At 48.2% G+C, this 57,671-nt stretch carries 49 protein-coding genes and 2 riboswitches (1 of these 51 running past the window's edge); of the genes, 25 read left to right on the top strand and 24 right to left on the bottom strand.

Annotated elements, in window-relative coordinates; translation table 11 throughout:
- From C9J03_RS10670 to C9J03_RS10650, 5 genes are all read left to right on the top strand, one after another.
- Positions 1–850: the 3' portion of a sulfatase family protein gene (locus C9J03_RS10670; protein ID WP_044623175.1), read on the top strand. The gene continues 755 nt to the left of window position 1, outside the view; only the last 850 of its 1,605 coding nucleotides appear in the window; its start codon lies beyond the left edge, outside the window; the stop codon is at positions 848–850.
- A 56-nt stretch (positions 851–906) separates the two neighbouring features.
- Positions 907–2,400, top strand: a complete 1,494-nt coding sequence (locus C9J03_RS10665) for a DUF2264 domain-containing protein (RefSeq protein WP_044623176.1) — start codon at positions 907–909, stop codon at positions 2,398–2,400.
- Between the two features lie 109 nt (positions 2,401–2,509).
- Complete coding sequence (locus C9J03_RS10660) at positions 2,510–3,364, top strand: tagatose bisphosphate family class II aldolase (RefSeq protein WP_039462190.1); 855 nt, start codon at positions 2,510–2,512, stop codon at positions 3,362–3,364.
- Positions 3,365–3,489: 125 nt separating this feature from the next.
- Positions 3,490–4,455, top strand: coding sequence for a sugar kinase (locus tag C9J03_RS10655; RefSeq protein WP_082060601.1), 966 nt, complete (start codon positions 3,490–3,492; stop codon positions 4,453–4,455).
- 17 nt (positions 4,456–4,472) lie between these two features.
- Positions 4,473–5,048: a DJ-1/PfpI family protein gene (locus tag C9J03_RS10650; RefSeq protein ID WP_044623177.1), complete on the top strand. Its 576-nt coding sequence runs from the start codon at positions 4,473–4,475 to the stop codon at positions 5,046–5,048.
- A 91-nt stretch (positions 5,049–5,139) separates the two neighbouring features.
- On the opposite strand, the gene C9J03_RS10645 is transcribed toward C9J03_RS10650, so the two are convergent.
- From C9J03_RS10645 to C9J03_RS10635, 3 genes are read right to left on the bottom strand one after another with little or no spacing between them, the layout of a single operon-like run.
- Positions 5,140–6,318: a M20 metallopeptidase family protein gene (locus C9J03_RS10645; RefSeq protein WP_044623178.1), complete on the bottom strand. Its 1,179-nt coding sequence runs from the start codon at positions 6,316–6,318 to the stop codon at positions 5,140–5,142.
- The gene (locus tag C9J03_RS10640) at positions 6,318–6,767 is read right to left on the bottom strand and encodes a hypothetical protein (RefSeq protein ID WP_039462180.1); all 450 of its coding nucleotides are present in this window, start codon (positions 6,765–6,767) and stop codon (positions 6,318–6,320) included. The genes C9J03_RS10645 and C9J03_RS10640 overlap by 1 nt, the downstream gene beginning before the upstream one ends.
- Positions 6,751–7,524 carry a DUF3100 domain-containing protein gene (locus C9J03_RS10635; RefSeq protein ID WP_231580731.1) on the bottom strand — a complete coding sequence of 258 codons (774 nt, stop codon included), beginning with the start codon at positions 7,522–7,524 and terminating at the stop codon, positions 6,751–6,753. The genes C9J03_RS10640 and C9J03_RS10635 overlap by 17 nt, the downstream gene beginning before the upstream one ends.
- Here C9J03_RS10635 and C9J03_RS27015 point away from each other — a divergent pair.
- Positions 7,421–7,636, top strand: coding sequence for a hypothetical protein (locus C9J03_RS27015; RefSeq protein ID WP_231569038.1), 216 nt, complete (start codon positions 7,421–7,423; stop codon positions 7,634–7,636). The two genes, C9J03_RS10635 and C9J03_RS27015, sit on opposite strands and share 104 nt — an antisense overlap.
- Positions 7,637–8,154: 518 nt before the next feature.
- Here the strand turns inward: C9J03_RS27015 and C9J03_RS10630 are convergent.
- Both C9J03_RS10630 and C9J03_RS10625 read right to left on the bottom strand, forming a co-directional pair.
- Positions 8,155–8,898, bottom strand: coding sequence for an SGNH/GDSL hydrolase family protein (locus C9J03_RS10630; RefSeq protein ID WP_044623180.1), 744 nt, complete (start codon positions 8,896–8,898; stop codon positions 8,155–8,157).
- 92 nt (positions 8,899–8,990) lie between these two features.
- On the bottom strand, positions 8,991–9,923 hold the full coding sequence (locus C9J03_RS10625; protein WP_044623181.1) for a LysR family transcriptional regulator: 933 nt from the start codon (positions 9,921–9,923) through the stop codon (positions 8,991–8,993).
- A gap of 107 nt (positions 9,924–10,030) precedes the next feature.
- Between C9J03_RS10625 and C9J03_RS10620 the strand changes: the two genes are divergently transcribed.
- Both C9J03_RS10620 and C9J03_RS10615 read left to right on the top strand, forming a co-directional pair.
- A complete protein-coding gene (locus C9J03_RS10620; protein WP_044623182.1) occupies positions 10,031–10,273 on the top strand; it encodes a hypothetical protein in 243 nt (80 codons plus the stop codon).
- A gap of 3 nt (positions 10,274–10,276) precedes the next feature.
- Complete coding sequence (locus C9J03_RS10615; protein ID WP_044623183.1) at positions 10,277–11,203, top strand: sodium-dependent bicarbonate transport family permease; 927 nt, start codon at positions 10,277–10,279, stop codon at positions 11,201–11,203.
- Positions 11,204–11,270: 67 nt separating this feature from the next.
- On the opposite strand, the gene C9J03_RS10610 is transcribed toward C9J03_RS10615, so the two are convergent.
- The gene (locus C9J03_RS10610; protein WP_044623184.1) at positions 11,271–12,092 is read right to left on the bottom strand and encodes a regulatory protein RecX; all 822 of its coding nucleotides are present in this window, start codon (positions 12,090–12,092) and stop codon (positions 11,271–11,273) included.
- Between the two features lie 219 nt (positions 12,093–12,311).
- Between C9J03_RS10610 and C9J03_RS10605 the strand changes: the two genes are divergently transcribed.
- Positions 12,312–12,935, top strand: coding sequence for a YoaK family protein (locus C9J03_RS10605; RefSeq protein ID WP_052829755.1), 624 nt, complete (start codon positions 12,312–12,314; stop codon positions 12,933–12,935).
- Between the two features lie 19 nt (positions 12,936–12,954).
- Here the strand turns inward: C9J03_RS10605 and C9J03_RS10600 are convergent, their stop codons facing one another.
- The 7 genes from C9J03_RS10600 to C9J03_RS10570 all read right to left on the bottom strand — a co-directional run bounded on the left by C9J03_RS10600 (position 12,955) and on the right by C9J03_RS10570 (position 24,271).
- Positions 12,955–14,223 (bottom strand): NADH:flavin oxidoreductase/NADH oxidase family protein, encoded by a 1,269-nt coding sequence (locus C9J03_RS10600; RefSeq protein ID WP_044623186.1) that lies wholly within the window; start codon positions 14,221–14,223, stop codon positions 12,955–12,957.
- Between the two features lie 364 nt (positions 14,224–14,587).
- Entirely contained in the window at positions 14,588–17,137 is a 2,550-nt protein-coding gene (locus tag C9J03_RS10595) for an Ig-like domain-containing protein (RefSeq protein WP_044623187.1), read from the bottom strand.
- A gap of 559 nt (positions 17,138–17,696) precedes the next feature.
- Positions 17,697–18,389 (bottom strand): TSCPD domain-containing protein, encoded by a 693-nt coding sequence (locus C9J03_RS10590; protein WP_044623188.1) that lies wholly within the window; start codon positions 18,387–18,389, stop codon positions 17,697–17,699.
- A gap of 18 nt (positions 18,390–18,407) precedes the next feature.
- A complete protein-coding gene (locus tag C9J03_RS10585; RefSeq protein WP_044623189.1) occupies positions 18,408–20,558 on the bottom strand; it encodes an adenosylcobalamin-dependent ribonucleoside-diphosphate reductase in 2,151 nt (716 codons plus the stop codon).
- Between the two features lie 426 nt (positions 20,559–20,984).
- Positions 20,985–22,064: a porin gene (locus C9J03_RS10580; RefSeq protein WP_044623190.1), complete on the bottom strand. Its 1,080-nt coding sequence runs from the start codon at positions 22,062–22,064 to the stop codon at positions 20,985–20,987.
- Positions 22,065–22,630: 566 nt separating this feature from the next.
- Positions 22,631–23,254 carry a thioredoxin domain-containing protein gene (locus C9J03_RS10575; protein WP_044623191.1) on the bottom strand — a complete coding sequence of 208 codons (624 nt, stop codon included), beginning with the start codon at positions 23,252–23,254 and terminating at the stop codon, positions 22,631–22,633.
- Between the two features lie 96 nt (positions 23,255–23,350).
- Positions 23,351–24,271, bottom strand: coding sequence for a LysR substrate-binding domain-containing protein (locus C9J03_RS10570; RefSeq protein ID WP_044623192.1), 921 nt, complete (start codon positions 24,269–24,271; stop codon positions 23,351–23,353).
- Between the two features lie 114 nt (positions 24,272–24,385).
- On the opposite strand from C9J03_RS10570, the gene C9J03_RS10565 reads away from it, so the two are divergent.
- From C9J03_RS10565 to yegD, 6 genes are all read left to right on the top strand, one after another.
- Positions 24,386–25,723, top strand: coding sequence for a 6-phospho-beta-glucosidase (locus C9J03_RS10565; protein ID WP_044623193.1), 1,338 nt, complete (start codon positions 24,386–24,388; stop codon positions 25,721–25,723).
- A gap of 2 nt (positions 25,724–25,725) precedes the next feature.
- Positions 25,726–26,490, top strand: coding sequence for a carbohydrate deacetylase (locus C9J03_RS10560; protein ID WP_044623194.1), 765 nt, complete (start codon positions 25,726–25,728; stop codon positions 26,488–26,490).
- Between the two features lie 5 nt (positions 26,491–26,495).
- Complete coding sequence (gene nagE, locus C9J03_RS10555; RefSeq protein ID WP_044624458.1) at positions 26,496–27,950, top strand: N-acetylglucosamine-specific PTS transporter subunit IIBC; 1,455 nt, start codon at positions 26,496–26,498, stop codon at positions 27,948–27,950.
- Positions 27,951–27,958: 8 nt separating this feature from the next.
- Positions 27,959–28,873, top strand: coding sequence for an SLAC1 family transporter (locus C9J03_RS10550; protein WP_044623195.1), 915 nt, complete (start codon positions 27,959–27,961; stop codon positions 28,871–28,873).
- Between the two features lie 71 nt (positions 28,874–28,944).
- Positions 28,945–29,745 carry a glucosamine-6-phosphate deaminase gene (gene nagB / locus C9J03_RS10545; protein ID WP_044623196.1) on the top strand — a complete coding sequence of 267 codons (801 nt, stop codon included), beginning with the start codon at positions 28,945–28,947 and terminating at the stop codon, positions 29,743–29,745.
- A gap of 875 nt (positions 29,746–30,620) precedes the next feature.
- Positions 30,621–31,973 carry a molecular chaperone gene (yegD, locus tag C9J03_RS10540; protein WP_044623197.1) on the top strand — a complete coding sequence of 451 codons (1,353 nt, stop codon included), beginning with the start codon at positions 30,621–30,623 and terminating at the stop codon, positions 31,971–31,973.
- A 146-nt stretch (positions 31,974–32,119) separates the two neighbouring features.
- On the opposite strand, the gene C9J03_RS10535 is transcribed toward yegD, so the two are convergent.
- Complete coding sequence (locus C9J03_RS10535) at positions 32,120–32,425, bottom strand: high-potential iron-sulfur protein (RefSeq protein ID WP_039462132.1); 306 nt, start codon at positions 32,423–32,425, stop codon at positions 32,120–32,122.
- Between the two features lie 358 nt (positions 32,426–32,783).
- Here C9J03_RS10535 and C9J03_RS10530 point away from each other — a divergent pair, with 358 nt between their 5' ends.
- Both C9J03_RS10530 and C9J03_RS10525 read left to right on the top strand, forming a co-directional pair.
- Positions 32,784–33,446 (top strand): HAD hydrolase-like protein, encoded by a 663-nt coding sequence (locus tag C9J03_RS10530; RefSeq protein ID WP_044623198.1) that lies wholly within the window; start codon positions 32,784–32,786, stop codon positions 33,444–33,446.
- 490 nt (positions 33,447–33,936) lie between these two features.
- Positions 33,937–34,344, top strand: a complete 408-nt coding sequence (locus tag C9J03_RS10525; protein ID WP_044623199.1) for a nuclear transport factor 2 family protein — start codon at positions 33,937–33,939, stop codon at positions 34,342–34,344.
- 70 nt (positions 34,345–34,414) lie between these two features.
- Here C9J03_RS10525 and C9J03_RS10520 read toward each other — a convergent pair whose 3' ends face one another.
- The gene (locus C9J03_RS10520; protein WP_044623200.1) at positions 34,415–35,788 is read right to left on the bottom strand and encodes an alanine/glycine:cation symporter family protein; all 1,374 of its coding nucleotides are present in this window, start codon (positions 35,786–35,788) and stop codon (positions 34,415–34,417) included.
- A 100-nt stretch (positions 35,789–35,888) separates the two neighbouring features.
- Positions 35,889–35,982, bottom strand: a riboswitch (glycine riboswitch).
- Positions 35,983–36,006: 24 nt separating this feature from the next.
- Positions 36,007–36,144: riboswitch (glycine riboswitch) on the bottom strand.
- Between the two features lie 718 nt (positions 36,145–36,862).
- Between C9J03_RS10520 and C9J03_RS10515 the strand changes: the two genes are divergently transcribed.
- Positions 36,863–37,570, top strand: a complete 708-nt coding sequence (locus C9J03_RS10515) for a response regulator transcription factor (RefSeq protein WP_039462120.1) — start codon at positions 36,863–36,865, stop codon at positions 37,568–37,570.
- A 276-nt stretch (positions 37,571–37,846) separates the two neighbouring features.
- The gene (locus C9J03_RS10510) at positions 37,847–38,989 is read left to right on the top strand and encodes a DnaJ domain-containing protein (protein ID WP_107291700.1); all 1,143 of its coding nucleotides are present in this window, start codon (positions 37,847–37,849) and stop codon (positions 38,987–38,989) included.
- Positions 38,990–39,024: 35 nt separating this feature from the next.
- On the opposite strand, the gene C9J03_RS10505 is transcribed toward C9J03_RS10510, so the two are convergent.
- Entirely contained in the window at positions 39,025–42,126 is a 3,102-nt protein-coding gene (locus C9J03_RS10505; protein ID WP_044624459.1) for an efflux RND transporter permease subunit, read from the bottom strand.
- 2 nt (positions 42,127–42,128) lie between these two features.
- Positions 42,129–43,265, bottom strand: coding sequence for an efflux RND transporter periplasmic adaptor subunit (locus C9J03_RS10500; RefSeq protein ID WP_044623202.1), 1,137 nt, complete (start codon positions 43,263–43,265; stop codon positions 42,129–42,131).
- A gap of 150 nt (positions 43,266–43,415) precedes the next feature.
- On the opposite strand from C9J03_RS10500, the gene C9J03_RS10495 reads away from it, so the two are divergent.
- Together C9J03_RS10495 and C9J03_RS10490 are read left to right on the top strand one after the other, a co-directional pair.
- On the top strand, positions 43,416–44,027 hold the full coding sequence (locus tag C9J03_RS10495) for a TetR/AcrR family transcriptional regulator (protein WP_052829756.1): 612 nt from the start codon (positions 43,416–43,418) through the stop codon (positions 44,025–44,027).
- A gap of 64 nt (positions 44,028–44,091) precedes the next feature.
- A complete protein-coding gene (locus tag C9J03_RS10490) occupies positions 44,092–44,895 on the top strand; it encodes a transporter substrate-binding domain-containing protein (RefSeq protein WP_044623204.1) in 804 nt (267 codons plus the stop codon).
- A gap of 59 nt (positions 44,896–44,954) precedes the next feature.
- Here the strand turns inward: C9J03_RS10490 and C9J03_RS10485 are convergent, their stop codons facing one another.
- On the bottom strand, positions 44,955–46,469 hold the full coding sequence (locus C9J03_RS10485) for a Na+/H+ antiporter NhaC family protein (protein ID WP_044623205.1): 1,515 nt from the start codon (positions 46,467–46,469) through the stop codon (positions 44,955–44,957).
- Positions 46,470–46,781: 312 nt separating this feature from the next.
- Here C9J03_RS10485 and C9J03_RS10480 point away from each other — a divergent pair, with 312 nt between their 5' ends.
- From C9J03_RS10480 to C9J03_RS10470, 3 genes are all read left to right on the top strand, one after another.
- On the top strand, positions 46,782–47,381 hold the full coding sequence (locus tag C9J03_RS10480) for an HAD family hydrolase (RefSeq protein ID WP_044623206.1): 600 nt from the start codon (positions 46,782–46,784) through the stop codon (positions 47,379–47,381).
- A 67-nt stretch (positions 47,382–47,448) separates the two neighbouring features.
- Positions 47,449–47,967, top strand: a complete 519-nt coding sequence (locus C9J03_RS10475) for a hypothetical protein (RefSeq protein WP_231580659.1) — start codon at positions 47,449–47,451, stop codon at positions 47,965–47,967.
- A gap of 115 nt (positions 47,968–48,082) precedes the next feature.
- On the top strand, positions 48,083–48,412 hold the full coding sequence (locus C9J03_RS10470) for a hypothetical protein (protein WP_044623207.1): 330 nt from the start codon (positions 48,083–48,085) through the stop codon (positions 48,410–48,412).
- Between the two features lie 33 nt (positions 48,413–48,445).
- Here the strand turns inward: C9J03_RS10470 and C9J03_RS10465 are convergent, their stop codons facing one another.
- The 6 genes from C9J03_RS10465 to C9J03_RS10440 all read right to left on the bottom strand — a co-directional run bounded on the left by C9J03_RS10465 (position 48,446) and on the right by C9J03_RS10440 (position 56,156).
- Positions 48,446–49,126: a response regulator gene (locus tag C9J03_RS10465; RefSeq protein WP_197078591.1), complete on the bottom strand. Its 681-nt coding sequence runs from the start codon at positions 49,124–49,126 to the stop codon at positions 48,446–48,448.
- Complete coding sequence (locus tag C9J03_RS10460) at positions 49,123–50,724, bottom strand: ATP-binding protein (RefSeq protein WP_044623209.1); 1,602 nt, start codon at positions 50,722–50,724, stop codon at positions 49,123–49,125. Before C9J03_RS10460 ends, C9J03_RS10465 begins: the two co-directional genes overlap by 4 nt.
- Before the next feature lie 153 nt (positions 50,725–50,877).
- On the bottom strand, positions 50,878–52,161 hold the full coding sequence (locus C9J03_RS10455) for a 2-hydroxycarboxylate transporter family protein (RefSeq protein ID WP_039462095.1): 1,284 nt from the start codon (positions 52,159–52,161) through the stop codon (positions 50,878–50,880).
- Positions 52,162–52,508: 347 nt separating this feature from the next.
- Positions 52,509–53,801 (bottom strand): serine/threonine transporter, encoded by a 1,293-nt coding sequence (locus C9J03_RS10450; protein ID WP_044623210.1) that lies wholly within the window; start codon positions 53,799–53,801, stop codon positions 52,509–52,511.
- A 745-nt stretch (positions 53,802–54,546) separates the two neighbouring features.
- On the bottom strand, positions 54,547–55,029 hold the full coding sequence (locus C9J03_RS10445) for a YajQ family cyclic di-GMP-binding protein (protein WP_039460527.1): 483 nt from the start codon (positions 55,027–55,029) through the stop codon (positions 54,547–54,549).
- Positions 55,030–55,100: 71 nt separating this feature from the next.
- Positions 55,101–56,156 (bottom strand): 3-deoxy-7-phosphoheptulonate synthase, encoded by a 1,056-nt coding sequence (locus C9J03_RS10440; protein WP_044623211.1) that lies wholly within the window; start codon positions 56,154–56,156, stop codon positions 55,101–55,103.
- A gap of 440 nt (positions 56,157–56,596) precedes the next feature.
- Between C9J03_RS10440 and C9J03_RS10435 the strand changes: the two genes are divergently transcribed.
- Entirely contained in the window at positions 56,597–57,478 is an 882-nt protein-coding gene (locus tag C9J03_RS10435) for a putative PEP-binding protein (RefSeq protein WP_044623212.1), read from the top strand.
- Positions 57,479–57,671: the final 193 nt, after the last annotated feature.

Here is a 57,671-nt window from a genome sequence, read left to right as displayed (position 1 = left end):
TTTTGTCAACCTGGCCTATAGCGTACCGCATATCCCGCTGGAACAGCCGGCTCCGGCTAAGTATATGGATCGCTTTGATACCGGCAATGTCGAAGTCGACAAGTACTATGCCCACGTCAATGCTTCGGACGAGGGGATTGGCCAGATCATCGCCAAGCTCAAAGCATTGGGAGAATACGAGAATACGCTGATTTTCTTCCTGTCCGACAACGGGGCGGTACATGAGTCACCGATGCCGATGAACGGCATGGACCGGGCATTCAAGGGGCAGCGTTACCGTGGTGGCGTCCATGTTCCGTTTATTGCCCACTGGAAGGGGGTACTGCCGGAAAATACCCAGAGCGATACCATGATTTCGGCGATGGATATCTTGCCGACGGCCTTGGCAGCTGCAGGCATTGCGATTCCCGAGGAAATGAGCGTTGACGGCAAGGACATAATGCCGTTGATGAAAGGGGAAAAACAACAACCGCACAAGTATCTATACTGGGCAGGCCCGCGGGCCCTTCACTATGACTCAAGCAATGTCGACTTTTGGAACCATTACTGGAAGTGGATCAGCTTCGAGGAGCAGGAATTTATCCCGAGCAAGTACATCGAAAAACACTCCAAGGGCGAATGGGCAATTAAAGATCAGGAGTGGTCGCTTCACTACTACGATGGCGGCAACGAGGGATTTGAGCTCTATCACTATGCGAACGATCCCGCTGAGTCAATTAACTTAGCTGCCAAACACCCGGAGAAAGTTAACGAGCTTAAAGCGGCCTTCTATGACTGGATCAAGTCCAAGCCAGCTCCTCTGGGCTGGGGCCAAGACCGATACCAAGTATTGACGGAGTCAGCGAAGTAAAGCTTGCTGTGATGTTAGGGCCTCGTTCGAGGCCCTTTTTCGATGGATTGTGACCGATGCAAAAAACAATAAACGCCACCGAGCGTCCCATTATTCCCTACGAACATCCTGATACCGCCATTTATCTCAGGTTGTTCAAAGAGAACTTGACCCGGCTGCGCTACCGCAAGGCAGCCTACTCTCAGCATGATGACTATATTCGTCAGCAATTTTCAACGGTTGGCCAACTGCGCCAGCAGTGTGACGATTTGGTTCGCTATGTCGCCGAGGCCTTTGAACATTACGCCGTGTGGGATTATACCCATGCGTATTACCCGGGAAGGCCGAGCCAGCAGAATGCTCGTACCGATGCGATGGAGGGATGCAGCCGGGTTATCCCGACCTTGGCAGCCTGGTTATCCCGACAAAAAGGCACGAGTACCATGCTTAACGGCCTGAACGGGCAGCCGCTGGATATCGCCTTATGGTTGAAGAAAGCGTTTTTGGCCGGCACCGATCCCGCCCACCCGGGCTATTGGGGGGAGTTGCATGATTATGATCAGCGCATCTGTGAAAGCGCCGATCTGGCCCTGGCGCTGTGGTTGAGCCGGGAGACGGTGTGGACGACCTTGACCTATGGCCAGCAAAAGCAAATTGTCGCCTGGTTCAAGCAGGTCAACCATTGCCAGACCGTTGACAATAATTGGCATCTTTTTCCGCTGACCGTGCAACTGGTGATCAACTCACTCACCGGCGAGGATCACTTTGATCACACCCGCTACCACAGGATAAAAGAGTTCTATGTCGGAGATGGCTGGTTTCGGGACGGCGCGAAAGGCAACTACGACTATTACAATGCCTGGGGATTTTATTATTCACTCTATTGGTTTGATCAAATTGATCCTAGTTTTGACCCGGAATTCATTCGTGCCAGCTTGCAGGCTTTTTCCAAAAATTACCGCGCGTTCTTTACCCCTGTTGGCTTGCCTCTGTTTGGCCGGAGTGCGTGTTACCGACTAGCCGCATCAGCCCCGCTTCTGGCTGCGGTCGATCTAAATCGCCGTCATTCCTACCGCGGCGGGTTGCATCTCGGGGAGGCCAAACGGGCCTTCCGTACCAGCCTTGAGTACTTTATCTCTCACGGTGCTTTGCAATACGGTGCGCCAACGCAAGGCCTGTTTGGCGATGACGCACGGCTGGTGGATAACTACAGTGGTCCAGCAAGCAGCTTCTGGTCATTGCGGGCGTTAAACATCGCCCTGTACTGTGGGGATCGGCTTAATCTCTGGCAAGCAGAAGAGCACCCGCTTGAGATTGAACGGGGAGACTTTTCATTTGAGATCCCTGCGATTGAAGCCAAGGTGATTGGCACTTTCAAAACGAAAGAGGTCGTGGTGATTTTTCAGTCAGAGTATTGTGAGCAGCAAGATCCGCTTTCTCGTCGTCTGGAGCGGCAAAAACTGGCAAGAAAAATCCAGGAAATACTGACCGGACGTGCGGAGAGACCCAAGAATAACCTGCTGCGCAAGGGGATCACTTGCTACAGCTCGAAAATGTCGCATTTCTTTTAGTTTTAATTTCTTTCGGTTTGAAAGTATTTATGTGATCTAGATCTTTTATTTTGCTTTTGTTTTCGAATATTATCAAAGCGAAAGATAACGAAGGTTTTTGAGGTTTTATATGTTTCTGGTTTCGTCACGCGAAATGCTCCATAAGGCACAGCTGGGCGGTTATGCCGTTCCTGCTTTTAATATTCACAACCTAGAGACTGTCCAGGTTGTGGTTGAAACAGCGGCAGAAATGCAATCGCCGGTTATTCTGGCAGGTACTCCCGGGACATTTTCCTATGCGGGTACTGACTATTTGGTAGGGATTTGCCAAGAAGCGGCGAAGCGATACCAAATGCCGATTGCACTTCATCTGGATCACCATGAATCTTTTGGCGATATCCGCAATAAGGTGGAGGCCGGGATTAAGTCGGCGATGATCGATGGATCGCACTTAAGCTTTGACAAGAATATCGAACTGGTGAAGCAAGTGGTGGAATTCTGCCACCGCTGGGACTGCTCGGTAGAAGCTGAGCTAGGTCGTTTGGGTGGACAGGAAGACGATCTGATTGTTGATGCGAAGGATGCGCTATTTACCGATCCGGATGCCGCATTGGAATTTGTCAGCAAGACAGGTATCGATTCCTTGGCTATCGCGATCGGCACGGCCCATGGCATGTACAAAGAAGAGCCATGCCTGGACTTTGACCGCCTTGGTATTATTCGCAGTAAAACGGATGTCCCGCTGGTACTGCACGGTGCTTCTGGGGTGCCTGATGCCGATGTCCGCCGGTGTATCGAGTTGGGTATCACCAAAGTCAATGTGGCTACCGAATTGAAAATTGCTTTCTCCGATGCCGTGAAGCAGTACTTTATCGACAATCCTAATGCCAATGATCCGCGCCACTATATCGTGCCGGGTAAGGAAGCGATGAAGAAGGTGGTCATGGACAAGATTGCAGTGTGCGGGAGTGCTGGCAAGCTATAACCCCCTTACAAGCAAGCGTTAAGATACTCCCAGTCTTTTTTTGGCTACACCGAATAGTGCTCTCTCATTTCCCGGTGTAGCCATTTTTATTTTCTGTTAACTGCATATGTGATGGATAACAAGCAATGGCCTCGTCTCTGACGTTCAAAAAGAAAAAAGTAGCCGTGATCGGCGAGTGCATGATTGAGCTGAGTGGTCAGCCATTCGGTCAGCAAGCACAGTACTTTGGTGGGGATACGCTCAATACGGCGCTGTATTTGTCCCGTCTGGTGCCGGGTATGAATCCCGCATATGTGACGGCATTGGGTAATGACAATTACAGCCGTTACATGCGCCAATCTTGGTTGCAGGAAGGAATTGATACGCAGTTTGTCCTGACGCTCGATGGGAAGTTACCGGGTTTATATACCATTGAGAATACCCCGTGCGGTGAAAAGAGCTTTCACTATTGGCGCAATGATTCTGCTGCGCGCTGCCTTTGCCGGCACGAGCTATTTGGCTCGGTTGTTGACGATTTGAAAGCGTTTGACTTGGTCTATCTCACCGGTATCACTCTGGCCATTTTGCCTGATCCGGACAAGTACCTGCTGCTTCGGGCGCTGGAGACCCTCCAAGAGGAGGGGGTGAAGATAGCGGTAGATTCAAATTATCGTCCAGCGCTATGGCCATCATCATCTCTGGCTTGTGAGTGGATCGGCAAACTCTATCAATTAGCGGATATTGCCCTGGTTACCGCTGATGACGAGGACCGGCTGCTTGGGATGCACGACTCTCCGCCGCCGATCATTGCCAAACGCATGCACTCGATGGGGGTCAAGCAGGTTGTGGTCAAGCTCGGCCAGGAAGGGGCAATGTGGTCTCAGTATGGGCTAAATGGCATGGCGAGAGGAAACAAGGTGGATCGGGTCATGGATACGACGGCTGGCGGAGATGCATTTAATGCGGCATTTCTGGCTGCATGGAGTATGGGGATGGAGATGCACGAGTGTTGCCATTGGGGCAATAAGCTGGCGGCAAGGGTTATTCAGCACAAGGGCGCAATCATTCCGAGAGATTATACCGGATACCTTACCGAGTTAATGAATGTTTAGGCTTTAAGGAAAAAGTAATGAGCGAAAAACATGTTGCCGTTCTATTGGCTGATGGCTTCGAAGATGCAGAAGCTGTCGTATTTATCGATATTATGCGTCGGCTTGATATCAAGGTTGACGTACTTTCCTGCATGGAGAGTACAGTACTGAACACCTATTTTGGTACGCGCATCAGTGCCGATGACACGCTGAAAAACTGTGCAGCCAACACTTACGATGCTGTGATGATGCCAGGCGGTCCGCAGGGGACTGATAATTTGTCGGCCAATCCAGCGGTTATCGAGTTTTTAAAACGCCATATTGCACAGGGGAAGTGGATATGTGCGTTGTGCTCGTCAGGCGCCAAGGTACTGGCTGCACACCACTTATTGCAGGGGCGGCACTATACCACCGGCGATAAATTGGCTGACAAGTTTAGCGATGGTGAGTTTCAGCTCGAGAAAGTCGTGGTTGCCGATAACTTCATCACAGGCAGGGGGCTTGGGGTGAGTTTTGAGTTCTCGTTTACTGTGGCCAAAATGCTGTTGGCTGATAACCGCGCTAAAGTAGACCATCAGGCGAGCCATATCTATTTCGACCATTGGCCTTTGTGATAAATGCAAGGGCAGAGCTGAGGCGATGTAGATAAATACGAATAAGGCCTAGCATATTTGCTAGGCCTTGTTTATATGAGGCTTTGTTCAACTAGCTGGTAGCGATGTTGATAAAAATCTGCGCGCCAACCAGCGGGGCATGCTCATCAACATAGTACGGGTTGGAGTGAAGGTAGTTACAGATCCCTTGTCCTTTGTTGCCCGAACCCAAGAAGAAGAATGCACCGCGCTTCTCTTCCGTCGCATTGACCATGTAGCTGAAGTCTTCGCTACCGGTCATTGGCGAGCCGTTGATGTTCATCATTTCTGACGGCACGGCAGAGCCCGCAGCTTCAACCACGCGCTGGTAAGCCTCTGGGTGGTTGATAATGGCAGGGTAGCCACAGTAAGTCATAGTGGTATTGAACCCACGCAGCTTGCTTTGTGCCACTATCGACTCGAAACTGTTGCGCAGCACTTGGTCGGTTTCGCTGTCCATCGAGCGGATAGTACCACGGGCTTGAACATTGGCCGCTACCGCGTTGGGTACCGTACCACCATTGAACATGCCGCAGACAAAGACCGCCGGTGAAAACGGGTTGGTCTGCTTGGCGACAATGTAGTCCATGTCTTCGACAATACGGGCGCCTTCACGGATCGCATCAAGCCCTTTGTGCGGGGTTGAGCCGTGGGCTGATTTGCCCTCGATGTCCAAAGTCCACGCGCTACCGTAAGAAGACATGATGCCGTTGTTGATGCTGACAAAGCCACACTCCTGTGCCGCGTCATTATGGAGGGCATAGACTTCACTTACGCCACTCATACAGCCAAGCTCAACCATCTTGTTCGCGCCGTCGACGCGCATGTCCTCTTCAGCCATTTGGAAGATGAATCGGACGTTGTGCTTTAGCTCATCTTTGTACGATGACAGGTATTTTGCCGCCGTCAGTGCCGTTGCCATATGGACATCATGGCCACAGTTATGGGCTCTGCCTGCATGCTGCGAGGTAAACTCGTCGTTGGTGAGATCATCCATTTCCAGTGCATCCATATCAGCACGGAAAGCGACCATCTTGAAAGATTCGTCAACAATCAGATCAGCAATAAAACCGGTATAGCCGTCGTAAGTCGTGATGGCGTAGCCGCACTCATTCATGATTTTCTGGCAGTAGGCCGACGTCTTGTACTCTTCGCCAGACAGTTCAGGGATCTGATGCAAATCTTGGCGAGCCGTGATACTGAAAGCGGTGAGCTCAAGCAGTTTATTGTCAATATTAAAGCGAGACAGCATTAGATAATCCCTTTCATCGAGAAGCCAAGTTGTGCAATCAAAGATGCGCCTAGGAAACAGCTGGTTGATACCACCAGGAACAGCACAATCACTTTCCAAGACAGTTTTTTCAGCTCTTCCATCTTGCCGCCGACAGACAAACCTGCAAAGGCTAGCAACGGTACAGTACAAGACAGGAACTGTACTTTACCGATTGAATCGAGGAAAAAGGTTCTCACGGCCGTTTCAGGCAAACAAATCAAAATACCGATAATAGTCGCGTAGGCAAATGTCGGCAGTGGTGACTTGATGTAGCTTTTGGCCACCAGTGATAGGAACACCACAATCGACATCGCGATGAAGCTGTCCCACATGTTAAAGAAGCTGATACCCGTAGTCAGGGTTTGTGTGAACATGGCAAGCAACAGTGCCAAGAACACAAACTTCATATCATTAAGCACCGACTGCATTGCGCACCTCTTTTTTCTGGCAAATTTTGTAGACGAATTCTGCGAGTGGAATACCGATGAACGTCAGCGATAGTGCACCTAGAACAGATGAAAGCAGGTTAGAAGCGGCAGCAATACTCAGAGCTTGCTGGGCCATTTCCGGGGTTAGGTTGCTGACCAAGGCACCAGAGGCAGCACTTAGCATCGAGCCACTACCTACACCGGTACCGGCAGCCAGTGCCAGTGGGTGAATGCCTGTTAGCGGACCAACACTTCCTAGTACACTGAACCAAAGGGTACCGATCACCGAACCACACAGGTAAATCGCCAAAACACCGATGTACTCTTTGGTTCCGGTACCGTATTTGCCCTGGATAACGGCGATGGAAGGCTCACGGCTGATAGAGGAACAGGCACCGATTGACTCTCGACCCATACCAAACTTAACGGCTAGCGGAATCGCGACCAGAATTGGCAATAGGTTACCGAGTTCCTGGAAGATCAGCGGGATACCGGCATCAAGAATAATGTCGATGTTGGGAATGATCATACCTGCGTACTGAGTACCCAGTACAAGCAAGCAGAAACCGACCATTTTCGAGGAGAAAGACTCTTCTTGTTTAGTGAAAATCTTACCCCATGCACTGATCTTATTACGTACTGGATTTAAAGAAATGATCATCCCGATCGTTACTGCAAACAGCATTGGCAGGATGGCAATATTTATTTCCCCGAACGAAATGTTTTTTGTCCCAATAACAACTTGCGCAATGAATATGACGGCCATTGCGATAATAGTTGATATTGCAACTATTTTTATAGGCGAGCGATTACTCATAGGTGTCTACCTGGTTAGTTATTTTTCGGGTGGAGATATTAATGATGGCTAAAATATAAAATGTGAGGTGAATCGACTTTGTTGAGAATCAAAAGTTATTACATATTTACTTTTTTCGCACTTAAACCAACTGGTAACAATAACGCCAACAACGCCAAACATATGAGGTGAAATAATTTGCCGTTTAACCAAATGGCAACACAAGCCATGCGTTTTTTCCCTATGGAGACATTTGTGCAAAGCTGTTTTAACCGATTAATATCTTTTGTCTTTACCTTTTTGGAACGTGTAAGGCTTTGCTTTCAATTAATATTGTAAACTTTATTTGAAATGATGAGTAAAGATGAATGCTGGAAGACTGGCGTCTGAATACGTGGTCTCCAAAGAGATTAAAATGTTGATAATTTATGAGTAATACTGATTAAATGAATAACATTTTGAAATTGTAAGGCGAGAATTTTTAAATGGCTGGGAAAGTGCTGATTATGACGTTGGTCTTGCTAACTTTCACAACAAATAACAGAAACCACTAGAAATAATAATATTAATAACCACGAGTGATGATATTTATCAGCGTGAAGACCATCTAGCCTCGATGAGCTTTGCGACTGCTTGTCCCCAGTATTGATAAATGACGGGGCCGGGATGGAAGCCGTCACTAGCCATATGACTGGGCTCCAGCTCTCCTTCTAGGTTGACGATCTCGCAATCGGGCTGTGTCGATACCCAGTGGTGTAGTTGTTTATTAAAGCTTTTCGCTTTACTTCCCAAATACCACCGGAGTGGATGGGGCAGTGCGGGGAATCGCCCCATAGGTGGAATTTGGGTCAGAATAATGTGTGGGCAGGAAAATTGATGCCGCAAGGTATGGGTGAGCATCTGTTGCTGTTTGAGCCATTGTGCCGCGCTGGTCGGTTTGGTGACATCATTTACGCCTGCCGAGACAACAACAACATCATACATCTGCTTGGGATGTAATCGGGCTGACTGGATGACTTGTTTAGTCGTATAGCCTGTTTTGGCAATAAGTTGCCATTCAACTTGGAAAAAGGGGCGCAGGGCCGCAATAAGCTGGCCAGAGAGTGCCTGGGACTGGTGTTTGGCACCGACGCCTGCCGCGGCTGAATCGCCGATCAGAAGGATCCTGAGTTTTTGTTTGTTTTGAACAGTACGTCCTCGGTTTCGTTCTGCTTGGGCCGAATGTCCTTGGCGAGGGCCTTCGGCCTCTCTAAGGCACGGAATAGACTTGCGGACATACTTTCCTTGAGCCCAAAAAATGGGAGCCATAACAAGCAGAACAAATTGATGCAGCATTGAACACTCTCTGTGACTTTTACCAATACTAAATGAATAATATTAGAACCATTTTTTCATTGCTGCTGGGAATGATAATAGGGAATAGCAGCTTAAAACTGCACCGCCTTTCTCATCATTTCCCTGCCTTCGGTTTCAACGTAGCTGAGGAAAACCTGGGCAATGGGAGAGAGGCTCTCCGCTTTGGTCCAGGAAAATGACCACTTTGACTGAATGGGCAAACCTTCCACATTTACCTTTTTCACGCCGTAAATTTCACCAAAGGCGAGTGTATGGGCCGATAGGATCGCAACACCAAGCCGTGACAAGACAGAGTGAATAATGGCTTCATTGCTGGCGATGGTCATCTTAATATTTGGCGTATGTTGCTGCTGTTTGAAAAAGTCTTCAATGGCATAACGGGTGCCCGAGCCTTGTTCTCGGATGAGAAAGTCTTGCTGGCAGAACTCTTCCAATGACACGCTGTTCCTGTTGGCAAGAGGGTGGTTGGCTTCGGCTATCGCAACCAGATCATTGGACATAAACTCAATCACGTCGAGATCGAGCCCTTCTGGCAGATGGCTGAATACATAAAAATCGTCCATCCCTTGCTCCAGGCGCTCAATTATCTGTTGCCTGTTGGCGATCGTAAATTGGATATCGATACCCGGGTAGTGCTCGCAGAACGGCCCGAGTAGATGCGGGATGAAGTATTTTGCGGTCGTGACACAGGCCAGCCGAAGGGTGCCTGATTTTAATCCTCTGAGGCTTGATAGCTGCATGTCTAGCTCTTCGCAGTTTTGCAGGATTTTCTTGGCCGTTGCGATCGTGGCGAGACCGGCATCGGTGAACTTCAGTTTTCTGCCGACTTGTTGATAGAGCGGTAAACCGATAGCTTCTGTTAGTTTTTTCAACTGCATGGAGACAGTCGGCTGAGTTAAAAACAAGGTTTCGGATGCCGATTTAATACTTCCTTGTTCATGAACAGCCAGCAATATTTCCAGCTGGCGGAATGTGCCGATATGGGCGTGCAACCGAGATGCCATCGTTTGCTCCTTTGTATAGACTTTTATCTAATCATGATATAGCCATTATCTATTTTTATCTATGGAATGACGGCGGTAAGATTTTCATCAGTTTGATGGAGGTCACTATGAATGTAAGAAGCTTATTTTTGCCAGCATCAACCAGCCTGATGCTGGTTTTGTTTTACGGCTTGAGCGTGGAGATCGGCCATGGCTCGCTAGGTTTTGCCGTCTTAGCCGTGAGCTTGGTCGGCTTGATATTGGTTAATGTTGCGAGTGCGAATGCCGAAAAGGCAAAAGACGCCACGAAATCAATACCGTTGCGCAAGGCGAATCCGGTTCATGCCATTAAGATTGCAGGAGAACAGTGAACCATGGACGCCGTCGTCGCTTTTTTTATTCTGGGAATCGTATGTCAGCTGCTTGGCGCAAAGGTTTCATTTCCTGAAAACGTATATAAAACCCTGAGCCTGTTCTTGATGATTGCGATTGGCCTTAAGGGGGGCTTGGCGCTCCAGCAACATATCGACTCCGATCTTATTACCCTGTCTTTGGCCGTGGTTGCATTTGGCTTGTTGCTGCCGCTTATTGCTTACCCGCTGCTCAGGTATTTTGGCCAACTGGATAGAATCAATGCCGGAGCCGTTGCCGCCCATTATGGCTCGGTCAGTGTAGCGACCTATGCGGTGGCCGTTGCTTTGCTCGAGGCCAACAACATTAGCTATGAGGCCTATTTCCCGCTGTTTGTTGTATTGCTCGAAATGCCTGCGATTCTGGTTGGTTTGGTATTGGCTAAGGGCAGTTTGAAGCTTATCAATGCTGACTTTATCAAAAAAGAGCTGGTGGCCAATCAGAGTATTTTACTGATGGTCGGAAGTTTACTGATTGGCTATTTTGGTGGCCAAAGTGTTGAAAAGCTATCACCGTTTTTCATTGATCTGTTTTCCGGTGTATTGGCCCTGTTCTTATTGAAAATGGGATTAGTGGCGGGTGAACAGCTGGCGGCCCTGAAAAAGAACAGCTTGTTCTTGGTGAGTTTTGGTATGTTAATGCCGATGGTTGGCGGTATCTGCGGAACAGGCCTTGGCGTCTTGCTCGGGTTCAGTGCGGGGGGGATTTCGCTGATGGCTATTCTCGGTGCCAGCGCCTCATATATTGCAGTGCCTGCAGCCATGAAACAAAGCTTGCCAGAAGCCAATGCCGGTATGTCGATCACTGCGTCATTGGGGATTACTTTCCCATTCAATGTATTACTCGGCGTGCCATTTTTTATTGCACTGGGACAATATATCGTGGCGTAGAGAAAGATTGAGTCATTTGGATAATATTGGCTCCCACACCGGAGCCTTTATAGTTTTTAATCTGCTGTTAGATATCATCCAAATGATGGTCAAGGGCGTAGTTGGCGTCAGCAAAACTAAAGCCCTTGCGGACCAAGAAAGCGGTCGCTTTTTTCTTCTCGGCAAAGTCCGTGATAGGGGCCTTGTATTTCTTGTTGAGCATTGCCAGCGCTTTGTGCTGATCTTCACTCTGCTGTTGCTCACAATCTTCATTGGCTAGCACTTGGTCAATAGCTTCTTGGCTGATCCCTTCGCTGCGTAACTTTTGAATAAGGCCGGTGCGGCCCATTTTTTTACTGTGCTTGGTGATCAACCGCTCGGCAAGTTGCAATTCGTGCTCCAAGTCGAGCGATTGTGCCATGATGGTCTGTATTTTTGCTTGGCTAATGCCCTCTTGCCGCAGGCGAAGACCAATATCATTGGCGCTTTTTTTACCGGCATACTTGTTGATGGTGCGGGTGATCAATACCTCTTGCTCAGACTCATCGATGGTCTTCAGGGCATTGTCGATATCGGCCTGGCTCACACCTTGAAGCTTGAGTTTTTGCGCCAGTACAGCAGGGCCGTAGGAGCGACAGCGCGAATTGACGTAGGTTTCAGCGTAGCGTCTATCCGAAAGGTAGCCGAGCTCTAGCAAGCGGTTGATGACCTGGTTGACCCATTCGGTATTGGTCGTTTTTCTCGTCAGCTTTTCTCGCAGCTTCATGACGGAATAGCCACGTTGGTTGAGCCACCAAATGGCATACTCATAGACATCTTCAACCTTTTGGGCGGGCTTGGGGCCAGCTTGCTGTGAGGGAGAGTGCTTTCTGTTATTGATGTATTTTTTCGGAGGCTGCTCGGAGGTCATAAATTCCTGATGTTCAATAGCTGCTGTCTGCTTTTTGCCAAAACAGTTAGGGAAGGCGGTTATAGCAAAGGAGAAGTAGCTAAATCAAGGTGTTTAAAATCGTGTACACCGAGCTATAACGCTTGTTTCGTGCTAGAATTCGGGGCTTTCGCTTTTCTACTTTGCTTGGCTTAACTTATGGTCACTCGTATTCCTTCTTGGATATTGCTAGGTGCGATTATGCTAGCATTCAGTGCTGGTGCAATTAACGCTATGGCTTTGCTGACGTTTACCAATAATGCTGTTTCGCATGTTACCGGTACAATCACACAAGCAATGAGCGCACTCACTGTTGAGAGCCACCACGCATCCTACTATCTCTTGAGTATTGTCGGTTGTTTCTTTTTAGGTGCCGTTACATCCGGGATGATTATTCATAACGAAGCGCTCAGGCTCGGGCGTAGTTATGGCACTGCTTTGTTTATCGAAGCCGTGGTACTGTTTGCTGCTACGTATTATTTTTACCATCATAAAATGACTGGTGAATTGCTTGCGTCATTTGCGTGTGGTCTCCAGAATGCAATGATTGCAACCTACAGTGGGTCGGTTATCCGTACTACCCACCTAACCGGAATCGTTTCTGATTTGGGGGCAGCTTTGGGGCATATGATTAGTCGGCGAGCCTTGAATTTACCGCAGCTCGTCATGCAGGGAAGCATTCTGCTCGCTTTTAGTGCCGGCGCATTTGTAGGTGCCAAGATGCTCAATATTGTGGGTATGGTTGCATTATTATTACCGGCAACAATTGTCTTGTGTGCCAGTATTGGCTATATGTTGATGTTACGCAGGCACAAAACGAGCTAGATGCTTATTCTGTTTTGCGTTAAGCACGACGTTTTCTGAAGGCGTATATTCCCGCACTTGCCAAGGTTTTAAATACCACTCCCCATGCATTTAATTTTGGTTTGGGGTCGAGACCTTTAGCCATACGCCACATCTGCTGCTCATACCAAGTAATACTCAACATCCCTAAACGGTCCATTGCTTTGCTGCCCGTTGTGGGGGTAGCCAATGGCATGCTGTATTGGGCATTAGCAATCAGCTTATTGGGGAACTCGGCATCGATAGCAGTGGTTCGTGCTAAACCAATAAAGTCAGTTGCACCGCTCTCGAGTGCCTCATTCATTGCCGGCGCGCTACGGAATCCACCGGTTACAACGAGTGGGACATCCACTAACTTGCGTACTTTCTCCATATAATCAAGGAAATAGGCTTCACGTTGGATGGTGCTCTCCTTAGCCTTTTTGCCGCTCATCATTGAAGGACTCTCATAGGTGCCACCAGATATCTCAATTAAATCTATCCCTGCTTCTGCTAAGGTTTGGACTACCTGCATCGAATCTTCTTCTGTAAAACCGCCTTTCATAAAGTCGGCACTGTTAAGCTTGATACCAATGGGGAATTGATCTCCAACTTGCTCTCGAATGGCATGATATACCGACAACACAAAGCGCATCCGGTTTTCAAGGTTTCCGCCCCAGCGATCATCACGTTGATTGTGTCTTGGCGAGAGGAACTGGCTAACCAAATAACCATGAGCGCCGTGAATTTGTACCCCGGTAAAGCCTGTTTCTTTTGCTAGTTTTGCGCTGGTGGCAAATTTAGCGATGATAGTGAGTATTTCTTCTTCAGTCAGCGCTTTTGGTGTGTTGAAGCCTTTCTCTAACCCTCTAGACAAAGGTATTGCTGACGGTGCGACTGGCTCTTTGGTAAGAAAATTAGGAATTTGCTTACCAGGATGATTAAGTTGTGGCCAAATATGAGAGCCGTTCTGCTTTCCGGCCTCTGCCCACTCTCTGAAAACGGTGAGATCACTCTTATCGTCAAGCACGACATTTTTTGGCTCACCCAATGCATTACGGTCAATCATGATGTTCCCAGTCATTGCCAAACCGATACCACCCTCTGCCCAACGTCGATAAAGCGTGACCAAACCTTGCTTGGGGTTGTGTTGTGCGTCACCAAGCTGCTCACTCATGGCGGACTTGAACAAGCGGTTTTTTATGGTAGTCCCTTTGGCGAGTGTAAATGGGTTATTGAGCAATGGCTGGTTAGTTGCTTCCGTGCTTTGTTGTAGTTCTGCTTGCACCATAGTAATTCCTTAACTGGCTATACGGCTTGGGTATAAAATAAGAACGATCGTGCTTTTTATAGCATGCCATGAAACTGATTGATACTGATGTGATCTCATCGAAGGGATTTTGTTTGGGTTGATGATAGCTTTTGCGATGTGAATACAACTGAAAAAAGTGACGTCGTTGGCAAATGATTAATCGAAATTTGATAGCGGACCACTTGATGTCGACAGCGAACAGTAACGCCTTGGTAACTCAACGATATGCCGTATCCAATTATCATTGGTGAAATACTCGAGAAAAAGAAAGCTACCACAAGGTAGCTTTCGACTGGCTTCAATACTAAGAGACGTTTTGTCGCGGGGTAGTTCTAGTTGATTATTAGCGCTGATTCAGCTCGCTCAACTTGGCACCAACACCTTGTGAGTAGGCACGGTTGTAGTATTCATCCCAGTTGATAGACCAGAACATCACGCCACCAAAGTTGTCGTAACGTTTAGCTGGTACAACCGTGTCACACTGAGTTCCCAAGACTAGGCAATCCAGTGCTTTGTTGGTGTCGGCGATCGTTGCCTGGCCACTGCCGGCGGCTTTGGCACCGGAAGGCAAACCAATCGAGACCTGATCGTCTCGGAGAGGTTCGAAGTTCGGACCGTTGCCATAGGCCGTCTGGAAGCCTTCGACAAGCATTTTCTGGGCTGCGACCATCATGTCGACAGAGCCAGCAGGCGCAGTGCCGCCATAAGGGTGCTCAAGCCCGCCGTTGTTGTAGAGCTGGACATGAAGTAAGTCGAGCATATCACGGGTTGCGTCGATGACCGGAAGATATGCTCCCCACACACTGCCATCGGCAATACTGACGTAACCACCTTGCACATAAGGGTGCTCTGGTGCCATGGTGAGGTACAAATCACGGCCCAGTTTATCCTGGATGCTGCGTAGGGCGCGTGGCAGGCGTTTCTGAATTTCAGACCCGTTGACCAGCCCAGAGCCACTCTCGTAGTCAACATCCAAGCCATCGAAGCCCCATTCCTGGACGATAGCGGTCAGACTATCGACGAAGGCTTGCTCAGAAGCATCATCATTCAGGATGATAGTTCCTTCGGCACCTCCTAGGGATAGGACTACTTTACGCCCTTCCGCTTGTAATGCCTGAATATCTTGCTTGAAGCGATTGGCATCAATCGCCGGGCATCCACCATCGCCGGAGAACAGGTTGAAGTAGTTGGTCCCGGGTGAGGCACGGTTAGTATCTGCAAAGGCGATGTCAATAACATCCCACTCGGTAGGGATGTCACTCAGGTTCATCGGGCACACAGAGCCGTTGACGAAGTTATGCCAGTAGCCGACAAGTTTGTGTTTATTCTCGGTCGATAACGTCACGCTGATCGTTACGGCACTTGATAGTTCTTCATCACCATTGCCAGCAATGGCTTTGGCTTGGATTTGATAGTCACCGGCCGCTTCAGAGCGCCATGTTGCTTGGTAAGGTGCCTGGTGGGCAGTGGCAACCACTTTACCGTTGACCAGAAAATCCACGCGTTCAATCTCCGACTGGAATGACTTAGCATCTGCGGTCATTTCCACTGGAGATCCAATACTAAAGCGAGATCCTGCTGTCGGCTTGGTAAGATCGATAGCCAAGGCTTGATCCGTAACGGTTACTTGCTGGGTGGTTTCGCCCTCGCCATTATCGGTATCTGTCGCCACGGCTTTAAGGGTGATACTGCCAGTATTGACCGGGATCCACTCTAGCTGGTATTTCGTGCCGTCGACAACGCCATTGCCGATTAGCTGGTTATCAGCAAAGAACTGCACCTTGGCAATATCAAAGGCACCGGCCGTTGCGTTGACAATGAGATCGGTAGGTATTCCGGCTAACAGGGTTTCACCCGCGGCAGGGGAGGTAAAGCCGAGCTCTGGAGCCGCACCACAATCACCTTCATGCTGCCATGCATCTTGCCAATGCAAGCCTACACCCGGCTCATAAGCCCAAGCTGCGCCACCACACCAGCCTGGGATCTGACAGCTATATTGGTTATCAACGTTAGTCACAAGTTGGCCTTGGGTATAACTTTGGCCCTCAGCATAGGCCGGTAATTCCTTACAGCTGCCGCCAGGCTGCTTGCCATTGATCGTAAAGTGGGTTGACTGTGTTTTGCTGCTCTGTTGATTGCTGTCAATGGCCTGTGCATAGATGGCATGGCTACCTGCCGATGATGTCCAGCGGTATTCATAAGGCGCGCTACTGTCACTGCCGAGCACCGCATCGTTGAGGTAGAACTCAACCCGCTCTATAGTGCCGTGTTCGCTAGAGGCATCGGCAGAGAAAGTGACAGTATCACCTTCTTCAAAAACACTGTCCGATCCAGGTGAAATCAGAGTAACATCTGGCGGCAGTGAGATGTCACTGTCGACGATAGTCACAGAAGCCTGGCTGGACTCTGTCATATTATCCACGTTGGTTGCACGTACCGTGACCACAGATTGTCCGAGTTGGCTAGGTGTCCATTCGGTCGAAAACGGCGCTTGTGTAATAACGGCTACAGACTCACCATTGACCAAAAACTCGACGTCTTTAATTTCCGAGTTTTGGCTACTTACTTCGGCTGCCAATAAAATGGGTTTATCGAGAACAAATTGGCCGCCGTTTTGAGGTGATGTGATAGAGATCGTCGGTGGCTGAGGCTCACCGGTTTCACATTGCCCGAGTAAACTCCATTCTTGATATTGACCTGAGAACTTATCGGGTGCGCTACCTTGCGACCACCAATTTGCTTTATAGGCGTGGTCTAGGTGCTGAACATTGTCGCCACCATTATATTGCGTAGTACTATTCCATATTTCCAGACTGGTACAGTCATAGCTACTCGCGAAAGCATGGGGGGATAATAGGGTGGCAATAATGCCTACGAGGGGAAGTTTTTTCATTGAAGTTCCTTTTGCATTGAATGGGTAATATGCCCAAGTAACCTCTGACTTATGGTGAAGGTAGAAGGTTACTTGGAAATATTAGTTATGTTTATCTTTTTATTGGTCACTAAATATGATGGCTTATATAAGAAATTGATAAATATTTTTATATGTTTTCTTGTGTATTGAAAGTGTTTAATTACTTATAAGGGTGGTAAATTTGAATAGATGTTTTTGTTTGTGATCTGCTACCAAAAATCCATTGCTATCAATGTATTGCTAATTTTTAAAAGACTAATTAATGAGAGTTGGCTTAATAATTGAACTCTTGTTTTATTCTTCTGGTGTATACATCTGATGCAATTTATGCGGTTATGGGATGTTTGATATTTCCAATATTGAATCTGTCGGTGTCAAACATTCATTTTCTTTTGGTGATATATAAGTAGGCTGAATAATAAATTCACCTTAGCCTTTATTTTGACAAGAAATAGAATATTTACTTTAGAGCGGTTCCATGGTGTGGATATAAAAAAAGCTGCCCGTGGGCAGCTTTATATTGGCAGTTAGCGAGGGGTTAACCGCACTTGGAGTCACCACAGTTCAGGCAAGTCTGACAACCGTCTTTGACGATAACGGATTTGTTGTGGCACTTGTAGCAAAGTGTCGCGCTTGGTGGGAAGCTTCCAGACTCCTCTTCTGCTTCTTCCTTTTTACCTTCAAGCTCGGCTTTCTTGGCTTCAAGGAAGGCCTGCTGGTGCTCATCGACTTCTGGCTTACCCAGCATGCCAATTTCAGTGAGGTGCTGCTCAATCACATTGCCGATTTCGGCGATCAAAGATGGCACATATTTGCCTTTATTCCAGTAGCCACCGCGCGGATCAAACACAGAACGAAGCTCTTCAACCAAAAATGTGCAGTCGCCACCCTTGCGGAAAACCGCAGACATAATGCGGGTTAGGGCCACAATCCACTGAAAGTGCTCCAGGCTCTTAGAGTTGATGAACACTTCGAACGGACGGCGTACTTCGTGCTCGGTACCTTCGTTGAGTACGACATCATTAATGGTAATAAACAGTGAGTGCTCAGAGATATGCTCCGGCGTTTTCAGCTTGTAGGTCGTACCTAATAGCTTTTCCGGGCGCTGCATATCTTCATGCATGTGCTGCACTTCGAACTCAGGGGCTGCTGCAGGTGCTGCCTGTGGCGCTTCTTGCTCTTGGCTCTTTACTTTGAAGGCAACAATCTTACCGTCGATTTTTTTCGTCATGTCTTTCTAACCTGTACCTTAAAATTTACCGTAGTAGCCTTCTTTCAAGGCATCATAAAGGTTTGCTGCAGTGTGGGTTTCACCGTCATATTCGATTTCTTCGTTGCCTTTGGCCTCGAAGGTCGAGCCGTCTTCAAGGGTGAAGACATAGGTGGTGTTTTCGAGATCTTTCTCTTTCACCAGTACACCCTGGAAGACTTCAGGGTTGAAACGGAAGGTGGTACAACCTTTCAAGCCCTTGTCGTAGGCATCCATGTAGATGTCTTTGAAGTCCTCGAACGGGAAATCTGTCGGAACGTTGGCTGTTTTCGAGATTGAAGAGTCAATCCAGCGCTGGGCCGCGGCCTGTACTTCGACGTGTTGGCTTGGCGTTATGTCGTCAGCAGTGATGAAGTAATCGGGAAGCTGGCACTCTTCGTCGTTGCTGTATGGCATTGCCTTCTCGTTAACCAGCTTGCGATAAGCCAGTAACTCGAAGCTGTAAACGTCCACGCTTTCCTTGGTCTTCTTGCCCGGCACAATAACATTGCGGGTGTAGTGGTGCGCAAAGCTCGGTTCAATACCGTTACTGGCGTTATTGGCCAGGGATAGGGAAATGGTACCTGTCGGGGCAATGGAGCTGTGGTGAGTGAAACGGCAGCCGTTTTTTGCCAGATCCTCGATCAGCTTAGGTTCGATTTCATTGACTTGCTGCATGTAGCGGCTGTACTTGGCGTGCAGGACTTTCCCCTTCACCTTATCGCCTACTTTGATGCCGTCTTTGGCCATCTCAGGACGGAGGCGAAGCATTTTTGCTGTGATTACGAACTCTTCGTTCATCACCGGTGCTGCGCCTTTCTCTTTGGCCAGTTTCAGGCCTTCTTTCCAGCCAGTAATGGCCATTTCTTGTGCCACTTGTTCTGTAAAGGCCACAGAAGCAGCACTGCCGTATTTGTGCTTAAGCATGGTCGTAGTAGAGCCTAAGCCGAGGAAGCCCATGCCGTGACGGCGCTTGCTGGTGATCTCGTGGCGCTGCTTTTCAAGCGGCAGCTGGTTGATTTCCACTACGTTGTCCAGCATACGGGTAAAGATAGCAACAACTTTGCGGTAGGCGTCCCAGTCGAAGTGGGCATTGTCGGTAAACGGTTCACGAACAAACTTGGTCAGGTTAACCGAACCCAGCAAGCAAGCACCGTAAGGTGGTAGTGGCTGCTCACCACAAGGGTTGGTCGCGCGGATCTCTTCACAGAACCAGTTGTTGTTCATCTGGTTGACTTTGTCGATCAGAATAAAGCCGGGCTCGGCGTAATCGTAAGTCGATGTCATGATGACATTCCACAGATTGCGGGCTGGAAGCGAGCGGTAGATTTTACACGCCACACAGCCCTCGGCGTCTTCAACCAAGTTGTCTTTGGTTGGCCAGTCGGCCCAAACAATGCTGTCGTCATTGTCGAGATCAAGCTTATCCTGTTTCGCTTCTTTGGCTGTGATAGGGAAAATCAGCTGCCAAGGCGCATCGTTTTTAACCGCTTCAATGAAATCTTCGTTGATAAGCAGCGACAGGTTGAACTGGCGTAGGCGACCGTCTTCGCGCTTGGCACGAATAAACTCGATGATATCCGGGTGGCGGATATCCATGGTGCCCATCTGCGCGCCACGACGGCCACCGGCAGAAGAGACGGTGAAACACATCTTGTCATAGATATCCATGAACGAAAGTGGGCCAGATGTGTAAGCGCCAGCACCCGAAACAAAAGCACCGCGCGGGCGCAGGGTCGAAAAGTCGTAGCCGATACCACAGCCTGCTTTGAGCGTGAGACCGGCTTCGTGGACTTTGCTCAGGATGTTATCCATTGAATCTTCAATGGTGCCAGAAACTGTACAGTTAATGGTTGAGGTGGCAGGTTTATGTTCGAATGCACCTGCATTGGAGGTTATACGTCCAGCTGGAATAGCCCCGTTACGTAGTGCCCAAAGAAATTCGTTGTACCAATGATCCTTAGCATTATCGTTTTCTAGATCTGCCAATGCGCGGGCAACACGTTTGAAAGTGTCGTCAAGCGTGACATCAATAGCTTCTCCGTGCTTTGATTTCAAACGATACTTGCTGTCCCAAATTTCCATTGACGTGGATTGGTACTCGATATCGACGGCTTGAGAGACTTCCGAAGCGGTTGGGGATTTCGCCATTATGAATGCACCTTACTGTTATCATGTTGTGTTGCTGCTTGCTAAAAAGGACTTATCCAATCCTATTTATAGCTTACTCACCCGGTTGAGCATGGAGGGTGAAAGTCAGCAAGGCGCAGATCAAACCACTAACCTGGAAGATCTTCAAGTCTTGACAAGACGATTATCGGTCTTTGTAACTAATCGTTAATAGTCGTCTTTTTAATAGACTGAATGGTTGTAAGCGAGGTGATTGAAATGAGATCAAACCGGCTCGGCAGTGGTGAATTTTTGTTGCGAAAGATCCTGTAGTATGTTGATTTTTAGGCTAAGTTACTACCACAACTTTAATGTAACAGTGTAGCTGATTACCTTAAAAGGGGGCACCGGAAGGTGCCCCAAAGTGTCAAATGAATTCGACAGAATGAACACAGATTAGTGAGTACCTCAGAAGTTGTAACGCACTAGCAGAGCAAGCTCGTCGTCTAGGCCTGCATCTGAGCCGAATGCATTTTTGCTGCTTGCGTCAATTTGGTATTCAGCCGCAAGAATAACTGGGCCAGTGAAATAAGCGACGCCTAGGGTTGCATATGCATGCTTAGCAGATGTGTTGTCATCTTCTAGTTGGTTGTAGCCGGCAAGGAGTTGGAATTGGTTGATATCATAAGTTGCGGCAAGCTCTAGGCCTGTTGCTTCTTTGATTGTATCGTTGCCCACTGATGAGTGAGCGTCGCTGAATACGCTGCCTGTGGCTTTTTGGTGGTTACGGAATTGGCCGTAGTTAGCAGCTAGGTATAGCGCATCATTTTCATAAGAAATCACGGCGTTAGCGACTTTTGCGTCTGCACGATCATCAAATTTAGTTTCGCCATAAACACCGCTCACGCCGACGATACCCATACCGGTATCGAAGTCATAACCTAGCATTGCTTGGTAGCCGTAGTCACGGTCGTAACCACCGGTAATATTGCCTTGCTCGTTACGTGAAAGGTTCGAATCCTGGAATTGGTACTGAAGGCCAACCTGTACACCGTAGAAGTTGTTGCGGTATTGAATTACGTCATCCGCACGGCCAGTACCATGTACGCCACCGTCACCAGAAATACCGTCATAGTTACCTGCGGTGTCACCACCGTAAATCCAGAAAATATCTGTTTTTCCGGTTACGTCGTAATGAACAGACCAAGCTTTACCGAGGGTAAAGTTACCGAATTTTTCGTTGTCCGCTCTGATGTAGCCCAAACGGTTTGAAACGTGGCTGCCTTCAGAGCTGTTTGCTAGTGCATCGTACGCCCATTCAGCGCGAGTGCCGATATCCCAGCCGCTTTCTAGGGCATGGGTATAGCCGAAGTTGATACGAGACGATTGGTTTCGAAGTTCAGAATCACCATCAGAGAAACGAGCACTTGCTGCTAAACGGCCACCAACAGAAAAAGTGTTGGTTCCATCGTTATAAACTTCCAATGCATGTGCAGACGATGATGCTGCCGCAGCTGCCACTGCTAGGGCAATTAGCTTTTTATTCATTTCATAATTCCTAATTTTAATGGTGTAAAGCACTCATAAATGCTTGTTTTATTTTTTATTATTTCGTTCCCTGTAGTAATAGTGAAATGATCTTAAGGGGGAGGGTATAAAGAAAGTTTTAGATTTAAGATGCTGTTTTTAAATGTTTTTAATTTATGGTGTTTAAAAATGTTACATCCCCTAGAGTGCATGCCTGCCACAAGACTGTTAACGTGTTCGCAGTGGCAAAAACTTATTTTTTCAAATCTTGAGCTTTAGGTTTTTTTGCTACTGATTACGGTGATAAATATGAGTGGCCAAACAATTAATTGCTATTTATTTGGTGGGGATATTGACGCACAGCGTCAAATATTCATCATTTAGCGCGATAATACCTGTTGGCTTGTATTTGCAATTATCGGGAAGTAAAGAAGTAAAAGCGAAGTCTGTACGGTGCCAGAATTGAATATTAAGAGTTAGGGGGAGTAAAGGTATGGTTTGAGGCCGAAGAGGGGCTGGTTAGTAAAGTGGGTTCTGGTAGAAAGGCTGGGCTAGCAGAAATAGCTAGCCCGTATACGCGAACTGGTTTATTGCTTTTCAGAGAGGAAACGAATGGTGTTAGCTAAATCTTCCAAGCTGTCATGTGCACCATTCTGAACAAGGTATTTCCCTTTAACTAGGAAAGAAGGCACAGAGGTAATTTGTGCATTTTGTTCTAGTTGGTTGGCATGGGTCATCTGCTGGTAGACGAGCTCTTTTTGCTCATCGTTAAGAGCAAACGGGCTAACAAGATCATGCTGGCCGAAGATCTCATCCAGCTTATTCTTGCGACCTTCCTCATCTAGGCCGGCGGCTTGCTCCTGAACAAAACTAAATAACGCTTCTTTCAAATCAGCTGATGGTTTGCCATTGCTCTGGATAGCTGCCGTGTAGTAAAGGTAAGCAGCGTATTGGGCACTTTCGTTAAACGTGACGTGAACCTGGTCGATATCTACTTCCGCCAACTTTTTGATTTCAGGCAGCATTAACTCCATGTTACGGCAGTGGCCACAACCGAGAGAAAAGACTTCAACAACGTCAGCAATATCTGCTGTTGGCGTTGTGACAACGGTGTATTTTACGCCTTCTTTCGGTGTCTCGGTTTCACTGCACCCCGTGACAGCGACAAGAAGAAAAAGCGTTGAAGCCAAGATTTTAGTTAGTGTATTCATACTGATAAATGTAATGAGTTTTAAAGCAGTAAGTATGGATGAAAATGAAGACGAGATCGCTAACAAACATCAATTTTGTTGCCTGTTCGATGATTATTATGTCCCTATTGTCGATTTATTCTCTGCTGGGGAGCGGATGTTCTTGCCAAATACCTCGTTTCTTACCCAGCTCGCAAAGAGCTTGTAGCTCGCCCTGTGCTCCATCCCTTTAACCGAAACTAACCAATAGTGCTTGTTGGTAAGTACTGCCTGGTAAGGTGCAACAAGTTCACCGGATTTAATCAGGTCTTTGACCAAGTTCCAGCGTCCGATTGCTAACCCGATACCTGACATCGCTGCAGATAAAGCACTATGGAAATCATCCACTAGAAAGCGGCTATTTTGGCTGGCGACATACTCTCCGTCGTTTAGCCACTGCAACCAGTTTGAGGAATTGATGTTGTCTATCAGGGTCAGTCCCGACAAGGTCTTGTTCCCGGCTGATAAGTTGTGCTTTTTGGCGTAAGCCGGTGTGCATATGGGCAGGATACTTTCGCGTATCACCGGCTCGGTATGGAACTCACTGATCCTGTCGGCATAGACAATCGCCAAATCCATCGACTCGTCGTTGAAGGTTTGCGAAACGCTCGAGGTGACCACGCGTATATTCATTTGGGGATATTGTTCGAGAAAGCTCGGCAGGGCGGGGATGAGCACGCGCGATGAGAACGACGGGGAGGCGCCGATGCGCAATTCACCGGAAGGCGTCGGATCTTTCAGATCAGAGATCACATTATCAATGACTTCGTAAGACTGGCTCACAGCAGCATACAGCTGTTTGCCTTCTGGGGTCAGCGCGATGCGCCGGACCTGACGAATGAACAGCTTACAGCCGATTTCATCTTCGAGCTGTTTTATCCGATAGCTCACAGCGCCTTGAGTTATACCGAATTTTTTCCCTGCTTCGGTAAAACTCAGGGTCTCGGCTGTGGCGAGGAACAAGTAAATATTATTGTGGTTTGCACTGGCTCTCAGCATGTTATAACACCGCTATGGATTAACTGGGTTGATTTATAGCGCACTTTTTATGATTTGTTAACCCAGTTTGTATCTGAAAAACTAATGCATGTAATCACTAGATGGTAATCAAACATGCAAAAGTTATTGAAAGTTGCCGTAATCGGCGCGGGCTCAAGTTACACACCTGAATTAGTCGAAGGTCTACTAAAACGCGTCGAGACGATGCCAATCGGCGAGTTGTGGCTGGTTGATATCGAAGAAAGCTGGTGGAAAGCGGAAATTATCTACGGTCTGACCAAGCGTATGGCTGATAAAGTCGGGAGCAAGATGCAGATCCACCTGACCGCCAATCGCGCCGATGCATTGAAAGATGCGGACTTTGTCTGCTCGCAGTTTAGAGCGGGTTGCCTGGAAAGCCGCATCCGCGATGAACGCATTGCGGCCGAGCACGGCATGATTGCCCAAGAAACCAACGGCATTGTTGGTTATGCCAATGCCTGCCGCACTATTCCTGTGGCGCTAGAGATTGCTCATGAAATGGAAGTGCTTTGCCCGGATGCATGGCTACTTAACTTCACCAATCCATCAGGCATGGTGACCGAGGCTATTTTGCGTAACAGCACCACCAAAACCATCGGCCTGTGTAATGTTCCGGTCAATATGGAACGCGGTGCAATGGAGCTGCTGGACGCCGACAGCGATGATTTCTTTATCCAGATTGCCGGTTTGAACCACTTGGTGTGGGCGCGTCAAATTATCCATAAAAACCAAGACAAAATGCAGTTTGTTATCGACGAGGTGTTGGCGGGCAACGACAAGATGCGTCCACAAAACATCGCGCAGTTCAGCTGGTCAGAAGCCCTGCTGAAGAACATGAATATGCTGCCATGCTCATACCTGCGCTATTACTACGCGAGCGAAGATATCCTCGAAAAGGAAATCGCCAAAAACAGCCAGGCGGTAAACCGCGCTGATGTCGTCAAAGCGATCGAAGAAAAGCTATTCGCTGTTTACAAAGACGAAAACTTGAACGAAAAACCCAAAGAGCTTGAGCTCCGTGGCGGCCAGTACTACTCAGAGTCGGCATGCAAAATCATGAATGCTATCCACAACAACACCGGCGAGATCATGCATGTCAACACCATCAACAACGGTGCGATTAGCGGCCTGCCGGACGATTGTGCGGTCGAAGTGAGCGCGATTATCCGCTCGTCGGGAGCACATCCTCTCAGTGTTGCGGCGTTCCCGGAAGACACGCTTCGCTTGCTTCAGACCATGAAGACCTTCGAAAGGCTAACAATTGAATCGGCGATGAAGGGCGATGTCGAAACCGGCCTGCGTGCCCTTACGATCAACCCGATTGTCGGAACGGGCGTGAAGCTTGAGCGTGCGCTCAAAGATACGCTTATCCAAAACGCCCATCAGTTACCGCAATTTAAACCTGAAAGCTTCGAGATTTTACAGGGGTAAACATGAAACTGATCATTAATGCCGATGACTTTGGCCTGACCAAAGGGGTCAATGCCGCCATCGTCGAAGCGATGAATAACGGGGTCGTGACATCGACGACCCTGATGGTGAATCAGCTAGGCACTGCCGATGCGATTGATTTGATCCATACGCACAAGCTGGAAAATATCGGGCTGCACGTTAATTTGACGTTGGGAAAGCCGGTTTCTAAACCGGAAGACATTCCAAGTCTAGTTGATGGCAATGGTGAATTTCATAGCCGTAAATACCTAACGGACCATGCCGAGCAAGTTAATGCCGAGCACGTTTATATCGAGGCCATGAATCAATATCTGAATGCAAAGTCTTACGGTGTCGAAATTGATCATTTCGATTCCCATCACTTTGCCGCGTTTTTGCCCAACTTGAGAGATGGCTTTATTAAGTTTGCCAACGAAGTGGGCCTGGCGTCTCGCAGAGCCGATTACTATATCGATGATCTCCAGGCGCTTGCAGTGAAAACAACGGATAAATTCAGTGCCCGGTTCTACGGTGATCGAGCCAATATCGAAGGTTTGAAAGAGACCGTCCGCGAATTAAAAGGTAGCGACAACCAGACTACCGTCGAAATTATGGCCCACCCGGGCTATTCAGACGATGAGCTTGCCAGCCTATCGTCTTATACAACACAACGTGAACATGAACTGAGTGTCCTGTTATCAGAAGAAATCAAAATCTGGTTGCAGGCGCAAGAAATAGAACTCATCGATTTCAAAGGAATCAAATAATGAAAATCAACGTTTTTGGATATCTGCAAAAAGTTGGACAAGCCTTGATGATCCCGATTGCAGCCCTACCTGCAGCGGCGATCCTAATGGGTATTGGCTACTGGGTTGATCCTGTCAGCTGGGGCCATGATAGCCAAATCGCAGCCTTCTTAATTAAATCCGGTGGCGCAATCCTTAAGAATATTCCTATTTTGTTTGCTGTCGGTATTGCCTTCGGTATGTCGAAAGACCGTGACGGTGCGGCAGCACTTTCTGGGTTAGTATGCTGGCTGGTGGTGATGGCGCTGCTTGATCCGGCCACAATGGCCATGATCAAAGGTATGGATATCGCTGATATTCCAGCGGCATTTAATAAAGTCGATAACCAGTTTGTGGCGATCATTGTCGGTGTCGTTGTCGCGGCCATTTATAACCGTTTTTCTGAGACCCAACTGCCAAAAGCACTTTCCTTCTTCAGCGGTAAGCGGCTGGTGCCTATCCTGTCAGCTGTTGCGGGTATCTTCATTGCCGGCGTATTGATGGAAATCTGGAACGGCATGTTCTCAGGCATGACTAACTTTGGCGCTTGGATGTACGCTCAAGACTCTATTGGTGCGGGCCTATTTGGTTTCTTCAACCGACTGCTGATCCCAACCGGTCTTCACCATGCGCTAAACCCAGTATTCTGGTACGACGTAGCCGGTATCAATGATATGCCAACTTTCTTGGGTGGTGCTCAGTCTATCGCAGAAGGTGCGGCGCAACCGGGTGTGACAGGTCGCTATATGGCGGGCTTCTTCCCAGTGCTAATGTTCGGCCTACCTGCTGCTGGCCTGGCGATGTATGTCACGGCCCATAAGAAGAATAAAACGCGTGTTGCTTCACTGGTTATCGCGGCGTCTTTTGCCTCTTTCTTTACTGGTGTGAGTGAGCCGCTTGAGTTTGCGTTCATGTTCACCGCGCCGATGCTGTTTGCTCTGCATGCCTTCCTGATGGGGCTGTCACTGTATATCGCATCGTCAATGGAGTGGATTTCCGGCTTCGGTTTTTCTGCCGGCCTGGTTGACTTGGTGCTTCAGGCGCAAAACCCACTGGCAACCAACTGGTACATGCTGGTACCGCAGGGTTTGGTGTTCGGTCTGATTTACTTTGTTACTTTCCGCTTCGCGATTATCAAGTTCAACCTGAAGACACTTGGCCGTGAAGACGAGTCTGAACTGCAGGCAGAAGCGGTACCTGTCTCTGATATGGGTGAGCTTGCTAACTCGTATGTTGAGGCACTTGGCGGTAAAGACAACCTGACGGAAATCAATGCTTGTATCACTCGCCTGCGTCTTTCTGTTAAAGACAAGTCGCTGGTCTGTGACAACAAAATCAAGGCGCTAGGTTCACTGGGTATTGTCCATGTGGGCGAGAAGAACCTGCAGATCATTGTTGGCACCCAAGCTGAATCTATCAGCCTGCTAATGAAAAAAGCGTAAGGTAGAAGATGTCTAGTAACACGTTTCTTCGATTGCCAGTCACTCTGATGTCATCAGTGATGGGTGTTGCTGGACTGGCTACCGCTGCTAAAGCATCTGGGATCAGCGTTCTCGCACCTACCGTTACTGCGGTAGCGGTAGGTGCCATGGTCATGTTGCTGGTCTTTACCTTGAGCTTGTTCACAAGGTATATGAAAAAATCGACGCAATATTTTGACGAAATGGCGAATGCAGTGAGTCGCAATTTCCTTTCATGCGGTACGATTTCTTTATTCTTATTATCTGGGCTGTTTGACAGCCCAGTTATTTGGGTGCTCGGCGCGGTGATTCAAGTCCCGCTTTTTGTTCTTATTCTTGCTCGCTGGATATACAGTTACGAAAATCTGCTATCAGTATTTAATCCGACCTTTTTGATCCCACCATTGGCTAATGTAGTTTGCTCTATTTTTGCCCCTGAATGGTTAAAAGGTTTCGGCTACTTTATGTATTTAGTCGGTACATTGGTTGGGGGAGGGGTTTATTTGATGCTATTTTCACGGCTAGTGAAAAAAGCATTTATCGCTAAACCGCTATATCCAACGTATTTTATTATGATGGCGACGCCGTCAATGTTTTTCTTGGGCCAGCAAACTTACGCGATCCGATTATCGGCCGTAGGTGTGGGCTACTATGCCTGGGCGGTTATCGCATCGATAGCGCTATTGCTCAATTTAAGAAAAATTATTACGACCAACTTTAGTTTGGCTTTTTGGGCCTTTACCTTTCCGATGGCAGCATTCACGACGGCAACCTATCAGTATATTCATTTAACAGGCGCTCCGCTCTGGATCGGGCACAGTCTATTGGCAATGACATTTTTAATATTACTGAATGTCATAGTGAGAACGGTTTTGAACCGCAACCACCTCTTATTGCCGCAGTAAATATTTATTATTACCAATTATTAGGACATGGCTGATAGAGCCATGTTAGAAAATCATACTAGGAGAGCACAATGCGATTGATACCACTACAAAACTGCAGCCAGGTCGGTAAGTGGGCGGCAAGACACATTGCCCAGCGCATCAATGACTATCAACCAACCGCAGAGCGTCCATTTGTTCTTGGTCTGCCGACCGGTGGCACGCCGTTGGCGACCTATAGCGAGCTGATCAAGATGCATCACGATGGGGATGTCAGCTTCAAGCATGTTGTTACGTTCAATATGGACGAGTATGTCGGGATCACTGCGGACCACCCGCAGTCATACCGCACGTTCATGTTTGAGAATTTCTTCAACCATATTGATATTCCGCTAGAGAACATCAACCTGCTCGACGGCAATACCGGTGACAACGATGCTGAATGCCAGCGTTACGAAGCTAAGATCAAATCCTACGGCAAAATTAATTTGTTCATGGGCGGGGTAGGCAATGATGGCCACATCGCTTTCAACGAGCCGGCTTCTTCGCTGGCGTCGCGAACTCGCGTAAAAACCCTCACTGAAGATACCCGTATCGCCAACTCGCGCTTCTTCGATTCGGATATCAACCAGGTGCCAAAATCCGCCCTGACCATTGGGGTCGGCACCTTGCTGGATGCAGAGGAAATCCTACTTCTCATCACCGGCCACAACAAGGCTCTGGCATTGGAAGCGGCAGTGGAAGGCTCAGTAAACCATCTATGGACGGTATCGGCATTGCAGTTGCATCCTAAAACCGTTATCGCCTGTGATGCCCCTGCTACTCAGGAGTTAAAAGTGAAGACGCTGAGATACTTCACCGAGTTGGAAGCGGAAAGTATTAAAGGCATTTGATAACCAAGTATCTCCATTAAGCTTCCTAAATGAATAAATCTAATCCTGTTTGAGTTAACCGGTTACTTGCACGTTGTAGAATGGAATATTCACAGTGTCAGGAGGTAGCCGGTTTTTTAATTTTGTCAGACGTTAGTCATTAGGCGGTTTAGTTCTTATTTGGGTGTTTATTTACCCATAATCGGATGAAGTGCATGTCAGGTTGCGGCTTGGTTCATGGTTGTACAAAAAAAGACTGACTGGGTGCGGTGATGGGTTGCCTGGATATTCGGCCATCGCGTTGATGAAACAGAAATGATATAAAAAACTTTCTGTAGATAAACATGCCAAGGCAGTTTTGATTATGGACTCTGTCGTCATTAAAACGGAAAGGTTAGTCCTTACAGCCGTGAATCATCAGGATATCGATATATACCCAAGCTACTTCAAGATGCAGGTTCAGCAAGAATTTATAAGCTTGTAGACAAGGCATTGTTTTAAAGACCTAGTGGCTCTAAATCGAAAAACAATAACGACGTATACAAGTTTAGAAAACTCGCTCTTTTGGACAACCCAGCCATAAAAGTGGGTTATGCCGGCGTGGAACGAGTCCCTGATGTCAACCTTGACGATATTCGTTATGCGTTATTACCGGACTATCAGGGGCTTTGCTTTTGAAGCCGCACGTGCGGTGTTGGATTTTGTCTTTTCTTCTGGGAAGGAACCCAATTGGGCCAAATAGCCCGCCTTTGTGAGAGCACACGGCATGTGTTGGTGCGAAGGTGAAGGCTCGAGAGTGGATTTAATCCTACTGAGCATGCATTGTCATCATCTCTTGATTGAACAATTGGCGAATTTCAGTATGATGGCCGGCTTTTCTTGGTGCGGAGGATAGCATGTTTATTGGTTTTGATTATGGAACGGCCAATTGCTCGGTAGCAGTGATGGAGCAGGGCCAGCCACGTATGCTTGCTCTGGAAGGCGAGAGCAGTTTTATTCCTTCGACACTTTGTGCACCGACTCGAGAGGCAGTAAGCGAGTATTTGTACCGTCATATGGGCGTGCAGCCCGGCGATGAGTTGGGCGAACAAGTCTTGCGTCGTGCCATTGCATTTAACCGCGAAGAAGACATTATTGTCGAAAAAGGCGATCTGTTATTTGGTCAGGCTGCACTCGATCTGTATCTCGATGATCCTGAAGAGGTGTATTACGTCAAATCACCTAAGTCCTTTCTAGGGGCGAATGGTCTGCGTGATGTGCAAATTCGTTTTTTTGAAGATCTGGTTTGCGCCATGATGAGCAATATCAAGCACAAAGCAGAAGCTCAGCTTGATAAGGCGATCATCAGCACAATGATTGGCCGTCCGGTTAACTTTCAGGGCACTGGCGGTGAAAGAGCCAATCAGCAGGCAGAGTCAATATTGTGCCAGGCGGCCAAGAGGGCAGGGTTCCAGCACATAGAATTTCAGTTCGAGCCTGTGGCTGCAGGGCTTGAGTATGAAAGTACACTAACAGAAGACAAAACCGTATTGGTGGTCGATATTGGTGGCGGTACGACCGATTGCTCAATGATCCAGATGGGACCGAGTTGGGTGGGTAAGACGGATCGAACCGAAAGTCTTTTGGCCCACACCGGGCTGCGCGTTGGCGGAAATGACCTCGATATCTATTTGGCTTTTCGCCAAATCATGCCTCAGTTAGGCTTGGGCACCAAAACCCAGAAAGGGATTGATATGCCAATAGGCCAATTCTGGAACCCGATTGCCATCAACAATGTTGTGGCGCAAACGGATTTCTACGGTTCGTCTAATCTTGCGGTATTGAAGCAATTGCAGCGTGATGCTGCTGAGCCCGAGAAGTTGAAGCATCTTCTTAGAGTCTATCAGGAGACACTGGGCTATCAGCTTGTGCGAAAGGCTGAGGAGTGCAAGATTGCTTTGTCAGATGCTCAGACACATCGCTTGGCTTTATCTCAACTCTCGGATTTGCTCGAAGTGGAAGTAAGCCAAGAGCAACTGGCTCAGGCCATTGAGGCACCAAGGGTACATATAAGCCAGTTGGTAACGGACGCTATTGCGCAAAGCGGTATAAAACCCGATGTTGTATACATGACCGGAGGTACAGCCCGCTCACCAATATTACGGGCGTGTATCGAGCAGCAATTGCCATCGACTCCGGTGGTCAGCGGTAGTTACTTTGGCTCAGTCACAGCAGGTCTTGCACGCTGGGCGCAGCAGACTTTTGACTAGTCGCTGGCGATTTAATTAGCGTTTTAAAATTGTTTAATTGTGTTGTAAAAAAGCCTGCTTGTCTGTATTCCAATTGATGGGTCACATTGATAGCAGGCTTTTTTCAGTATGACCCTAAAAGGTCTGGAGATAAATAAGGTGGGGGATTAGGGCTTCTTCACCCAGGCGCTGCACCAACCATTGGTATTCACTGCTTTACCGGGGAAAATCGCACATGGTCGCCATTCGTCTCCATCATTACCTTGAATCAAGGCACAGTTGCCACAATGCTTATCACTATCTGCGGCTTGGTGTACGTATTGGAGGGCCTTGGCTTGAGGATCATCCTCTGTCAAATGGGGTAAATCAGAGGCATGTGCGGGCTTGACTAGTAACTCTTTACCAACAGTTATACCGATAACACTGGCCAGCCCAAGTTTGAGGAAATTCCTTCTATTCGTTGTGTTTTTCATTTCATTACGACCTTTCTCATTGCTCACAAAGTTAACGATAATCGTTTTTGTTATTTGGCTTACTCTACAAGGGTAATACGGAATCCAAGCCGATGGCGGATTAAAATGTGATAAATTTATCTGGTTTGTTATTTTTTATGTCTATACTTTGCTTTTGTGTTTTTGGGTGAGTGGTTTGTGGCTGTTGGTTGATAAGTGAACGATCAAGGGGGTAGTTCTCATTTTTGCTACTAACATGCTGACAAATAAGGCTTGATCTGAAACAAGCTTTTACAGATTTGGTTGAAGTTTGGCTTGCAACATTTTGGTTACAAGCGCATCATCTTGCGTCGAGAACAGCGAGTCATAAGGATAAAAAATGGCAAATTTGTTTTTATTAGATATTGATGGGGCGCTGGTAGATTCACATAACCTAGAGCTGGATTGCTATGCTAGAGCGGTCAATGAGGTACTAGGTATTGAGATGGACACAGACCTTTCCCTGTATGCTAATTTGACCGATGCCGGTGTGTTAGATGAGCTTATCGTTAAACACGGTATTACCGAGAGCCGATCGATTATTCATCGCAAAGTAGAGAACCGTTATCTGACTCTGGTTCAGCAAGCAATAAATGAGTACCCCGAGACAGTCCGTGAGGTAATGGGGGCAAAAGAGTTTTTGATGCAAGTGAAGGAGCTGAGGGATACTTATATCGCGATTGCGACCAGCAGCTGGGCGTCGGCGGCAAAATTAAAGCTGCGGGCGGCAGGCTTAGACATCGGCAACATCACCTTTGCTTCTTCATCTGACGCGTTGAGTCGAACGGAAATCATGGCCCTGGCTGCATTTCGTGCCAAGCAAGACTCAGGGGTTGTCTTTGACCGTCGTGTTGTCTTTGCCCATGGCGATCGCAGCAAGCATGCATCACAAGAGCTAGGTTATGACTATGTAGAGGTAGGTAATGGGTCAGGTCGTCATGCCAATATTCCAAATCTGGCTCATTATCAGGCCGCTTTTTCACAATTAGCGTTGTCGGCATAGGAAGTCACGTATCTTGACAGGTGTGAGGATCCTTCCAGAGCCTCGACTTTATTGGGCGTAGTATGAGCAGTTATCATCTTTTATTTGCATTCGAATTGCTATGCTAAATTTACGCCCAATGAATCTGTTATTCCTTTCATTACTCTGCACACCTCTCTTTTTATCGTCAGTATATGGAGCCCAGGAAGAAGTTCCGTATTGCCATCAATTTGCCGATTTTAATTTCCCCGATTATATGGCGCTTTGGAATGATTATTAATCAATTTGATAGGGCGTACTGGTGGAAAATAGCTGAGCAGCTAGCCGCTTCTGCGCAAGATGAGCGGGCTAAAATCTGGGTATTGAATAACCCGTCTCGATTTATCTCATTATTAAACTCACCTCCCATTGGCTGATGATTAGATAGAACCCTCTACAAGTTTTATGTTATACCCAAGCAACTTGGAGTTGCTTGGGTATAATTATAATAACGGGCTTGGAGTAATATCATATGGATGAGAAATGGGTTGTGCAGTGGTTTAATGAAGTCTGGTCTAAGGCTGATAGCTCAAGGTTACAGGTATTAGCTTCTGATCCTTTTCATTTTCACGTACCTGGTGGTAAAAGTTATCTGCTTAGCCATAATGAATACCTTAATTTTATTACGCTATGGGGACAACGGTTCAAGGATGTGACCTTTCGAATTGTTGATACCGTCAGAGATGGCAACAAAACCGTGGTTATTTATCAGTGCCATGCATTGTATTGTGGCGGGTGGGCGAAAATACCGGCAAAAAAGCAAAAAGTCATGATGACAGGTATGGCTTTTTTCAAACACAAGGATGATAAAATTATCGACTGCCGGCTGGAAGACAGTAGCTTTGATTTATACCAGCAGTTGACCCGGCGACTGGAATGAAAACACCCCGCGTAGTTATGTATCACGGGGTGTTTACTTGCTGGTTACCTGCGCAGGGCAGATAAGACGATTAGGCTGTTTGAAGGTCTGCTGGTGGCGGGGTCAGTTTTTGGAAGAACTCACGCGTCTCCGTCACAATCACATCACGTAGCAAGATCAATCCAATCAGGTTTGGAATCGCCATCAAACCATTCACGATGTCGGCAATCAGCCAAATCATATCAAGCTTCATGAAGGCGCCTGCCGCAATCAAGACCAAGAAGAAAATCTTGTAAGGCAGAATAGCTTTGACGCCGAACAAATAGGTAATACAACGCTCACCATAGTAGTTCCAGCCCAGAATGGTTGTGAAGGCAAAGAACATCAGGCCAATCGTTACCATCATTGGACCAATGAAGCTGGAGTCCAAACCGCTGGCAAAGGCGTAGCTGGTCATCGCCGCACCGGCATAGTCACTCTGCCAGGCACCGGTTACGACCAGGGTAAGACCGGTCATGGTACAGATGATAATGGTATCGAAGAAAGTACCTGTCATCGAGATCAGACCTTGCTCAACACACGAGTCAGTTTTCGCTGCAGCGGCGGCCATTGGTGCACTACCAAGGCCTGATTCGTTGGAGAATACACCGCGGGCGATACCTGATTGGATAGCTAGCATAATACCGGCACCGACGAAACCACCAGTGGCGGCGTGACCGGTAAAGGCTGATTGAATCACAAGCTGAATCGCCTCAGGGACAGCGCTGTATTGCGAACCAAGAACAATGACACAAGCCAGGATGTAGAACAGTGCCATGAAAGGAACAACTTTGCTGGCGACTTTGGCAATAGACTGCACACCGCCAAGCGTAACGACAGCAACCAGAATGGTCAGTACCACCACGGTGATTTCGCGCGGGATCTCAAACGACAGGTAGGCCGCATCGACAATCGCATTGGCTTGAGGGAACGTACCAATACCAAAGCAGGCAACTCCCAGCGCGAAGACCGCGAATAGGCGAGCCAGCCATTTCTGACCTGTACCTTTTTCGATGTAATACATAGGACCGCCAAGCATTTGGCCGTTGGCATCGACTTCACGGTACTTTACTGCCAATAGGCATTCGGCATACTTGGTCGCCATGCCAAACAGTGCCGCTAGCCACATCCAGAACAGGGCTCCTGGGCCACCCAGTTTGATGGCGGTAGCAACACCAACAATGTTACCTGTACCTATAGTGGCAGAAAGTGCTGTACACAGAGCGGCAAAGCTAGAGACGTCGCCGTCTGCTTTGCTGTTTTTATTTCCTTTAAAGAGGTAGCCCAAAGCGAGGGGTAGGTAGCGGATCTGGATTAGCCCGAGGCGAACTGTCAGATAAACGCCTGTACCTACTAGCAAAAGAAGTAGCGGCGGGCCCCAAACAAGGTTATCGATAGTTTGTAAGAAGTTATAAAGTGGGTTCATTTTCTCTTTACCTTTAAACATCAAAGGAAGAGATAAAGAACAACAGTTATACCGTTGCGAGGTGTTTCAGAATGTTGGTGTTACTTTCTGTGCTGTTGATCTTATCTCCTCTGTCCTTTTGCCTGAGAGTTTCACCTGAATTCAGGTTTGCTCCTTCGGCGTCCGATTTAACGGATCTCTCCAGAGGCTCCTCCAACAACAGTCCATACCCTTCTCAATTTTCAACTGAGTAAGGTGCCTGAAAGATTTACTTGCCATTGTTTGCATTGGCTGCAAACGGGATAGCCAGCTTACTTCTTCGGCGGGCTCGCGACTAGTTTGCACACTAGCACTCGCCACTCTCCTGCTGTCTTCATCGGAACTCAAAATTGCCGAGACATAGTAATAGATAAAAATGCGATTGTCTTCAAAAAATTCAACAAATTTTAAGTGGATGAGTTGACGTGCTAGACAAAAGTGCCTGCTTTTTCATTTCTCACGGCTTAATAAACGGTGTCATCGGTGGCTCAATCGAGCCCACTGAAGATAGTGTTAAGCCGCTTAGTTGTTGGACTCTTCTTGATGGCTGACTGATGGGGGACTGCGTGCAGTAAAGGCGACTCAATTTATAGAATTGTGACCGAATTTGTATATGGTGACAATGCGTTCACTGCAAGTGTGTTGATATGGTCTTTTTCTTGCTTATGAGCTCTAACGCAATAAATTTGTGGTGTGGACGGTGAAAAAGGGCAAAAATCAAATTTAATAAAGTGCGATGGGAAGAATTTTGTTAGATTATTTTTGAATAAAAAATTAATTTAAATTCGCTTTGGCTATAGATAGCCAGATTTTAAAGGCGTATATGCGTTATAACTTATTGAAGTGTTCGTAATAGCAGAATATTTTGAGAAAACAGCGTTAATCTTGCAACAAATTTGCCTTCTGGAATTTTTTGGGTTTATAGACGTTAATTATCAATGTCACATGACTTTTTTGACGGTCATAAAACTATAAAAAGATCGACGACGATTTATGACAAGGAGTGTCTATGAAGACAAAATACTTGTAATTTTCTTGATAGATTAAGGTGAAGTTGTGATATGGGTTAGTTGTAGTCACTTTGATAAAGTGGCAGAAGCGAAAGAAAACCTCAAGATGTCACATGATGTAGTTGACGTCTCACCTTTTGAGCTGTTGTCAACCATGACAGGTCAGGAGCTGATTTTCCTTGAGGTCGTAGACTCAACGTCAAACGGTTTTGAATTGCTGCAGTCGGTTAAGAGCCGTTTCCCGCAAACCAAAGTCGTTGTGGTTTACCATAGCCTTGATGCCGATCTCGCATTAAATGTTCTTCGTGCGGGGGGAGAGGATGTGATCGCGGCTAATGCCACCAAACAGGAAATTGATGCCTGCTTTAGCAGACTTCATACTCACAATGTGGTTGCTGAGCCGGTACAGGGATTTGAGCAGCGCGAGCTGTCAATAAGGCCAGCCTTGAAGATCATTGATGAGAATATAAGTTCGCCGCTAAGGGAAGAAGATCTCGCTAATGCTTGCCATTACTCTCCGACTTATTTCTCTCGCTTGTTTCACAATGTGATGGGGGTAACCTTAAAGCAGTATATCATCAAGAAGCGATTGGATCTGGCCTGTGGACTGCTGAGTTCCGATAGGGAAAAAATCTCGCAGATTGCCCATTCGGCAGGCTTCAAAGATGTTTCCTATTTTTCCCGCGTGTTCAAGAAGCATATGGGCTGCTCGCCGGGCGAGTTCAGAATGCGTAAGCATAACCTTCATACCTGAAATTGATATAAGATTGTTCAGAGAGCAACCCATATACCTAAGTGGCATCAAGTCACTTGGGTACATGGGTTGTTTTTGCTGTTATTGAGTGAAAGCCCTTAACTTTTCCATTTCGAAGCCGATAGCATTCCCTGTTTTATGTATCGATAATATTTATCGTTATTTGGTATGACCCATGACAAATAAAGACAAAATGCCTTTAGCAAGATATGTATTTGTCTGCATATAATAAAACTGGGATGTTAGTTCAGAAAATATGTTTGCGGTAAGAATGGAATGACAACGTATTTCGATATTCTCGGAGTAAAAAAGAATACCCCTTTGGCAGATGTAAAGCGGCGATACAAGTTGCTTTCAAGTCGGTGCCACCCCGATAAAGGGGGATCAAAATCAATGATGCAATTGGTGGGGCTGGCGTATGAAAAGATCCTGTCAGGGCATGGTCACGAAGAAGCCGTTCAAGTGGTTTACCTCAAATCCAATGACCAGGCCGCGATTTGGAAAAAGAAATGTCAGCAGCTTGAAGATCAAAATCAAGATTTGCAGCGTCGCAATGACCTGCTGGAAAAAAAGCTCAAAACGGCAAGAGAGCAGCAGAAGACGCAACAGCAAGAACCGACAGACGCTGAAGCAAGACAGCAACAGATGTTGGATGAAGATATGCAGGCACTGAGGCGTGAAAACCGCCGATTGCAATTCCAGATAGATGCTCTTCGCCGCGAGAAGACAAGCACAAAAATAGCTGTTGTGAAATCCGAAATACCCGGTCAACTGGTTGTGGCTTCGCGAAAATTGACGCCGGCCGTCACCGGCCAGATCAAAGCCATTGGCAGGAGCCGCTATTGGGGGCGTCTGGCGATGTTGGGCATCCCTATCGCGTTGGTATGGCTAGCGATGGGGCCGGGCAAAGAGCCTTTGATGAGCGTCTGGAACAGTTTCAACCCCGAGCCGCAGCGAGTCAGCAAACCGGCTATGAGGTTGCTGCACCATGATACAACCCAGAACCAGAGTTCAAATACAGTACAAGTTGCGTTACCTGTGGAGGGCGCGGTAGATAAAGAAATTATTGTGCCGCGCATTAAACTTAGCAGTGATGTTGGTATCTGGCAGGTGAGCAAGTTCGAGAACACGCCGAACTACTATATCAGTGTGCGCAGTGAAAAAGGCTCATATGTGATCAAAAGCTGTGGCAGCGATTTCCAGTATTACAAGAACACCTTGCTGCGCTCGGGGAGGATGGCGGCCAATCTAATCTATAGCCGTGATGAGCGGCACTTTGAAATCTACGATATTCCCTATGGCAATGGCTCCTTCGCCCATAATTGGGCGAAGAGCAAAAGTTTGTTAATTAACAACGAGTACTTTCCCAATAAGAACTTTTCCAATTCTTTCAGCGCATTGCAGCAGTACTGCCAGTAGCAAGGTTCCCCTCGCGCGGACCAGCTATATACTCATTATCTCCCCACCTCAGCGGTGTGCAATGTCATGTTGCTTACCGCTAAAGGCTTGTACTTTACAGCCAACCTAAACGCGGCTGGGACAAAGTAGAAGGAAACGAGGGTGGTCAGTAGGGTACCGCCGGCGATAGCCATTGCGAACGGGGGCCAGAATCCACCGCCTGCGAGAATCAACGGCATGAAACCACCAATGGTTGTGATGGTGGTAGAGGTAATATGCCGGGTACAGCTCATCACTGCTGCTACAATGGCCTGCTGGTTTCCTTTGCTGGCTTCCGGGCAGCTTTTGAGCTCTGCAAGGATCACAATGGCAGCGTTGATCGCCAATCCGACAAGGCCAAGCAAGCCGATAATCACGGTGAAGCCGAACGGGTAGCCAAAGACGGCAACCGAAAGTAAGCCCAGACCGGCCGAGAGCATACCAACAAAGAAAATGACCAAACTCAACCTAAATGAGTTGAACGAGAGGACAACAACCATTACCAAAAGGGTGATCACCATAGTCAAATTGGCCATTAAATTCCCAACCGACTCATTGCGCTCTGCGGATTCGCCGCCAAACTCGATGCTGTAGCCACTTGGCATGCTCGAGCGGTACTCTTCCATCGCTGCTTGAAAAGGCGCCAGTGCTGTTTGCGGCAGCACTCCAGCGCGGATATAGCCTTCGATGACATTGACTCGCTGGCCGTTGCGGCGGGGTATCGCCCCTCGACTCGGAGTGAGCGAGAGATCGGCGAGGGCAAAAACGGGTAGCCCGACGACGTTGCTGCCCGCTTTGACTGGTAGTGGTAGGCTGCTCAACTGGCTCATATCCTCACGACCGTCATCGCTGATCCTTACGCGCACGGGGACCGATTCGGTTGCCTCGATAATGCTCCCGCTCAAGCGGCCGGTGAACGTGGCCTGGAGCAGTTCGGCAAAACCCTTAAGGCTTAACCCGCTCAGCTGGCTGGCCTCCTCGTTCACATTCAGCCATACCTTCGGGGTGCCGGGCTGCAATGTTTCTCGGGTATGCGTAACGTTGGGCGTGTTCGCCATGATCAGGCGAATGTCTTCCCCAATTGCTTTGAGCCTATCGAGATTGGGGCCATATAGCCGGACTTCCAGCGGCGCGTTGAACGGGGGACCTTGCTCGAGTTTTCTCACCAAGATCTGGGCATTGGGCATAACCCGGTCAAACTTGGCCTGAAGGGTGGGGATCAAGGTGTTAGCCAACTCAAAGTTTCGTACTTTGACCATGGCTTGGGCAAAGTATGGTGCGCCTTGTTGGCGGCTGACCAAATTGTAGTAGAAAGAGGGGAAGTTGCCGCCGACAAGCCAGCTAACCTGCTCGATACCGTCATAGCCTGCCATGATGCGGTCGACCTGCTTGGTCGCTTCCGCTGTGGCAAAAATACTGGCTTGCGGAGGCAAGAACAGTTGGATCTCAAACATATCCCTGTCGGATGGCGGGAAGAATTGCTCGGTCAGTTTTGTCGCTGCCCAAAAGCCGGAGAGGGGAAGGAGGCAGACCAAACAGGCGGTGAGCAACGGGTGTTTGATAGCAACGCGAACAGATCCTTCAAAGCGCTGGCTGAGCGCCGGGAGCACGATTCCGCTATGGTACCAGCGCGGATTCCGGTTTATTGCAGGCAGTAAGCGTGACGCAAAACCGGCGACCAGAGTATGGGATATCAGGTATGAGCCAATCAGTGAGAAACAGACCGTGATGGCGATAGCCCCGACAAACTCACCGGCAGGGCCGGGCATCAGGAAAATCGGTGCAAAGGCTAATACCGTGGTCAAGGTCGAGCCCAGTAGCGGGATCCAAAGATGGTGAATGGCCTCCAGAGCAGCGTCAAGTTTGGCTTTGCCTTGTTGGCGGTAGTGCTGGATGGTATCGACCATGACGATCGCATTATCGACCATAATACCGAGCGCGACGATAAGGCCTGTCACTGACATCTGGTTGATCGGCAGCCCAGTGAATTTCATCATCGCGAGGGTTATCAGGCTGGTAAGCGGCAATGATAGCGCAACAATGACCGCAGAGCGGAGCCCTAGTGTCAGCAGCAGAACCACCAAGATGATGGAAAAGCCAAGCAGCAAGCTGTTGTTGAGCTCAGAAAGGCGGGCTTCGGTATAGCTTTGTTGCTCGAAGATGACATCGACGGCGATGTTTGAGGGGATCTGCTGGCGGTATTGCTCCAGCAGCCTGTTCATTCGGTCCGTCCATTGGTCAACTCTCAACTTGGGCTGCATCCGGGCGGCAACAATAATCGCCGTCTTGCCATTGACCACACCGATTTCCGATGGCGGGCTGGCAGGCTTGCGTTCAACCTGGGCAATATCTTCCACGCGAATAAAAAAGCCATTGTCATCCATCGCGATAGGAACACGGCGGACCCTGTCGAGGGTATCCAGCGAGTCCGAGATCTCTAGCGCAAAGCGGGTATGAGCATTGACCAACTCACCGGCGGAGTTTTTGGCATCGGCCTGATCGATAGCCTGTGACAAGGATATGGCGGAACGGCCAAGGGCACTGGTCGCCGCGGGATCTAAGGTCACCTGGATTTCTTCATCAGGTAAACCATACACATCCACAAACTCAACCCCGTTCATGATCCGCATTTGGTTACCAAGCTCAATGGCATAACGGCGCAAGGTCAGCAGATCGGGCTGGCTCTCGTCTTGCCAGGTCAACGCGGTGATCATGGTGAACGCATAGCCGTGGTCGTTATCCAATTCCGGTACAGATACGCTGGCCGGAAGCAAAGGTACAACATCAGATAGCTTATCCCTGGCTCTGGACCAAACGGGATCGGAGTCGGTGATGTCGTCGTTAAGCTCAATTCGGATAACTGAGATACCGGGTCTTGAAACAGAGGACAGTTCTTTGATTTCCTCTAGCTGACGCAACTCGGTTTCAATTTTTTCGGTGATGAGTGCCTCAACCCGCTCGGCGGTTGCGCCGGGTAAGTGGGTCACGATACTGGCATGGCGGTTATGGATCACCGGATCTTCTGCCCTGGGCAATGTTGTCAGGGCTGAGAAACCAGCGACCACCAAGAGTGCAATGGCTAATATCAACAGGCGGGTATTGCTGATTATGGCTTCCATCTTCATAGCGCGGCCTCATCGCGAGTATTTAGAGGAAGCGGCAACTTTTTTACCGGTTGCACGGCCTGGCCAGGGACAAGCCGGTGGAGGCCATTCGCAATCAGTCGCTCACCAGTTGTCAGGGCGCCAGTGACATAGGCATAGCTGTCGTTGGCATGCAGCACTTGGATGGAACGGCGTTCGACCACATGTCGTTTGTCTTCACCAAGCATGACAAAGACATTCCAAGTACCACGTAGGCCGTCTGTCATAGCCGAAAGCGGGATCCAATACCCTGGCTTTTCGTGAACGTCACTAAACTGCAGGTAGGCCAATTGGCCATCGATGACTTCGGCCGACTCAGGCAAAGCAAAGCGGAGCTTGACGGTGCGTGAACCACTATCGATACGTGCACCGGGATTCAATAGTGTGACAGGGTAACTCTCTGGGCCGATCTGTAATTTCCAGCTGTCATGGTTGTTGTTATGGTTGTTTAACTTGGCCAGTTGCTTGGCAGGTATACCGATATGGGCTTCTTTGCTGGTAGATGCTAGCAGGGTAAGGGTAGGGGCGCCGGTATTGATAACATCGCCCGTCGATACATGACGGGCACTGACGATACCATCGTAAGGGGCATAGACGGTCGATTTTTCCTGCCTCAGCTGGTTGGCTGTAAGCGAAGCACTGAGTTGTCTGAAGCTAGCTTGTAGTGCCTTGCGCTGACTGCTGAGCGTATCAATGTCAGCATCGGCACTGAAGCCTTTTTGTTTGAGTGACTGCTGACGTTTTAAGTTTGCTTCAACCAAATCCAGTTGCGCCGTTATCTGTGACTGTTGGGCGCGCAGTTCATCAGCCTGGGTGATCAAAAGTTGGGTATCGAGAACAAGCAGTGGCTCACTCGCTTGAACACTATCTCCGACATCGACCAAAATTCGTGCGACTTTACCGCCGAGCTCTACGCCTAAATTCGCTTGTTGTCCAGCTTGGACCAAGCCGACGTATTCCCGTTCAACGCTGTAATGATCTGACGGAGTTAACGTTAGCGTATCTACACTCAGCAGCAGGTGTTCCTGCCGCTCTGATGGTGACGAGGTTGAGGTATTGCATCCACCCAGCAATGCGGAACCGATCACGATACCGGCGATTGTTATCCTTTTCATCTTGCCCTGCCTTACGTTGAGATATCCAATAGACTTGGATATAAAACTAGACTGCCCAGTCCATATGTTTAAAAAATAACCCATGAGTACTAGACTGTCCAGTTTGATTGTATTAAAACTTATGTATGCTTGTTAATTAGAGGTGAGTGTGTGTTAACAGCGAGAAGTGCCCAGAAGAGGGAGCAAATTTTGAAGGCTGCCACAGAGTTATTCTGTGAGCAGGGTTATGGCATCAGCATGGATACCATCGCGGAAAGGGCGCAGGTTTCAAAGCAAACCGTGTATGCGCATTTCAGGACGAAGGATGAGCTTTTTGACACCTGTATTAGAGCCAAATGTACCGCAAATCAGTTAGATATTAGCTTGTTGGATGACCCCAGAGAACCAGAGCAGGTGCTAGAGGAGTTTGCTTGGCGGTTCCAGAATATGCTGCTGAGTGATGAGGCGTTGAATACCTATAAAACAGCAGTGCGGCAAAGTGATACCCATCCAGATCTTGCCAGGGTTTATGTGAATGCTGGGCCCAGAAATACGACAGAAATGGTGGCAGCCTATCTCGGCCAGCTTAGCGCAAGAGGGGAGCTACAGCCCGATTTGAATTGCAATGATGCCGCTTTGCAGTTTTTGCTGATGTGTCACGGCAAGGCTGTATACTGGGCCTATCTAGGGCAGGACAGCCTGGAAACAGAGCAGGAAAGAAGAGCCTATTTAAAGTCATGTGTCTCAATGTTTTTACTAGGCTATAAAAGTTCCAAAGGTTAAATTTGCCAAAATAAATTACTGCTATCTTTATAGATAAGTTTCTTGATGGGTATCAGAGGCATCTATGAAGACACGGTACATCAAAAGTGGAATCGCAGTCCTATGTATTTTGATGTCACTGCTTTCTGGGGTGGCTCATGCCGCGAAAAGCCGGTTGACGGAGATTATTGACCGGGGCGTTCTGCGGGTGGGAACGACGGGGGATTGGAGCCCGATGACGGTACGCGATCCTGCCACAAACTTTTACCGCGGGTTTGATATCGATATCACCACCGAACTGGCCAAGGATTTGGGGGTAACGGTGGAATACGTTCCTACGACCTGGAAAAAACTTGTCAACGGTGTTGTGACTGATAAATACGATATGACCGGCAGTGCTTCGCTGAATATGCACCGTGCCAGGTTGGCCGGCTACAGTAATACCTACTATCAACTGGCATTTGTACCTGTGGTAGCCAAAGCGAACGAGAAACGTTTTCGTAAGTGGAGTGACTTCAATTCGTCGTCGGTCATCCTTACCACCACGGCAGGTACGGTTCAGCAAAGCTTAGTCGAAGAACTACTGCCCAACGCGCGCAAGCATGCCAGCGAAAACGCAAAGCTAACCCACCAATACCTGCTCGATAACAAAACCACCGCGATAGTGACCTCGAACATCGAAGCTGCGACACTGGTCAAACGTTATCCTCAGCTGAGCGTGGCCAAAGTCGACGGGATGCGTTTGCCAACGCCGATAGCCATGCTGCTGCCCAAGGATGATCAAGTTTGGATCAACTACGTCAATCACTGGATCGAGCTGAAGCAGACCCAGGGTTTTTTTGATCGTGTTGCCGAAAAATGGGGCCTGGTCAAATTAGATATGCGCTAGTGTATCGACTGCCAGCAGCCAGTAGGATCGGCGGGCTGCTGGAAATCGCAGGGCGGTGCCTATGCTTCGGTCAGGGTGGTCGGCTCGACGTATCTGGAACGGTGCCATTTTGACACAAGGTATACCATGCCTGCCTGAGCGATAAGCGCGAATCCCAGGACTGTCGGGCTTGGCATCAGGCCTGCGGCGACAAAGCTCAGCAAAGCAATCGTGCCATTGAGCAGTGCATAGGGTAGCTGGGTTCTGAAGTGCTCAAACTGATCACAGCCTGATCCTGTCGAAGACAAAATAGTGGTTTCTGAGATCGGCGAGCAGTGATCGCCAAATAGCCCACCGGACAGCACCGCTCCAATACAGGCATACAATGGGGCATCGATGGCAATTGCTGTCGGGATAACAAGTGGCATCATGATCGCGAAGGTGCCCCATGATGATCCGGTTGCAAAAGAAATAATGGCAGACAACAGGAAAGCCACGGCAGGGACTAACCAGTATGGAAAGCCAGCCTGTGCTTGTTCGGCAATATAGGCTGCTGTTCCTAGCTCTTTACCCACGCTGCTCAGTGTCCATGCAAGGATAAGTACAATCGCAACTTGCATCATGTTACCCATGCCTTTGAGGTACACGCTGATCCCATCGCTGAGCTTACGCACACCGTAAAACGCCATGAGGACAATGAGCGTAACGGCAGCGAAGAAGTAAGCGCTTGAAAGGGCAGCACGGAAAACCGACCCCGAGACTCTCTCGAACGGAAAACCAAGCGGCACCAACATTACGACCAATACGGTGGCCATCACCAGCAAGGGAGCAAACACAAAAGAAGCTTTTGCATTTTTATGCGTAAAGCTCTCGAGGGTTTCAGTGCTGGCGGCAGTAATGATCCCTTGCTGTGCCTTGGCCTCTGCGATAGCCATTGGGCCGAAGTCGAGCTTCTTGAAAGCCACTAGCGGCACGATAAAAATGGCAAGAAATGCATAGAACTGAAAAGGTATGGCTTTGATAAAGGCTTCCCAGTCGGTTATCGCAACATCCATGGTGCTGAACTCTTTTTGCAGTAGGCCCATGATGTAAACCCCCCACCCAATAAACGGGATCAATATCGCAACCGGCGAAGAGGTCGAGTCAATAATGAATGCGAGCTTTTGCCGTGAAAGCTTAAGTTTGTCAAATAGCGGACGGAAAACAGGGCCGACAATCAGCGGCGTGCCCAAATCAGAAAAGAAGATAAAAATACCGCCAAACCATGAGGATAGCTGGGCACGGCATTTGCTGCTTACCCAATGTGTTACCTTGGCTGCAAAGGCCTGGCCGCCGCCGGATTGCTCCATCAAAGCAACAAAGCCACCGATAAAGACCAGCAGCACGATAACGCCAGCGTTATAGCTGTCGGTCAGCTGTGGTACCAAGTAGTCTTTGACCAAAGTGCCGAAGGTATCGAGTGGAGCAATACCGTTTAGCATGACAACGCCACTGAAAACACCGCCAAATAAACCGATAACAACGTTTCGAGTTGTGAGGGACAAGGCAAGGGTAATGATGATGGGGATGAGGGAGGTAAAATCAGGTTGAGTCATATAGCGTTCCTTAGCTGTACGTCCAATATCAAAAAAGGCGCAATGAATATCAATATTATTAATGTGAATATATATACAAAAACATTGCATGTATAGCTATCTGGGGGAGGTTTTACTACTTTTTATGCTAAAAGGAGTGTGTTTTGCTCATAATGCGCGCAAATCTAGCTTCACTTTGTGCCGATTTCTGTGACGGCTTTAGGTTTACATACAGGGCTGATTGCAATATAAGTGACATATAGTGTCGTTACCATGACAGGATTCGTGGCCGTAATTAATCGCCAAGAGATAAGTAAATAAACAAGGAGAAACATGGATTTATCAAGCTACAAAGGTATCATTTTTGATATGGATGGCACTCTGGTTGATTCAATGCCCGCACACCTTGAGGCATGGGAGAAAACCTGTGCAATTCATGAGATACCTTTTGATCGCCAATGGTTTTACGAATTGGGCGGAATGCCAAGCGTCCGCATTGCCCAGGAGATCAATCGCAGCTTCCGCCAGAACTTTGATACAGAACGTCTCGCCAATACCAAATACAAATTTTACGATGAAATTGCCTACAAGGCTGAAGTGATTGAGTCGGTATACCAAGTTCTGCTCGACCATAAAGGCAGCAAAAAAATGGCAGTAGGAACGGGAAGCCGCCTGTTCAATGCCGAGCCGCTTCTTGGCCAAACCGGGATTTTGCCTATGCTCGATGCATTGGTTACCGCTGATGATGTCGTCAACCACAAGCCTAACCCCGATACCTTCCTTGAAGCCGCAAAACGTATCGGTGTTACACCGCATGAATGCGTGGTGTTCGAAGATACAGAATTAGGCCAGAAAGCGGCCTTGGCAGCAGGTATGGATTGTTATCTTGTCGTCGATGGTGAAATTACCACGCTGACCAAAGCAACACGCTAGCTATTACCGGACAGTTGATGCCCAAGTGCCTTGCAGTGACTTGGGTATAAGAGGTATTCTTCCTGCATTGTTTGAATACCCTGTCATCACCATGAACCAATCATCGCCTTCCTCTTCAACTACACGTTCTTCTAGCAAAAAACACAGCAAAAATGCGCATCAAGAAGAGCAGTTCGGCATGTCGGAAACCCGCTTTTGGATTCAGCGCTTGAGTAAAACTGCTATCCGGGCAATGCATATCCTCGGTATTTCAGGGAGTGCTGGTGGCTTCTTGTACGGGGTCGAGCAGGCGCTGTGGCTCCACTGGTGGGTCATGGCAATGGTAACGGGCGTTATCATGACGGGGTTGGAAATCCGCCAGTCGCGATTATGGTTGATCCAGCTAAAAGGCGTACTGACGTTTGTAAAACTAGCTTTGCTCAGTAGCTTTTTCTGGCTACCACAGCATAAACCTGAGCTGTTCATCGTCATTCTCGTGATGTCGGTGGTTATCGCTCACGGCCCCGCAGGCTTGCGCCACTACTCTATTTGGCACCGTCGTAGGATTGATGAGCCCAAAGGCAAAAAAAGACAAATTAATGGATGAAAGTGACATGCTAATGGTAAAAAAGTCTTTTATTCAATAATTGAGACACAGTAAGTACGAACCCGCACTACACTGATAAATGGGCATTTACCAACTAGTGTTTAGGAGACCGGTTGTGAAAAACTTACTGCTTGTGACTTTTTTACCCCTGGTAATAGCAGGATGTTCCAAGTCTGTTGATGAGCGTGCTGACGAATTTGTCGAGGCCAGTTTTACCCTGTGCGGCTCCAAGGTGCAGTCTTACGCTCAGGGTGATGACGGTAAGATCCGTATCGTCTGCGAAAACAACAGTTATTTCTCGGTCAAAGATCAGGATACCTTGGCCTACATGCATGAACTAAATGGGGCATACTGCCGTGGCCAAGGCTTTTCCGCTTTCCATGAGCGCAGCCGTTACTTCACCTTTATCTGCAATGGGCAGAAATCGTTCAATATCCCCAAATAGTGCCAGCTGGCATTGAGGCCAGGCACGCATGGGTCAGTGCAGCAGTTGATAGAGCCGCTGTGGTCTGCCGCCGGTTTTGTAATTGAGCACTAACTTGATCATCCCCTCCGTTTCCAGAAACTCCAGGTAGCGGCGGGCGGTGATCCGGCTGACATTCATTTTCTTGCCGATATCATCGGCTGAGAAGTCCTGGAGCTGCTCATCTAGCAATATCTGCTTGAGGTTTGCCAAGGTTGTTGCGTCGATCCCTTTGGGGGTGCTGCGAATCGGTGTTGCGGGTGATTTCCGAAACAGCTGGTCAATATCATTCTGATCAACGGTAGCTGCCGTGGTCAGGGTACGGCGGTATTTGAGGTAATCTTCCAGTGCCTGATTGACTCGAGACATGCGGATTGGCTTGACCAGGTAATCCATGACCCCAAGCTGTACCGCCTGCTCGACGGTTGCGGCTTCTCGCTCTGCAGTGGTCATAATGAAGCTGCAGCTGACATTCTGGGCACGCAGCTCGCGGATAAGCGCCAGCCCGCTGCCATCAGGCAGGGTGATGTCTACAAACACCAAATCGGGTTTGAAAGCGTTGAATTGCAACAGGGCATCAGCATAGCTTTCACTGACGGCCACCACAGAAAACTGCGGGTGTTGGTTGATGGTTGACTCAAGGGTGTAGCTGGCGCGGATGTCATCTTCCAGCACCATAACCGTTGTCTTTGTCATAAGCGTGTCGTGATCTGTTTGTCTAAATACAGGCTAAACAAGGTGGTATCTTGTTCAGTGCGTTCCCAGTCGATACTGCCATGGAAGTAATCGACAAGCTGATTGACCAGGTAAAGGCCAACCCCGTTTTGCTGGTCGTCGTGCTTGCTGCTGACGCCGAACTCAAGAATTGAGTCGCTGATCTCAACCGGCACCCCGGCACCGCTGTCTTGTACCTCGATAATGATATGCTGATTGCGATCGCTAAGATAGAGCTGGACTTCCGCAGGCGTTAGACCGCGGTTTTGCCACGCGGCCAGCAGCGCATTGTCTATCAGGTTGCCGATAATCGTCACCAGCTTTTCCGAAATAGCCTTTTCGTAGCTTGACAGGCTGGTATCGTCATCTAGCGTAAAGGTGACACCGAGATCGGATGCCTTATTGAACTTGGCCATCAGCAGACCGGCAATGGCACTGTCGTTAACCGAGGTAACGATACTGCGGATAATGGACTGGTAACTGTCTGTTTCTTGCTGAATAAAATCGACGGCTTTCTCAAAGTTGCCCAGTTGCAGCATTCCTGACAGGACATTGAGTTTGTTGGAATACTCGTGGGTTTTACTGCGCAGCAGTTCGGCATAGTTTTTGAGATAGGTGACCTCACGCTCCAGCTCATTTTGATCTAGGTTGGCATAGAAGACAATAACATGGCCTCGTATGCCCTTATTGTGTTTGATCGGATAGATATCAGCACGATAAGTATGCTTGCCAATATTGAATTTACCTTGGTGGAAGCTGTCATTATCCGAAAATACCAGATGGCTCAGGGTGGTTGAAAAGCAGGAAAGCGGCTGGCCGATATAGTCATGCGGCCCGAGCTTCCCCATCGAGATCATTTTGCTGGCACTGTGGTTCATGGTGGTAATACAGTGATTGTTGTCAATGGCGAGAATGCCATCGCGGATACTGTTAAGGATCATCTCGCGCTCGCGAAACTTGTGGACCACAATCTCGGGCTCGTAATCAAGGAAGGTACGCTTCATTTTGAATACAAACGCACTGGTAATAGAAACGCCCAACAAGTAAACAATCGCAACCAGCCCGGCAATCTTGCCAAACTGCTCCATCAATATGCCGATGCTGCGGTCATACATATAACCGATATTGACGACCCCGATCACCCGACTGTCATCAAGGATAGGGGAAAAGTTGCGGATGGCCTTACCCAGCGTGCCGGATGCCACACTGGTATGGTCTACGCCTTGGTTCAGGGTCGGGTAGATATCGTCCCCGTTAAAATGCAGCCCGATCTTCTCTTGGTCAGGGTGGGTCAGGCGCATAGCCTGCTGATCGGTCACGACAATGAAAGAAGCGTCGGTCTTGCTGCGAATATCTTCGATGTAGCCCTGTAGCTCGAACGGCTGGCGGTTGTTTTTGGCTTTGACCGCTTGAATGACCACAGGGTCATGGGCCAATACGCGGGCCAGCTCCATTCCCCGCTCTTCAATACCGCCAATGTGCGCGTTTTGCAGCAGGTAGAAGATAAAGGTGGTGACAACAACGACGATCGAAGATGTTGTCGCCAGGGTGGTAAGGGCAAGGTAGCTCTTGAGTTTCATTGAACGGGTCGGTTGATTAGGCACTGAATTTGGCAAGGATTATAACTGGATATAAGGTGGGAATACTGTGCCAGATATCTTTTATCTGGGCAGTAAGCAATCAAATGCCGGGCAGCATGGCTGGCCCGGCATGAAACGCGAAACCGTTACTGGCTATTTCAGCAACTCGATTATCATGGTCGCCAATATCAACATGAAAGCACCGCCAATACGGGAGGAGATCTGTGCAAATGGCATCAGCTCCATACGCTTGCTGGCGGCCAGTACCGCTACGTCACCAGTACCGCCCATATTAGCCATGCAAAGCCCTGCGGTAATAGATGCCTCAATCGGGTTGAAGCCCATCAGACGGCCGATAATCGCCGTACCGACAATCGCGCCGAGTACCGTGGCAAAAACCATCAGGAAGTAAACCAGGCTCAGGGACTCGATGATTTGGTTAAGGTCGGTATACGCCACACCGATGCCGACTAGCAGAGCTGGGGTTAGGTTATCAACCACAAACTTGTACCAGCCGTGGGCCGCACGTTCCAGCTCGCGCGGCATGAAGCCGGCCACCTTGACCAGCGCTACGAAGATGATCATCAGCGCGTAGGTATGCATGCTGATCACGCTGCTTAGCATTGAACCAACAAAGTACATGGTAATAGCCAGTAGGGCACCGACACCAAGTACGTTGATAGAAATTGGCTGCTCGTCGTTTTCTTCCTGCTTCTCTTCGGCTTTGCCGCGCATCAGCTGGCCGTTGCCGGTCAGCGACGGGAAGAATTTACCGACTTTATCCAACAGGCCGGCCATCACAATCGCAATCGCATTACCGATAGCCAGCGCAGGAACCATCTTTGACAGCAGAATCTCTGCACTCATGCCGGTGTTGCCCGACATGATCTCCACCAGAGGCACCGCGCCAGCACCCATACCGCCGCCCATAATTGGCAGGGCTATCAGCATGACCGATTCCATAAAGCCGTGGCCCAGAGCTGCGCCGACAATACCGGCAAACAGGAATGCACAGGCGACACCGCCGAGGATAACGGGAATGTACTTCAGGGCAGCTTTCTTTAGCACATTGGTGTCCATGCCCAGAATTGAGCCGGTGACAAGGCTGGCGATGAAGAATGACAGGAAGCCACCGCCTTTGACAAAGGTGGTAATGGTATCAGCTGTCTCATGAGGGATCAGGCCACTGTGGAAAATGTATGAAGAGCCAAAAATGATAACAATGGCACCGCCACCGAAGAACTGGTTGACGATAGGGGTTTTGTCGCCTGCGACATTGAGGATATAGCCAACGACGGCCATGACACCAATTGCGCCGATGATCCCGGTTGGCATATTGTTTTGCACGGTCGCCAGTAAGATCACGGCGGCGGAGAGTGCAAAAATCACATTCATCATACGCTTGTCGCTATGACTCATGGTGTTATTGGAAAACATAGTTCACCTGTTTTTAAGTGTTGTTGTGGTTTGGGTGCAGTCTACCAACATGTGCAAAGCGGAAAATTGAGTACAGTGTTTATGTAACTATCTAGTGCTTTTGTAACTTTTGTTCATGAATAAAAGCGAGAGCAGCCTTATGAGGCGGAAGTCAGCAAGGCGTAAACCCCAACAAAAGTGGCTAAAGCTAAAATGGGGGGAGGTTTAAGGAAGGTGTGGCAGAAGCGAAAAAACAAGATGTAGGCAGTCTAATGGGCTTTTCGTGCAAAAAAGAACCCCACTAAAGAGTGGGGTTCGACTGCAATCCAAGACCATTCAGGGATGGTTTTTAATCCATGATCTCTGGTTTATTGGGCCAGAGAATAAAAGATCGCGGAAATTGAGATCAGACCGATAATAACGATGAATACGTTGCTGATTGCGCCAGAGTATTTGCGCATTGCTGGCACTTTCTTAATTGCGTACATCGGCATGATGAATAGCAGCATAGCGATGATTGGGCCGCCAAGGCTCTCAATCATACCCAAGATGCTTGGGTTGATGGTCGCTACTGCCCAAGTGGTGATCAGCATGAAGCCAGCAGTGAAAGCATTAAGGGCTTTCGGGCCGATTTCCTTGCCACGGCTACGTGTCATTTTAACCACCAAACCGTTAAGGCCTTCGCTGGCGCCAAGGTAATGGCCAAGGAAAGACTTGGTGATTGCAATGATAGCAACGATAGGTGCTGCGTATGCAATCATTGGCGTGTTGAAGTGGTTAGATAGGTACGTCAGGATTGATACGTTTTGCGCTTTAGCTTCAGCAAGGTTTGCCGGAGACAGCGAGAGCACACAGCTGAACACGAAGAACATAACAGTAACAACCATCATGATGTGTGCACGCTGCAGTACGCGGCGTGACTGTGCTTCAGCATTTTCGCCGTGCTCTTTTTGCATGGCAACAGCGAAAGACGAGATCACTGGGGAGTGGTTAAACGAGAAAACCATAACTGGCAGGATCAGCCATACAGCCATAAAGACTGACGTCATACCGCCTTCTACAGGGATCACGTGGTTAAAGATTTCGCCATTCCACTCAGGAACAAGGTAAAGGGCAAGAGCCAACAGCACTGCGACGAACGGGAATACCAGCATGCTCATTGCTTTGACAATAAGCTCTTCACCCAGACGGACAATCGCCATCAGGCCAACGATCAGAATCAGGGCTAGGATCCAACGAGCCGGTGGAACCATGCCGAGCTGGTTGATCATAAAGCTTTCTACAGTATTGGTCAGTGCAACACTGTATACCAGTAGAATTGGGTAGATAGCAAAGAAGTAAAGTAGGGTGATGACTTTACCCATACCTGCACCGAAGTGCTCTTCTACTACCTCTGTGATATCGGCGCCAGGGTTGGAGCTCGACAGCACAAAACGGGTCATACCGCGGTGAGCGAAGTAAGTCATTGGTAGCGCAAGTACTGTCATGACCAATAGCGGGATCAGGCCACCGACACCGGCGTTGATTGGCAGAAACAGGGTGCCGGCACCTACAGCGGTACCGAATAGGCCAAGTACCCACAGGGTATCGGTTTTTTTCCAGCCAAGCTTTGCTTTAGTGGTTGGTTGAGAATGAACGGTATTGTTTTTCACAGTGTCCATTATGGACATCTCCTTTATAGGTATAGTTTATATAGCCTTCAAAGGGTTCTCTTCTGTGTATCTTCCCTGCTTTACTGATGGAACGTCAGCAAAGGAGTAAGAGCAGCTTGCAAACAACTATTTGCAGGTTCATACGAACAATATAAGAAGCGAGTTGCGAGGGGAATCACTTTAAACTGAAAGTGATTATGGTGACGTCCTGGGTCGAAAAGCGCGAATTCCATGCATGCACAATGCTACTTGGTAATGACTGCTCTGAATCTCTAACTTATTAAAACCTTTAAAATTAACAATTGGAACCCTAGATAGGACGCGGCAAGTATAGGGGATTATCCGTATCACAACTATGGTTTTTCGCTTTTAAGAGTCTGTTTGCACAATAAATAGGCACTTGTTTATAGCCGTAAAATATCCGGTTATGACTTTATATGTCTAATGGTGGGGTTTGTATTAACAATTGTTAGGAAAGGTTAATAGCTGTATTGGGTTTTCTGTTTAAGACTGCTTACTTAGTGATGGCGACGAGAGAGAAATAGATTTTGTTGTTAAGTTATTGAATGTTGCCATTTGATTTGGTTATAAAGCAACGGTTGGGTATTTGTTTTAATTATTCGAGAGAATTAAGTGGTGGGTAGTAACGACGGTTGTGCAGAATCAGATGTTTGCCAATGTATGGTTTGAGGACTTATAGCGAGGAAATAAAAAAAACCGCCCGAAGGCGGCTTTCAAAACGACACATTGCCGATTAGTCACGGAAGTTATCGAACTGGAATGATTGGCCAAGCTCTGCACCACGTACTAGCGCCATTGCGGCTTGAAGATCATCGCGCTTCTTGCCCGTTACACGAACTTTGTCACCTTGGATAGAAGCTTGAACTTTTAGCTTCTCGTCTTTGATCATTTTGACAATTTTCTTGGCAACGGCCGTGTCGACGCCTTGCTTAAATTCAACGTTACAAGAAAATGACTTACCAGTGCGGGTTGTCTCTTTTTGATCCATTGATTGCGCATCGACATGGCGTTTAGCTAGGTTACCGCGAAGAATGGTAACCAACTGGCTTAGTTGGTAATCAGACTCAGTTGTGATTTTAACGACTTCTTTTTCCAGCTTGAAGCTAGCTTCGACACCACGGAAATCAAAACGAGTATCTAGTTCACGAGATGAGTTTTCTACCGCATTTCGGATTTCTACGAAGTCGACTTCAGAAACAATGTCAAAAGATGGCATGTGCGTAATCCTGATTGTAGGTTGATGTAATTGTAATATAAGCGGGGCCTTCATTGGCCCAGCCGTATGTTTTATTGTTGGCTCTCTACGGCTTCAGAAAGCATGTCTAGCATGGTAACGGTATCGTCCCAGTTAAGGCATGGATCAGTAATAGATTGGCCGTAAGTTAGCGCGCATAAATTGTCAGTATCTACCGGTTGGTTGCCTTCAACAATAAAGCTTTCTGCCATAATACCTGCAATGAAGTTGCTGCCAGACTTTATCTGCTGGCAAATATCGGCGGCAACATCGAGTTGGCGCTTGTGCTGTTTCTGGCAGTTACCATGGCTGAAGTCGACAACCAGACGAGGCGGCAGCTCAAAGGATGCCAACGTATCGCATGACGCTTTGATGTCATCGGCATGGTAGTTCGGCATTTTGCCGCCACGCAGAATGACATGTCCGTGTGGGTTGCCCGAGGTACGGTAGATTGTCATTTCACCGCTTTTGGCCGGCGAGCAGAATACGTGCGATTCACGGGTGGCGCGGATGGCATCAATTGCAATTTTGATATTGCCGTCAGTACCGTTCTTAAAGCCTACTGGACAGGATAGGGCCGAAGCCATCTCGCGATGAATTTGAGATTCTGTGGTACGAGCCCCGATAGCCCCCCAACTGATCAGGTCAGCCAAATATTGGCCAGTGATCATGTCCAGGAACTCAGTGGCAGTCGGCATACCCAATGCGTTGATATCAACCAGCAGTTTACGTGCCGTGTGGAGACCCTTGGCGAGATCAAGGCTGCCGTCCAGATTAGGATCTGATACTAGCCCCTTCCAGCCTACTACTGTGCGGGGCTTCTCGAAGTAGGTACGCATTACAATAAAAAGCGTGTCTTTGTGTTTTTCCTGTACGGCACATAGGCGTTTGGCATAATCGATGGCGGCATCAGGATCATGGACAGAGCAAGGGCCAACGATAACAAGAAGACGGGAGTCCTGGCCCGTAAGAATCGCTTCAACTTGACGACGAGAGTGGGCGACATGCTCCGCAATTTCATCTGTGATTGGGTAAGCAGCTTCGACCGCAGCCGGCGTTGGCATCAGTCCAAGGCTAACGGTGCGGAGTTCATCTGTTTTCATTGGCATAGTGTTGCCTATCTCGGTATTACAAAAATTATTGACGCGTAAAGATAGCCCAAAAGTCGGCAGGAATAAACCAAACTTGTGATATCACTTAGATTTTTATTCTAGCGTGTTCTCTTTTTCTTCGCCTTTTCTCAAGCTAGATCAATGAATGTTGTCATTTTGTCCAGTTGTTCTGGGTCATTTACAGATAGTTTTGATTGGCTCGGCTATGTGCATAATCGTGCAACTGACGCTATTTAGTTATCCAGAAGAGAAAAACTTTCTATTTACCCACTTGCGTCCGACGAAATGAGTCAGTATGTTGGGGTTTAGTGAATATATACCCAGTCAGTGTGGGTAAAAATGGAAGTTAATATACAAAGGGAGTCACAAGCCGAGATGCTAGGCGCTATCTATATATTTTCTTCCAAGAAACCAAGTTAAAGCAGTTATGGTGGTTTATGACAAATAGTGCTCAGTCAGGTCTACAGTTTTCAGAAATTCTTAAATCTTCTTCACAACTTTCGCGTATACAGGCAGAGATAGGCTTGGTCTCTGTAGACGATCTGTTGCTGGAAATCGGGATCCACCCTTTCGCAGCCGCTTATCCATCTGATCTCGCAGAAGACATCCAACAGCAGTTACATGCGAAAACAGACGGCAATCCAGCAGAGTTTTTCGTTTCTGCGTTAGCAGAAAGGCTGATCGCTGCGGCACAGAAAGCTGGCCCAAAGCCGCTAAAAGTTCGTTTGGCTGGTGCTGGTTCTCACAAAAGACAGGCTTTACTCGGCTCGGAGCTGGAAACACAAGAGATAAATCCGCTTATAGGCAAAAGAGGTGTTTCACGCTGGGCTGACAAAGTGGTACGTAAGGCATTTGAGTTGGAGTGCGAGGCGATTAAACGTGCTCGAATAGCTGAGGGGATGACAAATATCGAGTTAGTTATCCCGTTTGTCCGCACGTTCAGTGAGTCTGCAACTGCGATTGATCTGCTTGCGGAGCAAGGGCTATGCCGAGGCGCGCATGGCTTACGGGTACATTTGATGGCTGAGCTGCCGGCAAATGCCTTGCTGGCAGAAAAATTCCTGCAGTACTTTGATGGGTTGGTTGTTGATATTGATCAGCTTGCCCAATTTGCCTTGGGGCTGGATCAAGAACATCCATCGTTGGAATACTTGCATGATGATCAAAATGAGGCAGTGTTGGCACTTATCGATCATGCGCTTAAGGCGGCTGCAACCGTAAACAAGCCCTGTGATCTTGTCAGTCACTATATCAACAAGGCACCAAACCTGCAGTTGTGGCTATTGGAGCAGCAGGTTACTACGGTTATTACGCAATAACTGAACACCAGGCAGAGGGTAACAGGGCAATAGAACCGGTGCACCACTAGGTGCACCGGTTTTTTATTGGTGCGCCGAGCATGGCGTTGTTCTAGGAGGTGAAAGTCCTCTACGGGCTCAGTCGAGCGAGAACCGTTAGCCTATGCAAGGGTGTCCACCGTGAGGTGGGATCTGAAGGAAGCAAACGGCAAAA

Source organism: Photobacterium gaetbulicola (genome assembly GCF_003025515.1).
Taxonomy (GTDB): Bacteria; Pseudomonadota; Gammaproteobacteria; order Enterobacterales; family Vibrionaceae; genus Photobacterium; species Photobacterium gaetbulicola.
This window is presented reverse-complemented; position numbering and strand designations above follow the sequence as displayed.

Excerpts from the sequence above, each read along its gene's own strand:
- C9J03_RS10665 (WP_044623176.1), top strand. The coding sequence starts at position 907 with ATGCAAAAAACAATAAACGCCACCGAGCGTCCCATTATTCCCTACGAA.
- C9J03_RS10660 (WP_039462190.1), top strand. The coding sequence starts at position 2,510 with ATGTTTCTGGTTTCGTCACGCGAAATGCTCCATAAGGCACAGCTGGGC.
- C9J03_RS10655 (WP_082060601.1), top strand. The coding sequence starts at position 3,490 with ATGGCCTCGTCTCTGACGTTCAAAAAGAAAAAAGTAGCCGTGATCGGC.
- C9J03_RS10650 (WP_044623177.1), top strand. The coding sequence starts at position 4,473 with ATGAGCGAAAAACATGTTGCCGTTCTATTGGCTGATGGCTTCGAAGAT.
- C9J03_RS10645 (WP_044623178.1), bottom strand. The coding sequence starts at position 6,318 with ATGCTGTCTCGCTTTAATATTGACAATAAACTGCTTGAGCTCACCGCT.
- C9J03_RS10640 (WP_039462180.1), bottom strand. The coding sequence starts at position 6,767 with ATGCAGTCGGTGCTTAATGATATGAAGTTTGTGTTCTTGGCACTGTTG.
- C9J03_RS27015 (WP_231569038.1), top strand. The coding sequence starts at position 7,421 with ATGATCATCCCGATCGTTACTGCAAACAGCATTGGCAGGATGGCAATA.
- C9J03_RS10630 (WP_044623180.1), bottom strand. The coding sequence starts at position 8,898 with ATGCTGCATCAATTTGTTCTGCTTGTTATGGCTCCCATTTTTTGGGCT.
- C9J03_RS10625 (WP_044623181.1), bottom strand. The coding sequence starts at position 9,923 with ATGGCATCTCGGTTGCACGCCCATATCGGCACATTCCGCCAGCTGGAA.
- C9J03_RS10620 (WP_044623182.1), top strand. The coding sequence starts at position 10,031 with ATGAATGTAAGAAGCTTATTTTTGCCAGCATCAACCAGCCTGATGCTG.
- C9J03_RS10615 (WP_044623183.1), top strand. The coding sequence starts at position 10,277 with ATGGACGCCGTCGTCGCTTTTTTTATTCTGGGAATCGTATGTCAGCTG.
- C9J03_RS10610 (WP_044623184.1), bottom strand. The coding sequence starts at position 12,092 with ATGACCTCCGAGCAGCCTCCGAAAAAATACATCAATAACAGAAAGCAC.
- C9J03_RS10605 (WP_052829755.1), top strand. The coding sequence starts at position 12,312 with ATGCTAGCATTCAGTGCTGGTGCAATTAACGCTATGGCTTTGCTGACG.
- C9J03_RS10600 (WP_044623186.1), bottom strand. The coding sequence starts at position 14,223 with ATGGTGCAAGCAGAACTACAACAAAGCACGGAAGCAACTAACCAGCCA.
- C9J03_RS10595 (WP_044623187.1), bottom strand. The coding sequence starts at position 17,137 with ATGAAAAAACTTCCCCTCGTAGGCATTATTGCCACCCTATTATCCCCC.
- C9J03_RS10590 (WP_044623188.1), bottom strand. The coding sequence starts at position 18,389 with ATGACGAAAAAAATCGACGGTAAGATTGTTGCCTTCAAAGTAAAGAGC.
- C9J03_RS10585 (WP_044623189.1), bottom strand. The coding sequence starts at position 20,558 with ATGGCGAAATCCCCAACCGCTTCGGAAGTCTCTCAAGCCGTCGATATC.
- C9J03_RS10580 (WP_044623190.1), bottom strand. The coding sequence starts at position 22,064 with ATGAATAAAAAGCTAATTGCCCTAGCAGTGGCAGCTGCGGCAGCATCA.
- C9J03_RS10575 (WP_044623191.1), bottom strand. The coding sequence starts at position 23,254 with ATGAATACACTAACTAAAATCTTGGCTTCAACGCTTTTTCTTCTTGTC.
- C9J03_RS10570 (WP_044623192.1), bottom strand. The coding sequence starts at position 24,271 with ATGCTGAGAGCCAGTGCAAACCACAATAATATTTACTTGTTCCTCGCC.
- C9J03_RS10565 (WP_044623193.1), top strand. The coding sequence starts at position 24,386 with ATGCAAAAGTTATTGAAAGTTGCCGTAATCGGCGCGGGCTCAAGTTAC.
- C9J03_RS10560 (WP_044623194.1), top strand. The coding sequence starts at position 25,726 with ATGAAACTGATCATTAATGCCGATGACTTTGGCCTGACCAAAGGGGTC.
- C9J03_RS10550 (WP_044623195.1), top strand. The coding sequence starts at position 27,959 with ATGTCTAGTAACACGTTTCTTCGATTGCCAGTCACTCTGATGTCATCA.
- nagB (WP_044623196.1), top strand. The coding sequence starts at position 28,945 with ATGCGATTGATACCACTACAAAACTGCAGCCAGGTCGGTAAGTGGGCG.
- yegD (WP_044623197.1), top strand. The coding sequence starts at position 30,621 with ATGTTTATTGGTTTTGATTATGGAACGGCCAATTGCTCGGTAGCAGTG.
- C9J03_RS10535 (WP_039462132.1), bottom strand. The coding sequence starts at position 32,425 with ATGAAAAACACAACGAATAGAAGGAATTTCCTCAAACTTGGGCTGGCC.
- C9J03_RS10530 (WP_044623198.1), top strand. The coding sequence starts at position 32,784 with ATGGCAAATTTGTTTTTATTAGATATTGATGGGGCGCTGGTAGATTCA.
- C9J03_RS10525 (WP_044623199.1), top strand. The coding sequence starts at position 33,937 with ATGGATGAGAAATGGGTTGTGCAGTGGTTTAATGAAGTCTGGTCTAAG.
- C9J03_RS10520 (WP_044623200.1), bottom strand. The coding sequence starts at position 35,788 with ATGAACCCACTTTATAACTTCTTACAAACTATCGATAACCTTGTTTGG.
- C9J03_RS10510 (WP_107291700.1), top strand. The coding sequence starts at position 37,847 with ATGACAACGTATTTCGATATTCTCGGAGTAAAAAAGAATACCCCTTTG.
- C9J03_RS10505 (WP_044624459.1), bottom strand. The coding sequence starts at position 42,126 with ATGGAAGCCATAATCAGCAATACCCGCCTGTTGATATTAGCCATTGCA.
- C9J03_RS10500 (WP_044623202.1), bottom strand. The coding sequence starts at position 43,265 with ATGAAAAGGATAACAATCGCCGGTATCGTGATCGGTTCCGCATTGCTG.
- C9J03_RS10490 (WP_044623204.1), top strand. The coding sequence starts at position 44,092 with ATGAAGACACGGTACATCAAAAGTGGAATCGCAGTCCTATGTATTTTG.
- C9J03_RS10485 (WP_044623205.1), bottom strand. The coding sequence starts at position 46,469 with ATGACTCAACCTGATTTTACCTCCCTCATCCCCATCATCATTACCCTT.
- C9J03_RS10480 (WP_044623206.1), top strand. The coding sequence starts at position 46,782 with ATGGATTTATCAAGCTACAAAGGTATCATTTTTGATATGGATGGCACT.
- C9J03_RS10465 (WP_197078591.1), bottom strand. The coding sequence starts at position 49,126 with ATGACAAAGACAACGGTTATGGTGCTGGAAGATGACATCCGCGCCAGC.
- C9J03_RS10460 (WP_044623209.1), bottom strand. The coding sequence starts at position 50,724 with ATGAAACTCAAGAGCTACCTTGCCCTTACCACCCTGGCGACAACATCT.
- C9J03_RS10455 (WP_039462095.1), bottom strand. The coding sequence starts at position 52,161 with ATGTTTTCCAATAACACCATGAGTCATAGCGACAAGCGTATGATGAAT.
- C9J03_RS10450 (WP_044623210.1), bottom strand. The coding sequence starts at position 53,801 with ATGGACACTGTGAAAAACAATACCGTTCATTCTCAACCAACCACTAAA.
- C9J03_RS10445 (WP_039460527.1), bottom strand. The coding sequence starts at position 55,029 with ATGCCATCTTTTGACATTGTTTCTGAAGTCGACTTCGTAGAAATCCGA.
- C9J03_RS10440 (WP_044623211.1), bottom strand. The coding sequence starts at position 56,156 with ATGCCAATGAAAACAGATGAACTCCGCACCGTTAGCCTTGGACTGATG.
- C9J03_RS10435 (WP_044623212.1), top strand. The coding sequence starts at position 56,597 with ATGACAAATAGTGCTCAGTCAGGTCTACAGTTTTCAGAAATTCTTAAA.